General features: G+C 63.6%; 49 protein-coding genes, 5 tRNA genes and 2 pseudogenes (1 of these 56 only partly in view). 16 read left to right on the forward strand and 40 right to left on the reverse strand.

The window, feature by feature from the left end; all coding sequences use genetic code 11:
- From fusA to HOP03_02025, 17 genes and pseudogenes are all read right to left on the reverse strand, one after another.
- Window positions 1–1,775, reverse strand: partial view of an elongation factor G gene (gene fusA, locus HOP03_01945; GenBank protein ID NOT86930.1) — the 5' portion only. Its footprint begins 343 nt before the window's first position; the window shows 1,775 of its 2,118 coding nt (coding positions 1–1,775); its start codon is at window positions 1,773–1,775; its stop codon lies off the left edge, out of view.
- 228 nt (window positions 1,776–2,003) lie between these two features.
- Window positions 2,004–2,471, reverse strand: coding sequence for a 30S ribosomal protein S7 (rpsG, locus tag HOP03_01950; GenBank protein ID NOT86931.1), 468 nt, complete (start codon window positions 2,469–2,471; stop codon window positions 2,004–2,006).
- A gap of 95 nt (window positions 2,472–2,566) precedes the next feature.
- Window positions 2,567–2,941, reverse strand: a complete 375-nt coding sequence (rpsL, locus tag HOP03_01955; GenBank protein ID NOT86932.1) for a 30S ribosomal protein S12 — start codon at window positions 2,939–2,941, stop codon at window positions 2,567–2,569.
- Between the two features lie 437 nt (window positions 2,942–3,378).
- A pseudogene (rpoC, locus tag HOP03_01960) lies at window positions 3,379–7,536 on the reverse strand (DNA-directed RNA polymerase subunit beta').
- A 124-nt stretch (window positions 7,537–7,660) separates the two neighbouring features.
- Window positions 7,661–11,830 carry a DNA-directed RNA polymerase subunit beta gene (gene rpoB, locus HOP03_01965; GenBank protein NOT86933.1) on the reverse strand — a complete coding sequence of 1,390 codons (4,170 nt, stop codon included), beginning with the start codon at window positions 11,828–11,830 and terminating at the stop codon, window positions 7,661–7,663.
- Window positions 11,831–12,188: 358 nt separating this feature from the next.
- Window positions 12,189–12,560 (reverse strand): 50S ribosomal protein L7/L12, encoded by a 372-nt coding sequence (rplL, locus tag HOP03_01970; GenBank protein NOT86934.1) that lies wholly within the window; start codon window positions 12,558–12,560, stop codon window positions 12,189–12,191.
- Between the two features lie 78 nt (window positions 12,561–12,638).
- On the reverse strand, window positions 12,639–13,193 hold the full coding sequence (gene rplJ / locus HOP03_01975) for a 50S ribosomal protein L10 (protein ID NOT86935.1): 555 nt from the start codon (window positions 13,191–13,193) through the stop codon (window positions 12,639–12,641).
- Between the two features lie 411 nt (window positions 13,194–13,604).
- Window positions 13,605–14,303 (reverse strand): 50S ribosomal protein L1, encoded by a 699-nt coding sequence (rplA, locus tag HOP03_01980; protein ID NOT86936.1) that lies wholly within the window; start codon window positions 14,301–14,303, stop codon window positions 13,605–13,607.
- A gap of 4 nt (window positions 14,304–14,307) precedes the next feature.
- The gene (gene rplK / locus HOP03_01985; GenBank protein ID NOT86937.1) at window positions 14,308–14,736 is read right to left on the reverse strand and encodes a 50S ribosomal protein L11; all 429 of its coding nucleotides are present in this window, start codon (window positions 14,734–14,736) and stop codon (window positions 14,308–14,310) included.
- A 112-nt stretch (window positions 14,737–14,848) separates the two neighbouring features.
- On the reverse strand, window positions 14,849–15,436 hold the full coding sequence (gene nusG / locus HOP03_01990; protein ID NOT86938.1) for a transcription termination/antitermination protein NusG: 588 nt from the start codon (window positions 15,434–15,436) through the stop codon (window positions 14,849–14,851).
- Window positions 15,436–15,819 (reverse strand): preprotein translocase subunit SecE, encoded by a 384-nt coding sequence (secE, locus tag HOP03_01995; protein ID NOT86939.1) that lies wholly within the window; start codon window positions 15,817–15,819, stop codon window positions 15,436–15,438. The genes nusG and secE overlap by 1 nt, the downstream gene beginning before the upstream one ends.
- An 81-nt stretch (window positions 15,820–15,900) precedes the next feature.
- Window positions 15,901–15,976: transfer RNA gene (locus HOP03_02000), tRNA-Trp, on the reverse strand.
- A gap of 137 nt (window positions 15,977–16,113) precedes the next feature.
- The gene (gene tuf / locus HOP03_02005) at window positions 16,114–17,304 is read right to left on the reverse strand and encodes an elongation factor Tu (protein NOT86940.1); all 1,191 of its coding nucleotides are present in this window, start codon (window positions 17,302–17,304) and stop codon (window positions 16,114–16,116) included.
- A 58-nt stretch (window positions 17,305–17,362) separates the two neighbouring features.
- Window positions 17,363–17,438 (reverse strand) — tRNA-Thr (locus HOP03_02010).
- 45 nt (window positions 17,439–17,483) lie between these two features.
- Window positions 17,484–17,557 (reverse strand) — tRNA-Gly (locus HOP03_02015).
- 42 nt (window positions 17,558–17,599) lie between these two features.
- Window positions 17,600–17,685, reverse strand: a tRNA-Tyr gene (locus HOP03_02020).
- Window positions 17,686–17,808: 123 nt separating this feature from the next.
- Window positions 17,809–19,779, reverse strand: coding sequence for a type 1 glutamine amidotransferase-like domain-containing protein (locus HOP03_02025; GenBank protein NOT86941.1), 1,971 nt, complete (start codon window positions 19,777–19,779; stop codon window positions 17,809–17,811).
- Between the two features lie 143 nt (window positions 19,780–19,922).
- On the opposite strand from HOP03_02025, the gene HOP03_02030 reads away from it, so the two are divergent.
- The 3 genes from HOP03_02030 (at window position 19,923) to HOP03_02040 (ending at window position 24,789) form a co-directional block, all read left to right on the forward strand.
- Entirely contained in the window at window positions 19,923–20,528 is a 606-nt protein-coding gene (locus tag HOP03_02030) for a sigma-70 family RNA polymerase sigma factor (protein ID NOT86942.1), read from the forward strand.
- Window positions 20,500–21,594, forward strand: a complete 1,095-nt coding sequence (locus tag HOP03_02035; GenBank protein ID NOT86943.1) for a DUF4880 domain-containing protein — start codon at window positions 20,500–20,502, stop codon at window positions 21,592–21,594. The genes HOP03_02030 and HOP03_02035 overlap by 29 nt, the downstream gene beginning before the upstream one ends.
- Window positions 21,595–21,708: 114 nt before the next feature.
- Window positions 21,709–24,789: a TonB-dependent receptor gene (locus HOP03_02040; protein ID NOT86944.1), complete on the forward strand. Its 3,081-nt coding sequence runs from the start codon at window positions 21,709–21,711 to the stop codon at window positions 24,787–24,789.
- Between the two features lie 93 nt (window positions 24,790–24,882).
- Here HOP03_02040 and ychF read toward each other — a convergent pair whose 3' ends face one another.
- The 8 genes from ychF to HOP03_02080 all read right to left on the reverse strand — a co-directional run bounded on the left by ychF (window position 24,883) and on the right by HOP03_02080 (window position 32,027).
- Window positions 24,883–25,974 carry a redox-regulated ATPase YchF gene (ychF, locus tag HOP03_02045; protein NOT86945.1) on the reverse strand — a complete coding sequence of 364 codons (1,092 nt, stop codon included), beginning with the start codon at window positions 25,972–25,974 and terminating at the stop codon, window positions 24,883–24,885.
- Between the two features lie 75 nt (window positions 25,975–26,049).
- Window positions 26,050–26,628 (reverse strand): aminoacyl-tRNA hydrolase, encoded by a 579-nt coding sequence (gene pth / locus HOP03_02050; protein NOT86946.1) that lies wholly within the window; start codon window positions 26,626–26,628, stop codon window positions 26,050–26,052.
- Between the two features lie 57 nt (window positions 26,629–26,685).
- Complete coding sequence (locus HOP03_02055; GenBank protein ID NOT86947.1) at window positions 26,686–27,339, reverse strand: 50S ribosomal protein L25/general stress protein Ctc; 654 nt, start codon at window positions 27,337–27,339, stop codon at window positions 26,686–26,688.
- 234 nt (window positions 27,340–27,573) lie between these two features.
- Complete coding sequence (locus HOP03_02060) at window positions 27,574–28,533, reverse strand: ribose-phosphate diphosphokinase (protein ID NOT86948.1); 960 nt, start codon at window positions 28,531–28,533, stop codon at window positions 27,574–27,576.
- Between the two features lie 66 nt (window positions 28,534–28,599).
- A tRNA-Gln gene (locus HOP03_02065) sits at window positions 28,600–28,675 on the reverse strand.
- Window positions 28,676–28,762: 87 nt separating this feature from the next.
- Entirely contained in the window at window positions 28,763–29,659 is an 897-nt protein-coding gene (gene ispE / locus HOP03_02070; GenBank protein ID NOT86949.1) for a 4-(cytidine 5'-diphospho)-2-C-methyl-D-erythritol kinase, read from the reverse strand.
- Window positions 29,656–30,297, reverse strand: coding sequence for an outer membrane lipoprotein LolB (lolB, locus tag HOP03_02075; protein NOT86950.1), 642 nt, complete (start codon window positions 30,295–30,297; stop codon window positions 29,656–29,658). The genes ispE and lolB overlap by 4 nt, the downstream gene beginning before the upstream one ends.
- Window positions 30,294–32,027, reverse strand: a complete 1,734-nt coding sequence (locus HOP03_02080) for a tetratricopeptide repeat protein (protein ID NOT86951.1) — start codon at window positions 32,025–32,027, stop codon at window positions 30,294–30,296. Before HOP03_02080 ends, lolB begins: the two co-directional genes overlap by 4 nt.
- A 75-nt stretch (window positions 32,028–32,102) precedes the next feature.
- Here HOP03_02080 and HOP03_02085 point away from each other — a divergent pair, with 75 nt between their 5' ends.
- The 7 genes and pseudogenes from HOP03_02085 (at window position 32,103) to ppk2 (ending at window position 37,626) form a co-directional block, all read left to right on the forward strand.
- Complete coding sequence (locus HOP03_02085; GenBank protein ID NOT86952.1) at window positions 32,103–33,467, forward strand: glutamyl-tRNA reductase; 1,365 nt, start codon at window positions 32,103–32,105, stop codon at window positions 33,465–33,467.
- Entirely contained in the window at window positions 33,445–34,530 is a 1,086-nt protein-coding gene (prfA, locus tag HOP03_02090) for a peptide chain release factor 1 (GenBank protein ID NOT86953.1), read from the forward strand. The genes HOP03_02085 and prfA overlap by 23 nt, the downstream gene beginning before the upstream one ends.
- A gap of 102 nt (window positions 34,531–34,632) precedes the next feature.
- Window positions 34,633–35,172: a transposase gene (locus tag HOP03_02095; protein ID NOT86954.1), complete on the forward strand. Its 540-nt coding sequence runs from the start codon at window positions 34,633–34,635 to the stop codon at window positions 35,170–35,172.
- Window positions 35,173–35,421: 249 nt separating this feature from the next.
- Window positions 35,422–35,889: a GNAT family N-acetyltransferase gene (locus tag HOP03_02100; protein NOT86955.1), complete on the forward strand. Its 468-nt coding sequence runs from the start codon at window positions 35,422–35,424 to the stop codon at window positions 35,887–35,889.
- A 41-nt stretch (window positions 35,890–35,930) separates the two neighbouring features.
- Complete coding sequence (gene moaB / locus HOP03_02105; protein ID NOT86956.1) at window positions 35,931–36,449, forward strand: molybdenum cofactor biosynthesis protein B; 519 nt, start codon at window positions 35,931–35,933, stop codon at window positions 36,447–36,449.
- Window positions 36,450–36,454: 5 nt separating this feature from the next.
- A pseudogene (locus HOP03_02110) lies at window positions 36,455–36,766 on the forward strand (helix-turn-helix transcriptional regulator).
- 83 nt (window positions 36,767–36,849) lie between these two features.
- Window positions 36,850–37,626: a polyphosphate kinase 2 gene (ppk2, locus tag HOP03_02115; GenBank protein ID NOT86957.1), complete on the forward strand. Its 777-nt coding sequence runs from the start codon at window positions 36,850–36,852 to the stop codon at window positions 37,624–37,626.
- Between the two features lie 175 nt (window positions 37,627–37,801).
- On the opposite strand, the gene HOP03_02120 is transcribed toward ppk2, so the two are convergent.
- From HOP03_02120 to HOP03_02135, 4 genes are all read right to left on the reverse strand, one after another.
- Window positions 37,802–40,564: an AAA family ATPase gene (locus HOP03_02120; protein NOT86958.1), complete on the reverse strand. Its 2,763-nt coding sequence runs from the start codon at window positions 40,562–40,564 to the stop codon at window positions 37,802–37,804.
- Window positions 40,565–40,580: 16 nt separating this feature from the next.
- Complete coding sequence (locus tag HOP03_02125) at window positions 40,581–41,378, reverse strand: hypothetical protein (protein ID NOT86959.1); 798 nt, start codon at window positions 41,376–41,378, stop codon at window positions 40,581–40,583.
- A gap of 101 nt (window positions 41,379–41,479) precedes the next feature.
- Window positions 41,480–43,018 (reverse strand): FAD-dependent oxidoreductase, encoded by a 1,539-nt coding sequence (locus HOP03_02130; GenBank protein ID NOT86960.1) that lies wholly within the window; start codon window positions 43,016–43,018, stop codon window positions 41,480–41,482.
- A 333-nt stretch (window positions 43,019–43,351) separates the two neighbouring features.
- On the reverse strand, window positions 43,352–44,098 hold the full coding sequence (locus HOP03_02135) for a helix-turn-helix transcriptional regulator (GenBank protein NOT86961.1): 747 nt from the start codon (window positions 44,096–44,098) through the stop codon (window positions 43,352–43,354).
- A gap of 113 nt (window positions 44,099–44,211) precedes the next feature.
- Between HOP03_02135 and HOP03_02140 the strand changes: the two genes are divergently transcribed.
- The 3 genes from HOP03_02140 to HOP03_02150 all read left to right on the forward strand — a co-directional run bounded on the left by HOP03_02140 (window position 44,212) and on the right by HOP03_02150 (window position 46,269).
- The gene (locus HOP03_02140; GenBank protein NOT86962.1) at window positions 44,212–44,673 is read left to right on the forward strand and encodes a hypothetical protein; all 462 of its coding nucleotides are present in this window, start codon (window positions 44,212–44,214) and stop codon (window positions 44,671–44,673) included.
- Entirely contained in the window at window positions 44,670–45,584 is a 915-nt protein-coding gene (locus HOP03_02145; GenBank protein NOT86963.1) for a DUF2145 domain-containing protein, read from the forward strand. The genes HOP03_02140 and HOP03_02145 overlap by 4 nt, the downstream gene beginning before the upstream one ends.
- A gap of 166 nt (window positions 45,585–45,750) precedes the next feature.
- Entirely contained in the window at window positions 45,751–46,269 is a 519-nt protein-coding gene (locus HOP03_02150; GenBank protein NOT86964.1) for a hypothetical protein, read from the forward strand.
- 135 nt (window positions 46,270–46,404) lie between these two features.
- On the opposite strand, the gene cysA is transcribed toward HOP03_02150, so the two are convergent.
- The 10 genes from cysA to HOP03_02200 form a co-directional block, all read right to left on the reverse strand.
- Window positions 46,405–47,454, reverse strand: a complete 1,050-nt coding sequence (gene cysA, locus HOP03_02155) for a sulfate ABC transporter ATP-binding protein (GenBank protein NOT86965.1) — start codon at window positions 47,452–47,454, stop codon at window positions 46,405–46,407.
- Window position 47,455: 1 nt separating this feature from the next.
- Entirely contained in the window at window positions 47,456–48,349 is an 894-nt protein-coding gene (gene cysW / locus HOP03_02160) for a sulfate ABC transporter permease subunit CysW (protein ID NOT86966.1), read from the reverse strand.
- A complete protein-coding gene (cysT, locus tag HOP03_02165) occupies window positions 48,291–49,124 on the reverse strand; it encodes a sulfate ABC transporter permease subunit CysT (GenBank protein NOT86967.1) in 834 nt (277 codons plus the stop codon). Before cysT ends, cysW begins: the two co-directional genes overlap by 59 nt.
- A gap of 32 nt (window positions 49,125–49,156) precedes the next feature.
- Window positions 49,157–50,218 (reverse strand): sulfate ABC transporter substrate-binding protein, encoded by a 1,062-nt coding sequence (locus HOP03_02170; protein NOT86968.1) that lies wholly within the window; start codon window positions 50,216–50,218, stop codon window positions 49,157–49,159.
- Window positions 50,219–50,244: 26 nt separating this feature from the next.
- The gene (locus HOP03_02175) at window positions 50,245–51,690 is read right to left on the reverse strand and encodes a porin (GenBank protein ID NOT86969.1); all 1,446 of its coding nucleotides are present in this window, start codon (window positions 51,688–51,690) and stop codon (window positions 50,245–50,247) included.
- A 69-nt stretch (window positions 51,691–51,759) separates the two neighbouring features.
- A complete protein-coding gene (locus HOP03_02180; protein NOT86970.1) occupies window positions 51,760–51,963 on the reverse strand; it encodes a YezD family protein in 204 nt (67 codons plus the stop codon).
- Between the two features lie 12 nt (window positions 51,964–51,975).
- Complete coding sequence (locus HOP03_02185) at window positions 51,976–52,410, reverse strand: Rrf2 family transcriptional regulator (protein NOT86971.1); 435 nt, start codon at window positions 52,408–52,410, stop codon at window positions 51,976–51,978.
- A gap of 105 nt (window positions 52,411–52,515) precedes the next feature.
- Window positions 52,516–52,785 carry an acylphosphatase gene (yccX, locus tag HOP03_02190; protein ID NOT86972.1) on the reverse strand — a complete coding sequence of 90 codons (270 nt, stop codon included), beginning with the start codon at window positions 52,783–52,785 and terminating at the stop codon, window positions 52,516–52,518.
- A 5-nt stretch (window positions 52,786–52,790) separates the two neighbouring features.
- Complete coding sequence (locus HOP03_02195) at window positions 52,791–53,351, reverse strand: TlpA family protein disulfide reductase (protein ID NOT86973.1); 561 nt, start codon at window positions 53,349–53,351, stop codon at window positions 52,791–52,793.
- Window positions 53,348–54,628 carry a YihY family inner membrane protein gene (locus HOP03_02200; protein ID NOT86974.1) on the reverse strand — a complete coding sequence of 427 codons (1,281 nt, stop codon included), beginning with the start codon at window positions 54,626–54,628 and terminating at the stop codon, window positions 53,348–53,350. Before HOP03_02200 ends, HOP03_02195 begins: the two co-directional genes overlap by 4 nt.
- Before the next feature lie 109 nt (window positions 54,629–54,737).
- Between HOP03_02200 and wrbA the strand changes: the two genes are divergently transcribed.
- From wrbA to HOP03_02215, 3 genes are read left to right on the forward strand one after another with little or no spacing between them, the layout of a single operon-like run.
- Entirely contained in the window at window positions 54,738–55,328 is a 591-nt protein-coding gene (wrbA, locus tag HOP03_02205; protein ID NOT86975.1) for an NAD(P)H:quinone oxidoreductase, read from the forward strand.
- A gap of 10 nt (window positions 55,329–55,338) precedes the next feature.
- The gene (locus HOP03_02210; protein NOT86976.1) at window positions 55,339–55,692 is read left to right on the forward strand and encodes a DUF2069 domain-containing protein; all 354 of its coding nucleotides are present in this window, start codon (window positions 55,339–55,341) and stop codon (window positions 55,690–55,692) included.
- A 48-nt stretch (window positions 55,693–55,740) separates the two neighbouring features.
- Entirely contained in the window at window positions 55,741–56,229 is a 489-nt protein-coding gene (locus tag HOP03_02215) for an asparaginase (GenBank protein ID NOT86977.1), read from the forward strand.
- A gap of 95 nt (window positions 56,230–56,324) precedes the next feature.
- Here HOP03_02215 and HOP03_02220 read toward each other — a convergent pair whose 3' ends face one another.
- The gene (locus tag HOP03_02220; protein ID NOT86978.1) at window positions 56,325–57,533 is read right to left on the reverse strand and encodes a S8 family peptidase; all 1,209 of its coding nucleotides are present in this window, start codon (window positions 57,531–57,533) and stop codon (window positions 56,325–56,327) included.
- Window positions 57,534–57,671: the final 138 nt, after the last annotated feature.

Genomic DNA, 57,671 nt, shown 5'->3' on the forward strand with positions numbered 1-57,671 from the left:
GACGAGTCGACGTCGTGGTACGAACCGAACACCAGCTTGGCTTTCACGCCCACCACCGGGAAGCCCGCCAACGGGCCGCTGGTGATGGTTTCGCGCATGCCCTTCTCGACCGCCGGGATGAATTCCTTCGGAATCACGCCGCCGGTGATGTCGTTGATGAACAGGAAATCGTTCTTGACGTCTTCATTGGCGCGATCGGCTTCGTTCATCGGCGACAGTTCGATCACGACGTGACCGTACTGACCCTTGCCGCCCGACTGCTTGGCGTGCTTGTAGTCAGACTTCACATCCGACTTGCGGATGGTTTCGCGGTACGCCACCTGCGGCTTGCCCACATTGGCTTCGACGTTGAACTCACGCCGCATGCGGTCGACAAGGATGTCCAGGTGCAGTTCGCCCATGCCGGCGATGATGGTCTGACCGGATTCCTCGTCGGTACGCACGCGGAACGACGGATCTTCCTGGGCCAGACGGCCAAGGGCGATGCCCATCTTTTCCTGGTCGGACTTGGTCTTCGGTTCAACCGCCATCGAGATGACGGGCTCCGGGAAGATCATGCGCTCGAGGGTGATGATGTGGTCCTGCGAGCACAGGGTGTCGCCGGTGGTCACGTCTTTCAGACCGACCGCTGCGGCGATATCGCCGGCATTGACCTGCTTGATTTCTTCGCGGTTGTTGGCGTGCATCTGCAGAATACGGCCGATGCGCTCTTTCTTCGACTTGACCGGGTTGTAGACCTGGTCGCCGGAGTTGAGCGTGCCCGAGTAGACGCGGAAGAACGTCAGTGAACCGACGAATGGATCGGTCATGATCTTGAACGCCAGCGCCGAGAACGGCGCCTTGTCGTCGGCCGCGCGGGTGTCTTCCTTGTCGTTTTCGTCGATGCCGGGCACCGGCGGGCGATCAAGCGGCGACGGCAGCAGTTGCACGACGGCGTCGAGCATCGCCTGCACGCCCTTGTTCTTGAACGCGGTACCGCACAGCACGGGAACGATCTCCACGCGCAGCGTCCGGGCGCGGATGCCGAAGATGATTTCTTCTTCGGTCAACTCGCCCTCGTTGAGGTACTTGTCCATCAGCTCTTCGTTGGCCTCGGCAGCAGCCTCGACCATGAAATTGCGCGCCTCTTTGGCCTTGTCGACCAGATGCGCCGGAATATCGCCATAGGTGAAGGTGGCGCCTTTGTCTTCCATGTTCCAGATGATGGCTTTCATCTTGATGAGGTCGACCACGCCCTCGAAGCCTTCTTCCGCCCCGATCGGCACCTGCATCGGCACCGCGTACGCGCCAAGACGCGACTTCAGCTGCTCGACGACCTTGTCGAAGTTGGCACCGGTACGGTCCATCTTGTTGACGAAGGCCATGCGCGGCACGGCGTACTTGTTGGCCTGACGCCACACGGTCTCGGACTGCGGCTGGACGCCGCCGACCGCGCACAGCACGAACACCGCGCCATCCAGCACGCGCAACGAACGCTCGACTTCGATGGTGAAGTCGACGTGCCCGGGGGTGTCGATGATGTTGAAGCGGTGCTCTTCGAAGGATTTGTCCATCCCCTTCCAGAACGCCGTCGTGGCGGCGGAAGTGATGGTGATGCCGCGCTCCTGCTCCTGCTCCATCCAGTCCATCGTCGCAGCACCTTCGTGCACTTCGCCGATCTTGTGGTTGACGCCCGTGTAGAACAGGATGCGTTCGGTCGTGGTCGTCTTGCCGGCATCGATGTGCGCCATGATGCCGAAGTTGCGGTAACGCTCGATGGGAGTGGTACGGGCCACGGTGATTCTCTCGTCTGGATGCCCGGCATTCGGATTGGACGAATACACGGGCCTGAATGGCCGGACGCCGCCTTGCGGCGGCTCCGGAGTCTTGATCGCCGATGCACTGCGCTCGGTGAAGGAGCGGGCAGCATCGGAGTGGCGTCTGCGTGCTGCGGAGCAGGCGCCAGTCGAGGCGCCGTCGCCGACGCCTGCAGCGCGTGTTTGCGCGCTGCTACAGCAGTGTCATCACCAGCGGTAGTGGGCGAACGCCTTGTTCGCTTCCGCCATGCGGTGGGTTTCTTCGCGCTTCTTGATTGCGCCGCCGCGGTTTTCCGAAGCGTCGATCAGCTCGGCTGCGAGCTTGCGCGGCATCGAGTTCTCGCCACGCTTGCGCGCGGATTCGATCAGCCAGCGCATGGCCAACGCCATGCGGCGGGACGAACGCACCTCGACCGGCACCTGATAGGTGGCACCGCCGACGCGACGCGATTTCACTTCGACCGACGGGGCGACGTTGCCGAGCGCCTTTTCAACCAGTTCGAGCGAATTGGGATTCTTTTCGTTGATCACGTCCATCGCGCCGTAGACGATCTTCTCGGCGATGGACTTCTTGCCGCTCTGCATCACCATGTTGATGAAGCGGGCGATCGTTTCGCTGCCGTGCTTGGGGTCGGGCAGGACGGTACGCTGGGGAGTGGAGCCTTTACGGGACATAGTCGATTACCGGTGTGTAGGGTGGGCCCTCGGCCCACCGTTATTGCGGTGCGGTGGGCCAAGGGCCCACCCTACGGAATGCTTGCGAGCGCCGATTACGATTTCGGACGCTTGGCGCCGTACTTCGAACGGCTCTGACGACGCTTTGCGACACCGGCGGCATCGAGCGCGCCGCGCACGGTGTGGTAGCGCACGCCCGGCAGGTCCTTGACGCGACCGCCGCGGATCAGGACCACCGAGTGCTCCTGGAGGTTGTGGCCTTCGCCGCCGATGTACGAGATGACTTCGTAGCCATTGGTCAGGCGCACCTTGGCGACCTTGCGGAGCGCCGAGTTCGGCTTCTTCGGGGTCGTGGTGTAGACGCGGGTGCAGACGCCGCGACGCTGCGGGCAGTTGGCGAGCGCCGGCGAGGTGCTCTTGTAGACTTCTGGGTTGCGCGGCTTACGCACGAGCTGGTTGATCGTTGCCATCAGAGTATGGGTCGCTGGTTGGTCTATGAGCCGAGCCGCAGCACCCTGACGGATACCGCGACGACAAAAAACGCCGGCAGACCGGAATCCCGACCTGCCGACACGCTTATGCTTTGCCCGCTACGGCTTGGTGAGCCGTTGCGGTCCCGGAATCGCACGCTGCACAAGACGGCCGCGCTCCCGGACTTTCCCGCCCTCCTGGGCCGAATACGAGGCACATCCTGTAGCCTCATTTCGTGATCTGGGCGGCGAACCGCCTAAAGAGGCGCGCAGTCTACAGCAGACTGCGCGCCGATGCCAACTCAGGCGTCCGTATCGCCCTCGATCATGTCTGAAACTCCGTTGCCGGCCGTTTCTGCAGCAACACCCGCAGCGACCGCCGGCGACGGGATCACCGCCGGCGCGGGGGTCGGGGCAGGCGCAGCGGACAGCGCCGCCATTTCCGAATCGGTCAGACCCGTGGCGTTCTTGCGACGCAGGCTGTGATAAGTCAAACCGGTACCGGCCGGAATCAGACGGCCGACGATCACGTTCTCCTTCAGGCCGCGCAGCGTATCGCGGGTGCCGCGAACGGCCGCCTCGGTGAGCACGCGAGTGGTTTCCTGGAACGAGGCCGCCGAGATGAACGATTCGGTCGCCAACGAGGCCTTGGTGATGCCGAGCAGCACCGGGTCGTACTTGGCGAGGATTTCGTTCTTGCCGGCCAGGCGCGCGTTCTCTTCGATCAGGCGCTGACGCTCGACCTGTTCGCCGTGCAGGAACTTGCTGTCGCCCTGGTCGGTGATTTCGACCTTGCGCAGCATCTGACGGACGATCACTTCGATGTGCTTGTCGTTGATCTTCACGCCCTGCAGGCGGTAGACGTCCTGGATTTCCTTGGTCAGGTACGAGGCCAGCGGCTCGACGCCGAGCAGACGCAGGATGTCCTGCGGGCTGGATTCGCCGTCGACCACGGTTTCGCCCTTCTGCACGTGCTCGCCCTCGAACACGATGATCTGGCGATACTTCGGGATCAGCTCTTCGTGCTCGCTGCCATCGGTGTCCTTGATGATCAGGCGCTGCTTGCCCTTGGTGTCCTTGCCGAAGCTGACGATACCCGAGCGCTCGGCGAGCACCGCCGGATCCTTCGGCTTGCGCGCTTCGAACAGATCGGCAACGCGCGGCAGACCGCCGGTGATGTCGCGGGTCTTCGAGGCTTCCTGCGGGATCTTGGCGACCACGTCACCCACGCCGACCGGCGCGCCGTCCTGAAGGTTGACGATCGAGCGCGGCGGCAGCAGGTACTGCGCCGGCAGATCGGTACCCGGGATGGCCAGATCCTTGCCGGCCGCATCGACGATGCGGACCAGCGGACGCAGATCCTTGGCCTGGGTGCCACGACGCTTCGGGTCGGTGATTTCGCGCGAAGCCAGACCGGTGAGATCGTCGGTCTTCTCGATCACGGTCACGCCGTCGACGAAGTCGATGAAGCGGATGAAACCCTTCACTTCCGACATGATCGGATGGCTGTGGGGATCCCAGTTCGCCACGGTCTGGCCGGCCTTCACATTGCCACCGTCCTTGACGTGGATGGTCGCGCCGTAGGGCACCTTGTAACGTTCGCGCTCGCGGCCGTGGCCATCCAGCACCGACAACACACCCGAACGCGAGACCGCGACCAGATGGCCGGCGGCATGCTCGACGTGCTTGAGGTTGTTGAACTTGATCGCGCCGGTGGTCTTGACCGTGACGTTGTCGATCGAGGCCGCACCGGACACCGTACCGCCGATGTGGAAGGTACGCATCGTCAGCTGGGTGCCGGGCTCACCGATCGACTGCGCTGCGATGACGCCGACCGCTTCGCCGATATTGACGGTGTGGCCACGGGCCAGATCGCGGCCGTAGCAGAACGAGCACACGCCGAACGACGAGGAGCAGGTGATGGTCGAGCGGACCTTGATCAGCTGCACACCGGCATCTTCGAGCTTCTGTACCCAGGCTTCGTCGAGCAGCGTGTTGCGCAGGACGAACGGATCTTCGTCGTTGCCGGGCAGGAAGACGTCTTCGGCCACGATGCGGCCGAGCACGCGGTCGCGCAAGGGTTCGACCACATCGCCGCCTTCGACGATCGGGGTCATCATCAGACCTTCCGACGTGCCGCAGTCGACTTCGGTGATCACCACGTCCTGGGCCACGTCGACGAGACGACGGGTCAGATAACCGGAGTTTGCGGTCTTCAGCGCGGTATCCGCGAGGCCCTTACGGGCACCGTGGGTCGAGATGAAGTACTGCAGGACGTTCAAGCCTTCGCGGAAGTTCGCGGTGATCGGCGTTTCGATGATCGAGCCGTCCGGCTTGGCCATCAGGCCGCGCATACCGGCGAGCTGACGGATCTGCGCCTGCGAACCGCGGGCGCCGGAGTCGGCCATGATGTAGATCGAGTTCATCGACTTCTGGTCGATGGTCTCGCCCTTGGCATTCTGGACCTTCTCGGTGCCGATGGTGTCCATCATCGCCTTGGCGACGCGTTCGTTGGTGCGGGACCAGATGTCGACGACCTTGTTGTAGCGCTCACCGGCGGTGACCAGACCCGACTGGTACTGCTGCTGGATTTCCAGCACCTCGGTTTCAGCCTCTTCGAGGATGCCTTTCTTCTCGAGCGGGATGGTCATGTCGTCGATGCCGACCGACACGCCGGAGCGGGTCGCATAGGCGAAGCCGGTGTACATCAGCTTGTCGGCGAACACCACCGTATCCTTCAGGCCCAGCTGGCGGTAGCAGCTGTTGATCAGGCGGCTGATGTTCTTCTTGGTCAGCTCGGTGTTGACCAGCGCGAACGGCAAGCCGACCGGCAGGATTTCCTGCAGCAGGGCGCGACCGATCGTGGTGTCGACGATGGCGGTCTTCTGCTCGCGGACGCGCTTGCCGGTTTCGGGATCTTCACTGACCACGGTTTCGGCGATGCGGACCTTGACCTTGGCGTGCAGTTCGACCAGACGGTTGTCGTAGGCGCGCTTCACTTCGGAGATGTTCGCGAACGCCATGCCCTCGCCCGCCTTGTTCTCCAGAGCGCGGGTCATGTAATACAGACCGAGCACGACGTCCTGCGACGGCACGATGATCGGCTCGCCGTTGGCCGGCGACAGGATGTTGTTCGACGACATCATCAGCGCGCGCGCTTCGAGCTGCGCCTCAAGGCTCAGCGGAACGTGCACGGCCATCTGGTCGCCGTCGAAGTCGGCGTTGAACGCGGTACAGACAAGCGGATGCAGCTGGATGGCCTTGCCTTCGATCAACACCGGCTCGAACGCCTGGATGCCGAGACGATGCAGGGTCGGCGCACGGTTCAACAGCACCGGATGCTCGCGGATCACCTCTTCGAGGATGTCCCACACGATCGGCTCTTCGCGTTCGACCAGCTTCTTCGCCGCCTTGATGGTGGTGGCGAGGCCACGACGCTGCAGCTTGGCGAAGATGAAGGGCTTGAACAGTTCCAGCGCCATCTTCTTCGGCAGACCGCACTCGTGCAGACGCAGGGTCGGGCCGACCACGATGACAGAACGGCCGGAGTAGTCGACGCGCTTGCCGAGCAGGTTCTGGCGGAAGCGGCCCTGCTTGCCCTTGATCATGTCGGCCAAGGACTTCAGTGGGCGCTTGTTGGTACCGGTGATGGCGCGACCACGACGGCCGTTGTCCATCAGCGCATCGACCGATTCCTGCAGCATGCGCTTTTCGTTGCGCACGATGATGTCCGGCGCATTGAGTTCGAGCAGACGCTTCAGACGGTTGTTGCGGTTGATGACGCGGCGGTACAGGTCATTGAGATCGGATGTCGCGAAACGACCGCCGTCCAGCGGCACCAGCGGGCGCAGATCCGGCGGCAGCACCGGCAGCACGGTCATCACCATCCACTCCGGACGGTTGCCGGATTCGAGGAAGGCTTCGACCAGCTTGATGCGCTTGGTGAGGCGCTTGAGCTTGGTTTCCGAGCCGGTGCTGGCGATGTCTTCGCGCAGCTGGACCATTTCCGACTGCAGATCGATGGTGCGCAGCAGATCGTAGACCGCTTCGGCGCCCATCGCGGCTTCGAAATCGTCGCCGTGCTCCTGACGCGCCTGCATGAACTGTTCTTCGGTCAGCAGCATGCCGCGCTCGAGCGGGGTCAGGCCCGGCTCGGTGACCACGAAGGCCTCGAAATACAGGATGCGTTCGATATCGCGCAGCGTCATGTCCAGCATCAGACCGATGCGCGACGGCAGCGACTTGAGGAACCAGATGTGGGCGACCGGAGAAGCGAGGTCGATGTGGCCCATGCGCTCGCGACGGACGCGGGCGAGGGTCACTTCGGTGCCGCACTTCTCGCAGACCACGCCGCGGTGCTTCATGCGCTTGTACTTGCCGCACAGGCACTCGTAGTCCTTGATCGGGCCGAAGATCGCGGCGCAGAACAGACCGTCGCGTTCCGGCTTGAAGGTACGGTAGTTGATGGTTTCCGGCTTCTTGACTTCGCCGAAGGACCAGGAGCGGATCAGGTCCGGCGACGCCAACGCGATCTTGATCGCGTCGAAGTCGAGGGTCGGGCGCTGCTGGTTGAAGAGGTTGAGCAAATCTTTCATTTGATTTCTCCGGGAATCAGGAAGAGGTCATTGACGTTGGCGGCCAGCGTGTTCGTCGCCCCGGATTTCGCGGTGAATCTGATGTCGACAGATTCACCGCCTCGTCCGGAACGACCAGCCTTCGTCAGGTCTCTTCCAGCTCCATGTTGATGGCCAGCGAGCGGATTTCCTTCACGAGCACATTGAAGGATTCCGGCATGCCGGCGACCATTTCGTATTCGCCGTCGACGATGTTCTTGTACATCTGGTTGCGGCCCTGCACGTCGTCGGACTTCACCGTCAGCATTTCCTGCAGGGTGTAGGCCGCGCCGTAGGCTTCCAGCGCCCAGACTTCCATTTCGCCGAAGCGCTGACCGCCGAACTGCGCCTTGCCGCCCAGCGGCTGCTGGGTAACGAGCGAGTACGGGCCGGTCGAACGGGCGTGCATCTTGTCGTCCACGAGGTGGTTGAGCTTCAGCACGTGCATGTAGCCGACCGTGGTGTGACGATCGAACGCCTCACCGGTGCGGCCGTCGTACAGCTGGGTCTGACCGCTCATCGGCAGGTCGGCGAGTTCGAGCATGCGCTTGATCTCGGACTCGGCCGCACCGTCGAACACCGGTGTCGCCATCGGCACGCCGTCGGTGAGGTTCTGCGCCAGACGCAGCAGTTCGGCATCGCTGAACTGGGTCAGGTCGACGCGCTGCCCATGCATCTTCTGGTCGTGGTTGTAGATGTCGTCGAGGAACTTGCGCAGGTCGGCGAGCTTGGCCTGTGCATCCAGCATGCGCTGGATCTTCTGGCCGAGGCCCTTGGCGGCCCAGCCCAGATGTACTTCGAGAATCTGGCCGATGTTCATACGCGACGGCACGCCCAGCGGGTTGAGGACGATATCGACCGTCTCACCGTTGGCCATGTGCGGCATGTCTTCGACCGGCACGATGTTCGACACCACACCCTTGTTGCCGTGGCGGCCGGCCATCTTGTCGCCCGGCTGGATGCGGCGCTTCACCGCGAGGAACACCTTCACCATCTTGAGCACGCCCGGGGCGAGGTCGTCGCCCTGGGTGATCTTGCCGCGCTTGTCGGCGAAGCGGCGCTCGAATTCCTTCTGGTGCGCGTCGATCTGCTTCTGGGCGCGTTCGATCGCGTCGGCGTCCTCGTCTTCCTTCATCCGGATCGTGAACCAGTCCTTCTTGCTCAGACCATCGAGCACCAGACTGCTGACCGTGTCGCCCTTCTTCAGGCCGGGACCGCCATTGGCGATCTTGCCGAGGATCTGCGCACGCAGACGCGCGTAGATCGCCGATTCGAGGATACGGAACTGGTCGTCGAAGTCCTTCTTGACCCGGCGGATTTCCTCTTCCTCGATCTGGCGCGCGCGCTTGTCCTTCTCGATGCCGTCGCGGGTGAAGACCTGCACGTCGATGACGGTGCCGTCCATGCCCGGCGGCACGCGCAGCGAGCTGTCCTTCACGTCGGACGCCTTCTCGCCGAAGATCGCGCGCAGCAGCTTTTCTTCCGGAGTCAGCTGGCTTTCGCCCTTGGGTGTGACCTTGCCGACCAGGATGTCGCCGGCGCGGACTTCGGCACCGATGTACACCACGCCCGACTCGTCGAGACGCGACAGCGCCTGCTCGGACACGTTCGGGATGTCGGCGGTGATTTCTTCCGGACCCAGCTTCGTGTCACGCGCGACGCAGGCCATTTCTTCGATGTGGATGGTGGTGTAACGGTCTTCCTTCACCACGCGCTCGGACAGCAGGATCGAGTCTTCGAAGTTGTAGCCGTTCCACGGCATGAACGCGACCAGCATGTTCTGGCCCAGGGCCAGTTCGCCGATATCGGTCGAGGGGCCGTCGGCCAGCACGTCGCCCGGTGCGATCACGTCGCCCACGTTCACCAGCGGACGCTGGTTGATGCAGGTGTTCTGGTTCGAGCGGGTGTATTTGATCAGCGTGTAGATGTCGACGCCGGCGTCGGCCGAACCGACGATCTCGGCTTCGTTGACCTTGACCACGATGCGGCCGGCATCGATCTGTTCGATCACACCGCCACGACGCGCGTTCACGGTCACGCCCGAGTCGCGCGCCACGGCGCGCTCGATGCCGGTACCGACCAGCGGCTTCTGCGAGCGCAGGGTCGGAACCGCCTGACGCTGCATGTTCGCGCCCATCAGCGCGCGGTTCGCGTCATCGTGCTCGAGGAACGGCACCAGCGCGGCAGCGACCGACACGGTCTGCATCGGCGAGACGTCCATGAAGTGGATTTCGCTCGGCGGGCGCAGCATCGACTCGCCCTGGTAACGACAGGCGACGAACGGTGCGGTGATCTTGCCCTTGTCGTCGCGCTGGGCGTTGGCCTGGGCGATGACGTATTCGTTTTCCTCGATCGCCGAGAGGTATTCGATCTCGTCGGTCACCTGCCCGTCCACGACCTTGCGGTACGGCGTCTCGAGGAAGCCGTAACGGTTGGTGCGCGCGAACACGGCAAGCGAGTTGATCAGGCCGATGTTCGGACCTTCAGGCGTTTCGATGGTGCAGACACGGCCGTAATGGGTCGGGTGCACGTCGCGCACTTCGAAGCCGGCACGTTCGCGGGTCAGACCGCCCGGACCGAGGGCCGAGACGCGACGCTTGTGCGTGACTTCCGACAGCGGGTTGTTCTGGTCCATGAACTGCGACAACTGCGAGGAACCGAAGAATTCCTTGATCGCGGCGGCCACCGGCTTGGCGTTGATGAGTTCCTGCGGCGTGAGGCCTTCGGACTCGGCCATCGTCAGGCGCTCTTTCACCGCACGCTCGACTCGGACCAGACCGACGCGGAACACGTTCTCGGCCATTTCGCCGACCGAACGCACGCGACGGTTGCCGAGGTGATCGATATCGTCGACCACGCCGCGACCGTTGCGGATTTCGGTCAGCGTGCGGATCACATCGAGGATGTCCGACATCGCCGGGCCGCAGGCGTTGCGCAGGCGGGCGGATTCGTCGTCCTTGCGCTCGGCGAAGTACTTGTAGTCGTACAGCACGGGGCTGCCTTCCACTTCCTTGCGGCCGATGCGGCGGTTGAACTTCATCCGGCCCACGCCCGACAGGTCGTAGCGCTCGAAGGTGAAGAACAGGTTGTGGAACAGGTTCTGCGCAGCGTCCTTGGTCGGCGGCTCGCCGGGACGCATCATGCGGTAGATCTCGACCAGCGCTTCGAGCTGGGTCTTGGTCGGATCGATGCGCAGCGTATTGGAGATGTACGGGCCACGATCGAGGTCGTTCACCCACAGGGTGCCGACGGCGTCGATGCCGAACTTGCGGAACTTGTTCAGATGATCGTCGCCGATCTCGTCGTTCGCGGTCGCGATCAACTCGCCGGTGTTGGCGTCGATCACGTCGTGCGACAGGATCCGGCCCACGAGGTAGTTGTCCGGTACCGCCAGCGCAACTACGCCGGCCTGTTCGAGCTGCTTCACGTGGCGCGCGGTGATGCGCTTGCCGGCTTCGACGATGACCTTGTCGCCATCGGCGAGATCGAAGTCGAGGGTTTCGCCGCGCAGACGCTCGGGCACCAGCTCAAGCTGCACGCCTTCCGGGAGAATGTGGAAGGTGTTGATCTCGAAGAACTGCTGCAGGATTTCCTCGTTCGAGTAACCCAGCGCGCGCAGCAGAATGGTGACCGGCAGCTTGCGGCGACGGTCGATACGCGTGAACACCGCGTCCTTCGGGTCGAACTCGAAGTCCAGCCAGGAGCCGCGATACGGAATGATGCGGGCGCTGTAAAGCAGCTTGCCGGAGCTGTGGGTCTTGCCGCGGTCATGATCGAAGAACACGCCCGGCGAACGGTGCAACTGCGAGACGATGACGCGCTCGGTGCCGTTGACGATGAAGGTGCCGTTGTCGGTCATGAGCGGAATCTCGCCCATGTAGACCTCCTGCTCCTTCACGTACTTCACGGCCTTGCTCGACGATTCCTTGTCGTAGATCACCAGGCGCACGGTCACGCGCAGCGGGGCGCCGTAGCTGAGGCCGCGGTTGCGGCACTCGCGCTCGTCGAACACCGGATCGCCGAGCTTGTAGCCGACGTATTCCAGCGCTGCGTAGCCGTTGTAGCTGGTGATGGGGAACACCGACTTGAGCGCGGCATGCAGGCCGCGATCTTCGCGTCGGGTCGGCTCGGCATCGGCCTGGAGGAATTCACGATAGGAATCCACCTGGATGGCGAGCAGGAACGGCACCTCGAGAATCGAGCGGCGCTTGCCGAAGTTCTTGCGGATGCGCTTCTTCTCGGTGAACGAGTAGTTCGTCGAATGAGCTGTGGTCATGGGAGATAAGGCCTCTCAGCTTGAATGTCGTTGTCTCCGGCGCGGCATTGCAATGCACGGCTGCGGCCGGGTGGGACGGGGTTCGTGGGGAACCGTCGTCCCGGTTAAATCGCCAGTGGGAAGTCGCTGGTATTGCCGGCACCAGCACGCCTTCTCCCGCTACTTCCGACTGTCGACTCGCTTTTCTTGCGCTTGAATCTTTCGAACTGTTGGAACGGACGAAGGCCGGGAGCTTTCGCCCCCAGCCCTGGTCTGCGGTCATTCCCGCCGAAGCGGAAATCCAACAGCTTCCGTTCCGAAGCCGTTGGACCCCGGAACACCGCACGTCCGCGCGATGCCCAGGATGACTGCGTGACGCTTACTTGATTTCGACCTGCGCGCCAGCGGCTTCCAGATCTTTCTTGAACTTCGCGGCATCGTCCTTCGACACGGCATCCTTGACGGTCTGCGGAGCGCCTTCGACGAGGTCCTTCGCTTCCTTCAAGCCCAGGCCGGTGATGGCGCGGACGGCCTTGATGACCTCGACCTTCTTCTCGCCGACGGCCTTCAGGACGACGGTGAATTCGGTCTGTTCTTCGACCGGAGCCGCGTCGGCGGCCGGACCGGCCATCATCACGGGAGCCGCGGCGGTGACGCCGAACTTTTCTTCGATGGCCTTGACCAGCTCCATCACTTCCATCAGGGTCTTGCCGGCAACGGCGTCGACGATCTGTTCGTTGGTAAGAGACATTGTTGATTACCTCTGGATTTGATTTTCGGTATTGGGTTTCGCAGGCATCAGCGCCGCGGAACCGTCAGGACATCGAACTCAGACTTCGGCCGGGGCTTCGGCAGCCGGCGCTTCAGGGGCTGCCTCGGCCGGAGCGGCGTCGCCGCCACCCTGCTTGTCGGTAACCGCCTTGATGGCGCGGGCCAGCATGCTCGCCGGTTCGGCCAGAACACGCGCCAACATGGCGAGGGCCTGATCACGGGTCGGCAGCGATGCCAGCACTTCGACGTGACTGCCGGGGTAGAGCTGACCGCCGACGGCGACCACCTTGGCCTGCAGCTTGTCGTTGCCCTTGGCGAACTCCTTGATCAGACGACCGGCAGCGCCGGGCTCGTCGATCGAAAACGCATACAGCAGCGGACCGACGAGTTTGTCCTGGACAACCTCGTATTCGGTTCCCGCCACGGCGCGCGAGGCCAGCGTGTTCTTGACGACTTTCAAGTACACGCCGCTTTCGCGCGCTTTCTTGCGCATCGCGGTCATCTGGGAGACCGTGGTGCCTGCGTATTCGGCTGCGATCAAGGAGTGCGCCTTCGCGGCGATTTCCGCCACTTCGGCCACTACGTCTTGCTTCTGGGTGAGATTCAGAGCCATGTGCACTCCTCATGTGAACTCCGCTTACGGCTCCTGCCGCTTGCGGTCCCGGACGGCATCGATCCTTCGACGCCGGGGACGCGGAATGCGTCCCGGTGGCGGCCCTTCACAGAGTTTCAAATCGCGAAACATCCAGAGGGGGCGGCACCATCTGCGCAGGTCGGTCCCCGAAAGGACACGATTAAGCGACCCCGCTTGCGACCCCACGTATCCATGCCTTGTCGACGACCGCTGGAGTGATCCGGCGGAACGAGCTTCCTTGCCCGTGGGTGTCGCGCGCTGACCGCGCCTGCGGTCTTTGACGGCGATCGCTTCGGAGCGGACTCCTCGGCGATGCCCTCAAAATTTGATTTCTCGGGACTGAAGTCCCTCCTACACAACGATGTAGGAGCGGCTTCAGCCGCGAATCATTTATTTCAACGTAAGCGACGACTGATCGACGGTGACACCAGGGCCCATCGTCGAGCTGACCGACACCTTCTGCAGGTACGTGCCCTTGGAGGTCGCCGGCTTGGCCTTGATCAGGTCGAGCAACAGCGCCTGCAGGTTTTCCTTCAGCTTGTCGCTGTCGAAATCGGCCTTGCCGATGGTGCAGTGGATGATGCCGGCCTTGTCGGTGCGGTAACGCACCTGGCCACCCTTGGCGTTCTTCACGGCCTCACCCGGGTTCGGCGATACGGTGCCGACCTTCGGATTCGGCATCAGGCCACGCGGGCCAAGCACCTGACCGAGCTTGCCGACGACGCGCATGGCGTCCGGGGTCGCGATCACGACGTCATAGTTCAGATCGCCGGCCTGCATCTTCTCGGCGAGGTCGTCCATACCGACGATATCGGCGCCGGCGGCCAGAGCTTCCTCGGCCTTCGCGCCGGCCGGGCAGAATACGGCCACACGCACCGACTTGCCGGTGCCGGCGGGCAGCACGGTGGAACCGCGCACCTGCTGGTCGGACTTCTTGGCATCGACGCCGAGGCGCACGGCCACGTCGATCGATTCGACGAACTTGGCCTTGGTGGCCGTCTTCACGATCTTGATCGCGTCGTCGAAGGGATAGGTTTTGCCCGGCGCAACGGCACCGAGAATCGCTTTCTGTCGCTTGTTCATCGCCATGACCTCAGCCCTCTACCACGAGACCCATCGAACGGGCGGAGCCCGCGATGGTCTTCACTGCCGCATCGAGGTCGGCCGCCGTCAGATCCGCTTCCTTCGCCTTGGCGATGTCTTCGAGCTGCTTGCGGGTGACCTTGCCCACCTTTTCGGTGTTCGGACGCTTCGATCCGGACTGGATACCGGCGGCCTTCTTCAGCAGCACCGATGCCGGCGTGCTCTTGGTGACGAAGGTGAAGGTACGGTCGGAGTAAGCGGTGATGATGACCGGCGTCGGGAGACCCGGTTCCAACTTGGAGGTCGCCGCGTTGAACGCTTTGCAGAACTCCATGATGTTCAGGCCGCGCTGACCGAGCGCGGGACCGACCGGCGGCGAGGGGTTGGCCTGACCGGCCTTCACCTGCAGCTTGATGTAACCGACAACTTTCTTTGCCATGGGATATCTCCTGGAGTCTTAGCGCCTGCACGCCTTGCGGCTGCGGGGCTCCTCCATCGTTGTTGCGCGCTGCGGATGCGGCGCGCGGGTGAAGGTCATGATCGTGAAAGGCTTAGGCTTTCTCGACCTGACCGAATTCCAGTTCCACCGGCGTGGCGCGACCGAAGATCAGCACCGAGACGCGCAGGCGGCTCTTTTCGTAATTCACTTCTTCGACCACGCCGTTGAAGTCGTTGAACGGGCCATCGACCACACGGACCATCTGGCCCGGCTCGAACAGCACCTTCGGCTTCGGCTTCTCGACGCCGTCCTGCACGCGCTGCAGGATCGCATCGGCCTCGGTGTCCCGGATCGGCAACGGGCGGTCGGCGGTGCCGCCGATGAAGCCCATCACCTTCGGCGTCTCCTTCACCAGATGCCAGCTTTCGCTGTCCATCCGCGGAATGCCGGCTTCGTCGTGGGTCGCGATCTGCACCAGTACATAGCCCGGGAAGAACTTGCGCTCGGAACGGCGCTTCTGGCCGGAGCGCATTTCGATCACTTCTTCGGTCGGGACCAGTACTTCGCCGAACTTGTCCTCCATCCCGGTACGGGCAATGCGGTCGCGCAGTGCCTGGGCCACCGATTTCTCGAAGCCGGAATAGGCATGGACAACGTACCAGCGCTTGAGGACGTCTGAATTGCTCACTTGGATCTCCATCAGGTCCCGAGGAGCGCCTTCACGCCCAATTGAATCAGCCAGTCGAACAGCGCCAGGATCAGGCTCATGATGATCACGACCACGATCACCACCCACGTGGTGCGCGTCGTCTCCTGACGGGTCGGCCACACGACCTTGCGCAGTTCGAAGCGCGATTCGCCGAGGAAGTCCCGGGTCTCCGCGCCTTTCGCAGTGGTCATGAACAGGATGGCGCCGGCAACGAGACCGCCGATCACCGACATCACGCGGGCCACCGCCGGCCACTGACCGTTGAACCAATAGAACGCGAAGATGCCAGCCGCCACGAGCAGCAGCGCCAGCGCGTACTTCACGATATCGCCCGCCGATCCGCCGGACTTAGGTTGTTCGACTCTGCTATTCAAGTCTTTGTCGCCCTGTTGCGGCGCGCACCGCGCGAGCCACCGGTCGATAGACCGGAAATCTCGCGGGACGTTCCGCTGGTGTGGCACGCCAGGAGGGACTCGAACCCCCAACCTGCGGTTTTGGAGACCGCTGCTCTGCCAATTGAGCTACTGGCGTGTATTTGAAAATGTGCGTCTGGAATATCGGTTTTCTGATACGTCGACGGCGAGCCGTCACCGACTCGCCTGTTCGTCACCGCTTTGAACTTCGCGGCGGGAGCCGCGGAACCCGCGACTCCCGAACGAAGCGTTGGATCACTTGATGATCTTGGCGACGACGCCAGCGCCGACCGTACGGCCACCCTCGCGAATCGCGAAACGCAGACCTTCGTCCATCGCCACCGGGTTGATCAGGCTCACCACCATCTTCACGTTGTCGCCAGGCATCACCATCTCCACGCCTTCCGGAAGCTCGCAAGCACCCGTGATGTCGGTCGTGCGGAAGTAGAACTGCGGACGGTAACCCTTGAAGAACGGCGTATGACGGCCACCCTCGTCCTTCGACAGCACATACACCTCGGCCTCGAAGTCCGTGTGCGGCTTGATCGAACCGGGCTTGCACAGCACCTGGCCACGCTCCACGTCGTCGCGCTTCGTGCCGCGCAGCAACAGACCCGCGTTGTCGCCCGCCTGGCCCTGATCCAGCAGCTTGCGGAACATCTCCACGCCCGTCACCGTCGTCTTCTGCGTCGGACGAATACCCACGATCTCGATTTCGTCGCCCACCTTCACGATGCCGCGCTCGATACGACCCGTCACCACCGTGCCGCGACCCGAAATCGAGAACACGTCTTCCACCGGCATCAGGAACGCCTTGTCGATGTCGCGCTCCGGCTGCGGAATCCACGTGTCCAGCGCTTCCACCAGCTTCAGGATCGACGGAACGCCAATCTCGCTCTGGTCGCCTTCCAGCGCCGAACGCGCCGAACCGGTCACGATCGGGGTGTCGTCGCCCGGAAACTCGTACTTGCTCAGCAGCTCGCGCACTTCCATCTCGACCAGCTCAAGCAGCTCCGCGTCGTCCACCAGGTCCGCCTTGTTCAGGTAGACGATGATGTACGGCACACCGACCTGACGGGCCAGCAGAATGTGCTCGCGCGTCTGCGGCATCGGACCGTCCGCCGCCGAACACACCAGGATCGCGCCGTCCATCTGCGCCGCACCCGTGATCATGTTCTTCACGTAGTCCGCATGGCCCGGGCAATCCACGTGCGCGTAGTGACGGTTCGGGCTCTCGTATTCCACGTGCGCCGTCGAAATCGTGATCCCGCGCGCCTTCTCTTCCGGCGCCGCGTCGATCTGGTCGTATGCCTTGAACTCGCCACCGAAACGTTCCGCGCCGATCTTCGTCAGCGCCGCCGTCAGCGTCGTCTTGCCGTGGTCAACGTGACCGATCGTGCCCACGTTCACGTGCGGCTTGGTGCGCTCGAACTTACCCTTTGCCATGGCTGCTTCTCTGTATGAACTGAAGTGGAGAACTGGATTGGAACGACGACTTGCAGGGTGGTGCTCACGAAAGGAATCGAACCTTCGACCTCCTCCTTACCAAGGAGGTGCTCTACCGACTGAGCTACGTGAGCAACGATGTGATCCGCCGAACGGGATGTCCTCAGGTACTGCCGCAATGGAGCGGGAGACGGGAATCGAACCCGCACCATCAGCTTGGAAGGCTGAGGTTCTACCGTTGAACTACTCCCGCGTCTTGCGGAACGGAACGCGACCTGAAGATATCGATCCAAGATGGTGGAGGGAGGTGGATTCGAACCACCGAAGGCGTAAGCCAGCAGATTTACAGTCTGCCCCCGTTGGCCGCTTGGGTATCCCTCCAGTCGAAATCAACTGGTCAACGATCCGGTAAAACTATACAAGGTGAAAACAGCCCGCAATTCTGACGGCACTCGGTTTTACTGTCAACGTTTGCGACCGCCTTCCGACGGAACCCCTGCTGATTCAGGGGGCCGGGGCGACGGGTAGCGGCAACGGATCTTCGGCGTAGATGGCGATATGCGGCACGCCATCGGCATCGATCCAGCCGCGGAACATGCCCTCGGTGTTGAATGGAAAGCCGATCCGGCCGTCGGCACCGATCACGATAGCGCCACCATCGCCGCCCAGCGCAGGCACATCGACGTTGATCACGGCATGACCCGCTTCGGCCGGGCCCTCGTTCAGGTAGCGCATACGGGCGCAGACCTCGTGGGCAGCTGCGGAGCGGATGTAGAACTCGCCCCACCCGGTGCCGGAAAAGGCGCAGCGGTCGTCGGCCCATGTGCCTGCGCCGATGATCGGCGAATCCCCGACCCGTCCGTACCGCTTGTCGGTCATGCCACCGGTGGAGGTGCCAGCGGCAAGTCCGCCATGGCCGTCCAGGGCTACCGCACCGACCGTACCGGTGTAGCGGCGGCCGGGGCGGCCGTCATCGATGGCGCCCTGCTGCTTTTCGCGAAGCCGGCGCTGGAGTTGCTGCCAGCGCTTTTCGGTCCGGAACCACGATGGATCGACCAGTTCGATGCCCTGCTCCGCCGCGAACACTTCGGCACCGTCGCCGACCATCATCACGTGCTCGGAGCGCTCCATGATCGCCCGGGCGAGCAGGATCGGGTTCTTGACCCGATGCAGGCCGGCCGCCGCACCGGCTTTCCGGGTCCTGCCGTCCATGATCGAGGTATCCAGCTCGTTGCGGCCGTCGTGGGTGAATACCGCGCCGCGGCCCGCGTTGAAATGCGGGTCGTCCTCCAGCACGGTGATCGCTGCGGTGACCGCATCGACGGCGGACTTGCCCGCCTTCAGCTCGGCGTGGCCGCGGCGCAGCGCCATTTCCAGCGCGGCGCGGGCATCGCGCTCATCATCCGGCGTCATGTCGCGGCGCTCGACACCCGCACCGCCGTGGATCGCGAGCATCATCGGCGCAACCTCCTGCAGGCGGCCATTGTCCACCCGATACGTGCGCTGGAACACCGGCGCCTCCACACGCCCTTCCGGCAGATGGACCACCGAGCCCGCGCCGATGCCGGTGACGTCGACCCGGCGCAATCCGAGCGGCTTGCCTGTGGCCTGCTTGTCCGGGAAACCGCCGCGCACCAGCCAGGCACCGCCGGCAGGGTCGGTGGCGTAGATCCGGCTGCTACCGTCGGCTTCGACCGCCAGTGCCGCGCTTTCGTCGACGCCCAACCCGATCAGCGGACGCATGGGCGTGCCGGTCAGGGTTTCAGCCTTGGCGACAAAGGCGAACAGGCGGCCGAGGCGGTCGCGCTCCTTGAAATGGGTGTCGGTGACGATGCCCTTCAGCCGGTCGACATGCAGAAAATCCTGCTCGATGGTGACTGCGGCCCCCAGCGGATCGGCCAACGCCTCCGGGCTGCGGATGCTGCCGTCGTCCATTGCGCCGTAGAGATATTCACCCAGGATGGCCAGCCCGGCACTGGTGCCGCCGATCGGCTTGCCGGCGCGGAGATGGGCATCGAGCGCCACAGCGACGGGCGTTCCCTTCCAGAAGCGGACGTAACGTGCCTGATCGCCGCCGGCGATGAAGATGCCATCGGCCTTGGCAAGGCTGGCAAGGATTTTCGGATCGTTGGAGGACCCTGGCCCGCTGAACACGAAGGTTTCGACCGACGCGATTCCGCCGACATCGCGGTAGAACTCTTCGGCGACCTCATTGCCTTGCGAGGCCCGCAGCACGACCAGGTGGCCATTGCCCGCTTTCTTCAGGAACCAGCGCAGGGCATCGAAATTGCGATCGCCGCCGCCCATCAGCAGCAGACCGGGGCTGACCTGGCCCGGCGTGGGTGCATCCGGATTGCCGATGATGTAGCGCTTGTGGTCGCGGGCCGTCGCCGGAAAGACGACGGCGGCCAGCAGCGACATCAGCAATACGAGCGTGAACGGACGGAGCCCGCGCCGGGCAACGGGGTGTTTCATGCGGTTTTTCTCCTCGAAAACAGGGCGGGCGGCAAACCGGTCGCGCCGGGCGCAGCATTGGAAGGGTAGACGAATGGGCGGCCGACTTCCCTACACGACCACATCCGCCGGACGATCGCGCTGCGATCCGCTATGGTTCAGGGATGCGCAACCCGCTCGACGATTGGTTCGTCCGTGAAATCCTCATCCACGAGGAGGCTTTGACGCGCTATCTGCAGCGCTGCTGGCCGCATCGGGACGATCTCCACGACCTGCGCCAGGAGGTCTATATCCGGGTGTATGAAGCCGCATCGGGCACCCTGCCGAACTCTCCGAAAGCCTTCCTGTTCACCAGCGCCCGCAATCTGATCACCGACCGCCTGCGCCGCAGCCGGGTGGTATCGATCGAGACGATGGGTGATCTGGAGCCCTTGAACGTCTTGGTGGATGAGGTGTCACCGGAACGCAGGTTCGGCGGGCGCCAGGCACTGCGGCGGCTCAGCGAGGCCTTCGATCGCCTGCCCGACCGCTGCCGGCAGGTGATGTGGCTGCGGCGGGTCGAGGAGTTGCCGCAGAAAGTCGTGGCTTTACAACTGGGCATCAGCGAGAAAACCGTGGAAAAGCATGTCGCCAATGGCATCCGCCTGATCGCCGATCACTACTACGGCGGCGCGCACGCGTCGACGGGCACCGACAGCGCAGCCGCTCCGGCCAGACGAGGGCGTCACCACGGACACGGACATGAACAAGACCGGCAACAAACGGATTGAGCTGGCGGCGTCGGAATGGCTGGCGCGTCGCGAAAGCGACGATTGGTCGGACAACGACCGCGCCGGACTCGATGCCTGGCTGGCCGAATCCACCGCACATCGCGTGGCGTTCCTGCGATTGGAGTCGGCGTGGATCGAGAGCGCGCGTCTCAAAGCCTTGGCGGCCGGCCGGACGGGTGCCGGACCACCGCCACGCGGGCCCTGGGTGCAGCCGCCGCACATCACCGCGGAAGCGCCAGTGGCGGATGAGGCCGCCGGAGCATCGCGAGTCGAAGCGCTTGGCGCCCTGAGGTTCGCCGCCCGTGAGACCGTACCGCCACGGCGGCGTGCGCTGGTTGGCGGACTGACAGCAGCAGCGGTCGCACTGTGCGGCGTACTGGCGTACTGGGGCTGGCGCACGCACACCGCTGTCGATACCGCGTCCTACGCCAGTGGTGTCGGCACCCTGCGTACGGTGGCGCTGACCGATGGCTCCCACGCCACGCTCAGCAGCGGCAGCCGGATCGAAGTGGCGATGTCGCGCGGCGAACGTTGGGTCGATCTGCGCAGCGGCGAGGCCTTCTTCGAGGCGGCCAAGGACCGCGCGCGTCCGTTCATCGTCAGTGCCGATGCGCGCCGGGTGGTCGCGGTGGGTACGAAATTCTCGGTGCGTCGCGATGGTGCAGACCTGCGCGTGGTGGTGACCGAAGGCCTGGTCCGGCTGGAGTCAGCCCACATGCCGGGGCAACCGCCCGCGCCGGTCACGCTGCTGCCCGCCGGCAGTACCGCGTTGGCCACCCGCAGCGGCGTACTGGTGCGCACGGGCACCGTGGTCGACGCCGAGCGCGCGCTGGAGTGGCGCGGCGGCTATCTGCACTTCGACGACACGCCATTGGCCGAGGCCGCGATCGAATTCAACCGCTACGGCGGGCCGAAACTGGTGATGGGCGACAGCGATGCCGCCGCCTTGCGCATCGGCGGCAATGTGCGCTGGTCGAACGTGGATGGTTTCGTGCGCCTGCTCGAACAGGGATTCGGCGTCCGTGCCGAGCAGCGCGGCGGGATCATCGTGTTGCACAGCCACTGACGTGCCGTTGACGTCGCCAAGCGGCGATGCGAGTGGGGATTGCCCCGGCTCGCTCGTCTTGTTGATGTTGGGTGGCGCGCGTTTCGCGTGCCGGAAATTCAAAGGGGATACCTGATGCTGAGACCGTTACGTCTGCTGTTGTTGAGCGCGGCCTGTACTGCGGCGCTGCATGCGCACGCCCAGGGGGCCTCGGACCCGGCCACCGGTCCGATCACCGTACCGGCGGGGGAATTGCGTTCCGCGCTCGATGCCCTGGCACGACAGTCCGGCACGCAACTGGTCTACCGCTCCGATCAGATCAAGGGGCTGCGCACCCCCGGCGTGCAGGGCGCGCCTTCCGCCGATGCCGCACTGGAAGGTCTGCTGCAGGGCAGCGGGTTCGCGCCGCGTCGCGACCCGTCGTCAGGCGCGGTGGTCATCGTCAAGCGCGACCTGCCCAAGCGCGCGACTGCCGCCGCAGCACAGGATGAGCCTTCCGGCGGTGCCGTGGCGCCCCCGCCCGCGCCGCAGGAAACGCTGGAAACCATCGAAGTCACCGGTTCGCGGATTCCCCGCACGCAGGTCGAGGGCCCGGCGCCGGTCACGGTGATCAGTGCCCGCGACATCAAGGAAGGCGGCTTCACCACGACCCCGGACGTGCTGCGCGCGATCACCCAGAACAGCGGCGAAACCCAGAGCCAGCAGTCCGCCAGCGGCGCCGATTTCTCGCCCGGCGCCCAGCAGGTCGACCTGCGCGGCCTCGGCCCGAACCACACCCTCGTGCTGGTCAACGGCCGCCGCATCGCCGACTTCCCGATGCCGTTCAAGGGCCGCAGCAACTTCACCGATATTTCCAACATCCCGCTGGGCATGGTCGACCGGATCGAAGTGCTGACCGGCAGCGCCTCCGCCGTCTACGGCTCCGACGCCATCTCCGGCGTCGTCAATTTCATCCTGAAGAAACAGGCAGACGGGACCACCGTCGACCTGCGCTACGGCGACACCAGCCGCGGCGGCGGCGAGTCCTACAATCTCAGCGTGTCCTCCGGCATCGAACGCGGCAACTTCAACGCGGTGTTCGGCGCCGAAGTGCAGATCCAGCGCCCGCTGTGGGCCTACGACCGCAACATCCAGGATTCCACCCTCGACGGCCCCACCGAGCGTTCGCGTATTGCGCGCCGCGCATTCCTGCGCACCGACTATTACGACACCTATCTCGATCCGGGCGCCGACACCTGCGCCGGCCTCGCCGACCTCAACCGCGGCTCGACGATCTACGCGTCGCGCCCCGGTTTCGGCGACTACGACCCGGATCTCGACGACTACGGCCCGGGCTACTACTGCGGCAGCACCGAGTCGATCGGCTACGGCACCGTGATCAGCGAGCGCAAGGGCATCAACGCCTACGGCACGTTCAACTACCAGATGGACAACGGCATGTCGTGGTTCGCCGACGTGCAGTTGGGCTATCACAAGCTCGGCCTGTTCCGCGACGTGACGGCGTGGAGCTACCAGGCGCCCGACGGCAACGAGGACGGCTATTTCTTCAACCAGGCCACCGACCAGATCGAATACTGGCAGCGCCAGTTCAGCCCGGAGGAAATGGGCGGCCTGGGCAGCGGCATGATCCGCAACACCCAGAAGACCTTCAGCGTGACCAGTGGATTCGCCGGCAACTTCGGACAGGACTGGGATTACGAAGCGGCACTCAGCCATTCGCAGTACAAGGCCACCATCGGCTGGCCGCAGATCGTGGCGGCGCGCGCCAACGCGCTGTTTCTCGGGCCGCAGTTGGGCGTGGACGCCGACGGCTTCCCGATCTTCAACGCCGACCCGGACCGACTCTACACGCCGCTGACCCGCGCCGAATACGACTCGATCGCCGCGCGCACCACGTATCACCCGCAGTCGCGCACCGATACCCTGTCGTTCACCTTGAACAACACGGATCTGTTCTCACTGCCGGCCGGCCCGGTGGGCTTCGCGGGCGTGGTCGAATTCGGCAACCAGTCCTACGACCTCAACCCCGATCCGCTGGCGACCCAGTACTACTACTACAGCTGGAAGGATTCCGACGGCCACGGCAGCCGCAACCGCTGGGCTTTGGCCGGCGAGTTGCGTGCGCCGCTGCACGAGACCGTGAATCTCAGCGTCGCCGGCCGTTACGACCAGTACCGTTATTCCGGCAGCAACCCCGGCAAACTCACCTACAGCGCCGGCCTTGAATGGCGTCCGCTGGAATCGCTGCTGGTGCGCGGTTCGTACGGCACCGCGTTCCGCGCTGCGGATCTGCACTATGTCTACGCGGGCCTGGGCAACGATGAGACTTCGGGTATCGACTACTACACCTGTCTCAGCGACGACCCGGGCGCCAGCGACTGCTCCGACTACGAGGAAGGCCTGATCCGCACCCGCGAAGGCAACCGCGATCTCGATCCCGAGACCAGCAAGTCGTGGACGGCAGGCTTCGTGTGGTCGCCGACGACCAACTTCGATGTGTCGCTGGACTACTTCGACATCCGCATGCGCGACCAGGTGCAGGACATGAGCGTGGCCGAGATCCTGCGCGACGAGGCCAGCTGCCGGTTGGGCGATCTCGACCCCGCCTCGCCGACCTGCGTTGATGCGCTTGCGCGGATCACCCGGATCGACGACCGGCTGTACGGCATCTTCGTCAACCCGATCAACGTCGCCCGCGAGAACACCAGCGGCGTCGACATGAGCGCGCACTACAAACTGGACACGCGGTTCGGCGATTTCCGCTTCGGCGCCAACCACAGCTGGGTGCGCGAGCACGACTTCCAGCAGTACGACGGCGACCCGGTGGAAGATCAGTTCGCGGTGAACGGCGGCTTCGATATCCCGCGCACCAAGACCAGCGCGAACCTGGGCTGGAGCCTCGACCGCTGGTCGGCCAGCCTGCAGGGCACGCGCCTGGGCAAGCTGCCGAACTCCGACTCCTACGACCAGGTCTACGACCCTGCGGACGGCGGCAGCCCGTGGATCGGCGCGACCTGGCGCTACAACCTCGCGGCCGGCTACCGTTTCAACGATGCGATGCAAGTGTCGCTGGCGGTCAACAATCTGTTCGACAAGATGCCACCGAAGGATCCGACCTACACCGCCTATCCGTACTACGACACCTCGTGGTTCGATTCGGTCGGTCGCAGCGTGTACGTGAACTTCACCTACAAGTTCGGCGGCGACACCCCGTAACCCACGACGCGCATCCGGATGCGCGAAGGCCCTCCCGTCGCCGGGAGGGCCTTTGTGTTTTCAGACGTGCGACGGCTGCGATGTGGTTGAAGATCAGACGTTGAAGCGGAAGTGCAGCACGTCGCCTTCCTGCACGCGGTATTCCTTGCCTTCCAGACGCAGACGGCCGGCGTCGCGCGCACCGGATTCGCCGCGATACTTGAGGAAGTCGTCGTAGGCGATGGTTTCGGCGCGGATGAAGCCCTTCTCGAAATCGGTATGGATCACCGCTGCCGCCTGCGGCGCGGTCGAGCCGGCCTTGACCGTCCAAGCCCGCACTTCCTTGACCCCGGCGGTGAAGTACGTCTGCAGGCCCAACAGCTTGTAAGCGGCGCGGATCACCCGGTTCAGACCCGGCTCGTCCAGACCGAGGTCGGCCAGGAACGTGTCGCGGTCGTCATCCTCGAGCTGGCTGAGCTCTTCCTCGATGGCCGCCGACACCGGCACCACTTCGGCGCCCTCGGTCACTGCGCGGGCGCGCACGGCGTCCAGATGCGCGTTGTTCTCGAAGCCATCCTCCAGCACGTTGGCCACGTACATGACCGGCTTGAGCGTGAGCAGGAACAGATCGCGAACCGCCAGCTTGTCGTCGTCGGACAAGCCCAGCGCGCGCGCCGGCGTGCCCGCATCCAGCCCGGCGCGAACCCGGCCCAACACCTCGGCACGGGCCTTGGCGTCCTTGTCGCCGGTCTTCGCGGCGCGTTCGGCGCGCTGAAAGGCTTTTTCGACCGATTCCAGGTCGGCCAGCGCCAGTTCGGTATCGATGGTTTCGATATCGGCGATCGGATCGACCTTGTTGTTGACGTGGATGACGTCCGGGTTTTCGAAGCAGCGGACCACGTGGGTGATCGCGTCCACTTCACGGATATGGGCGAGGAATTTGTTGCCCAGGCCCTCGCCGCTGGCCGCACCGGCCACCAGGCCGGCGATGTCGACGAACTCGACCGCCGTCGGAATGCACTTCTGCGGTTTGACGATCTCGGCCAGCGCATTCAGGCGCGGATCCGGCACCGGCACCACGCCGACGTTCGGCTCGATCGTGCAGAACGGAAAGTTGGCCGCAGCGATACCCGCCTTGGTCAATGCGTTGAAGAGAGTCGATTTGCCGACGTTCGGCAGACCGACGATGCCGCATTTGATGCCCATTGTGTTTCCTGTCAAAGGTCAAAGGTCAAAGGTCAAAAGATCTGGATTGATCTTTGACGTTTGACGTTTGACGCCTCACTTCGGCGTATGCAGCTTCGTCATCGCATCCATGTGGTTGCCTGCGACCGCCAGCGGCAGCGCTGCGAGTGCGTCGTCGATGGCGCGATGGATCAGGATTTCGTCGTCCTTGCCCGGGCGACCCAGCACCCACGGCGTGACCTTGTCCTTGTGCCCGGGATGGCCGATGGCGACCCGCAGGCGGTGGAATTGGCCATGGCCCAGCAGCCGGACGATATCGCGCAGACCGTTCTGGCCGCCGTGGCCGCCATCGAACTTGAAGCGCGCGACGCCGGGCGGGAGATCCAGCTCGTCGTGGGCGACCAGCATTTCCTCCGGCTCGATCTTCCAGTAGCGCAGCGCGGCAGCAACCGACTTGCCGCTGAGATTCATGAACGTGGCCGGCTTCAGCAGCCAGACCGTCTGCCCGGCGATGTCGGCCTTCGCGGTTTCGCCGAACAGTTTGCTTTCCAGACCGAAACGCGCGCCGGTGTGTTCCGCCAAAGCGTCCACAAACCAGAACCCGGCGTTGTGCCGGGTTCTGGCGTGTTCGGGCCCCGGATTTCCGAGCCCGACGATGAGACGCAAACCAGCCATCGCAGGAGAACCGTATCGCCGATCCGGAACGCCCGAAAGCGCTCCGGACCGGAACGATTACTTCTGGTCCTTCTTCGTGACCTTGGCGGCCGGCACTTCGGCGGCGGGAGCTGCCGCTTCGGCCTCTTCCTTGCCGTGCTTGGCGATGACCACCGCCAGATCGTGCTCCTTGCCCAGCTTCAGTTCCGGGATGGAGACGCCGGTCGGCAGCTTGATGTCGGACATGTGCAGGATCGTACCGACGGCCAGTTCGGACAGATCGACTTCGATGAACTCCGGCAGATCCTTCGGCAGGCAGCTGATTTCGATTTCGTTGAGCTCGTGGGTGACCACGACCTCGACCGACTTGCCCGCCGGGGACGTGTCTTCGTTGATGAAGTGCAGCGGCACCGACGTGCGCAGCGCTTCGTTCTCGTTCACGCGCTGGAAGTCCAGGTGCATGATCTGCTGCTTGAACGGGTGACGCTGCATATCGCGCAGCAGCACCTTCTGTACGTCGCCGCCCAGACTCAGGTCGAGGATCGACGAATAGAACCACTCGTGCTGGCTGGCCAGCCAGATGGCCTCGTGCTCGATCTGGATGCTGACCGGCTTGAGTTCGCTGCCACCGTAGACGATGGCGGGGATCTTGGCGGCATGGCGAAGGCGGCGGCTCGCACCCTTCCCTTCGTCCGTGCGGCGTTCGACCTTGATTTCGTGGGTTTTTGCCATTTCGATATCTCACTTTCTTGCGAATGAACCGCCTCGCGGCGGCGATGCGACTTCTCCGCGACCAGAGAAGCCGTTTTTGCTATCCGGCCAACACCGGAAAGCGTAGTCACGGCCCGGCACAAGGATGTGCCGGCGCAGACGACGCCGGAGGCGGCGACTGCGGTGCGATCGTGCGGCTTGGCCGTGCGATCGCACCTGCGGGCGGCGGCAGGATGCCCCCGTTCCGCAGTACAACTAATCCACGTAAAGCGAACTGACCGATTCGCCGAACGCGACCCGACGGATCGTTTCGGCGAGCAGCTCGGCGACGCTGAGCTGACGGATGCGGCTGCAGTTGCGCGCCGCCTCCGACAACGGAATGGTGTCGGTGACCACCAGCTCGTCGAGCTGCGATTTGTTGACGTTGTCGATCGCCGGTCCCGACAGCACCGGGTGGGTGCAGTAGGCGATCACCCGCTGCGCGCCCTGCGCCTTCAGTGCCGCCGCGGCGGCGCAGAGGGTGCCGGCGGTGTCGACGATGTCGTCCACCAGCACGCAGGTCTTGCCGGACACGTCGCCGATGATGTTCATCACCGTGGCGACGTTGGCACGCGGACGACGCTTGTCGATGATCGCCAGTTCGGCATCGTCGAGTCGCTTGGCGATGGCGCGGGCGCGAACCACGCCGCCCACGTCCGGCGACACCACGATGATGTTGTCGGTGCCGTAGGCACGCCAGATGTCGGCAAGCAGCAGCGGCGACGAGTACACGTTGTCGACCGGGATATCGAAAAAGCCCTGGATCTGGTCGGCGTGCAGATCGACCGTCAACACGCCGTCTGCGCCAGCGGCGGTGAACATCTTGGCCGCGACCTTCGCCGTGATCGCCACCCGCGACGAGCGCGGCCGACGGTCCTGGCGGGCATAGCCGAAGTACGGCACCACTGCGGTGACGCTGGCGGCCGACGCGCGCTTCAGCGCATCGATGATCACCAGCAGTTCCATCAGGTTCTCGCCGCTCGGCGCGCAGGTCGGCTGGACCACGAACACTTCCTGACGACGCACGTTCTCTTCGATCTCGACCTGGGCTTCGCCGTCCGAGAACTTGGACACCAGCGCTTTGCCCGGGCGGATCCCCAACTCCTTGCAGACCGCGTCGGCCAGAGGCCGGTTGGCGTTGCCGGAGAAGATCAACAACTGACGATCGTCCTGCATATCGACTCCGCTTCGCTCTGACCGTGGCGGGTGGCGGAACCCCGCGAAGCGGAATTCCGTTGTGTGTGGCAGGGGCGGAAGGATTCGAACCTACGAATGCCGGGATCAAAACCCGGTGCCTTAACCACTTGGCGACGCCCCTTCGGTGAGGTCGGTTCGTTCGACGGCGCGTTGTTTTTCAACGTGCCGTCGTTCTTGCCAGCCCCGGACAGCCCGCTCGCGCGGCCCATCACTTCGTTTCGAGCGCATCCAGCAACGGCGAGCGCGGCGCACCGGCGGCGATCCAGGCAATGACACCTGAAGGCAGCGGCTTGGCCAGCCCGTCGAGCGCGCGTTCGGCGGATTCGCGGTCTGCGAATTCGACGAAACACACGCTGCCCGAGCCGGTCAGTCGCGCAGTGCCAGCGCTGCGTAACGCGGCGAAGACCGCTTCGATGGCGGGTTCGCGGCGACGCAGGACCGGCTCGAACGCGTTGCCGAGCGCCTGCCCTTGCAGGAATGGGTCCGAAACGAAGTCGGGCATTGTCGCGGCTGCAGCATTTCGCGTCAATTCAGCGGCTTGGAATAATTCGGCGGTGGCGGCATGGATGCCCGGCGCGACCAAGAGATACCAGGCCGGCGGCAGGTCGATCGGGGTCAACTGCTCGCCCAGTCCCTCGGCCCAGGCATTCTCGCCACGCACGAAGACCGGGACATCCGCCCCCAGACGCAGACCGAGCTCGGCCAGGGTGCCCGCCCCCAGATTGCAACCCCAGAGCCGATCCAGCGCACGCAACACGGTGGCGGCATCGCTGGAGCCACCGCCAAGGCCGCCACCGGATGGGATTCGTTTTTCGATGGCGATATCCGCACCTTGAGCGATCTTCGCCGTCGATTGCAGTAATTTTGCGGCGCGCACGGTCAAGTCATCGGCTTCGGCGACGCCCGGTGCCGACTCGCCATGCCGGACGATTCGGCCGTCGTCGCGCAGACGGATCGCAATCGTGTCGCCCCAGTCGAGGATCCGGAACGCCGTCTGCAGCAGGTGATAGCCGTCGGCCCGGCGGCCGACGATGCGCAGGAACAGGTTCAGCTTGGCCGGGGCCGGCCAGACCGACCACCCGGCATCCGCGTTCGCCGCGCTCATGGCGAGGCGAAGGTCCAGTCTTCGATCGCCAGCCGGACCCGGGCGTCGCCGGCTTCGGCTTCGATCTTCGCCGGCAGATCCGGCGCGCCGGTGGGGCCCGGGCGCCAAGCGGTGTAGCGGACCGTCCAGCCGGCCTGCTGGAAGCTGGCCGGCCGGCCTTCCGCGTCGTACACGATCGCCTGCACCGGGTACTCCGCCGCCGGTGCGCCGCGCACCCAACTGCCGAGCTGCTGCAGCGGCACCGCCCAACCCGTGGTTTCGAGCAGCAGGTCTTCGGCGAACTCGCCGTCGCGCGGGCCGCCTTCCAGACCTTCGATCCGCCCGGCTTCGGAATGCAGATCGCCGATCAGGCGCCAGCTCTGGCGGGTGACCGGCGCGCTCAAGGCGATCTCGTACCGCCTCCGATCCTGCTGCTGCCATTCGATGCGGCCACTGCCGCCCTTGTCGCCCTTGCTGACCGCAGCACGGCCGGAGAACGACCATGCGTCGTACTGCGCCAGGAATTCCTGGCGTGCCTGCAGACGGGACGCGAGTGCTTCGGTCGACAGCGCCGGTACGCGGCGGGCGGGCACGGTCGTCGCGCAGCCTGTGAGGACGGCAGCGATCGCAAGCGTCGCCGCTAACGCACGCAGATTCATGCGCCCGCCTTCTCCGGCAACGGCGGCAGCACCACGCCGGTGTTCTCGATGGCGCGCTTCAGCGAACGATTGTCCGCATCGATCTTGCGCGACTCCTCGAAATACTTCCGCGATTCATCCTTCTGGCCAAGCACCCACAGTACTTCGGCCAGATGCGCAGCGATTTCGGCATCCTTCTGCTTGGTGAAGGCGCGACGCAGTTCGGTCAGCGCTTCGTCCTTGCGACCGAGGCGATACAGCACCCAGCCGTAACTGTCGATGATCGCGGCGCTGTCGGGCTGCGCGGCGATCGCGCGCGCGATCAGCTCCAGCGCTTCCTGATGGCGATCGGTGCGGTCGGCCAAGGTATAGCCGAGGGCGTTGAGCGCGTTCACGTCTTCGGCGTCGATGGCCAGGATCTTGCGGAAATCGGCCTCTGCGCGCGTGATGTCGTCGCGTCGCTCCCACATCAGGGCGCGGGCGTACAGCAGCTGCTTTTCGTCGGGGAATGCGCCGAGTGCGCGCGCATAGGTGTCGAGTTCGCCATCGAAATCGGTATCGTCCTTGCGCAGTTCGGCTTCCAGCAGGTACGCGTCGCGTCGCGTCTCCTCATCGGCATCGCCATCGGCCTGCAGCTCGCGCAATCGCGCATAGGCTTCATCCGCACGCTTGAGTTTGTGCAATACCGTGGACGAACGCAGTCGCGCCTGCCAACGCTGGGGGCCGCCGGGCACGCCCGCGTACCACTCCAGCGCTTCCTCATGACGCTCGATGAACTCGGCGATCTGACCCAGCAACAGGCGGCGGCCGGGATCCGGCGCGGCGGAGTCGCGCTTCAGTTCGTCATAGACCTTGGCCACGCCGACTTTGTCTTCGGCCTGGGCCAGGTACGCGGCACGGAAGATGTAGCTGCGGTCGCTCTGCGGGCCGCGCGCCAGCACGGCCGCCGCCTGGGCGTTGTCGCCCATCTCGCTGTATTCGTTGGCCACGGCGAAACCCAGCTCCGGCGACAGCAGCGACGGCTCGCCCAGCTCACTCAGGACCTTGCGCGCCTCGTCGGTCTTGCCGGCTTCACGCAATTGGCTGGCATGCAGCAGCGCAACCGCCGGCTCGTCGGGAAATTTGGCGACGACTCTCGTGACGATCTTTTCGGCCAGATCGTTGCGCTGCAGCTGCTGGGAGAATTCGCCGAACGCCAGCCAGGCCTCGAGCTGGTCGGGAATCGAATCGATCAGTTGACCCAGCAACCGCCCGGTCAGCTTCGGATCGCCGGAGCCGGCATCGAGCGCCACCAGGGCGTAGCGCCAGCCGTCCTTTTCGCCGCCACGCATCAATGCCTGCAGTTCGCGGCGTGCGGTGCGTTCATCCTTGCGGCGCAGGGCCAGCGTCGCCTCGGCGTTGCGCATCGACGGCGAGCGCTTGGCCCGGGTGCGCCACAGTTCCAGCGCCTCGGCGGCGTTGGCGTCGTTCTTGGCCAGCAGCGCGATCCGGGTGGCGCGCTCGGCCAGGACGGCATCGCCGTCGGCGGCCTTTGCGGCATCGAGATACCAGCGCGCGGCCTCGTCCAGTTTGCCGGCCTGCAGCGCGTACTCGGCAGCCATGGTCGGCGTCAGCGGATCGGGGACCGGCGCAGTGGTCGGTCCCGCCAGCGCAGCGCCTGCGGACAGCGCCAGAAGCCATGCCAGCAGCCACGTCATGAACGTGCCGGACAGTGGCGATGGCCGGCGAATAATGATCGAAATTGCGGGCATCGGCGTGATGGGCCGTAAACTATGGAATTGTCGTCAGCTTACCCCAACCATCTGAACGCACCTCCGCCGGTCGTCATGCCCCACCTCATCGCCCTCGGCATCAACCACCAGACCGCGCCGGTATCCCTGCGCGAGCGGGTCGCGTTCTCCGAAGAAGCGCTGCCGGCGACCCTGTCCGCGCTGCGTGCGCTGCCGGGCGTGGAGGAAGTGGCGCTGCTTTCCACCTGCAACCGCACCGAGGTCTACGCCCTCACCGGCGGCGACGGCGACGCCCTGGTCGAATGGCTGGCCGCGCATCCGCAGGAGGGCGGTTCGTCGGGTGGACGGTCACCGCTGGCACTGCACGATTATCTGTATCGGCATCGCGGCGACGATGCGGTGCGTCATCTCTTCCGGGTCGCCACCGGGCTGGACTCGCTGGTCCTGGGCGAACCGCAGATCCTCGGCCAGGTGAAACAGGCCTGGTCGGCCGCGCGCGGCGCCGGCACCCTCGGCAACCGCCTCGACCGTCTGTTCCAGCACGCCTTCGTGACCGCCAAGCGCGCGCGCACCGACACCCGCATCGGCGCGAACCCGGTCTCGGTGGCATCGGCGGCGGTGCGGATGGCCGAAGAAGCCTTCGCCCGGCCGGCCGATTGCACCATCCTGTTGATCGGCGCCGGCGAAACCATCGAACTCACCGCGCTGCATCTGGTGCAAGCGAAGGCCAAGCGCCTGCTGTTCGCCAACCGCACCCTCGCCCACGCCCAGGAACTCGCGACCCGCCACGGCGGCGTCGCCCTGCCGCTGACCGAACTCGACCGCCATCTGGCCGAAGCCGACATCGTGTTCTCGGCCACCGCCAGCCGCGAACCGATCCTGCATCGCGACACGGTCCAGGCCGCGCTGCGCAAGCGCCGGCATCGGCCGATGCTGCTGCTCGACCTGGCGGTGCCGCGCGACATCGCGCCGGATGTGGCCGAACTCGCCGACGTCTTTCTGTACACCGTCGACGATCTGGAGCGCGTGATCGAAGACAACCGCAACAGCCGCCGCGAGGCCGCCGCCGCCGCCGAAGCCATCATCGAGATGCAGGTGTCGCGCTACGTCGAAACCGTGAACGCCAGCGCCCATCACGGCTCGCTGAAACAACTCCGTGCGCATGGCGAAGCCGCCCGCGACGAATCGCTGGCGAAAGCGCATCTGTTGCTCGCCGCCGGCCACGACCCGGCCGACGTCCTGCAACAGCTTGCGCACGCACTGACCAATCGCCTGCTGCACGCGCCCACCGCCGCGCTGCGCGAAGCGGCGCTCAACGGCGATGTCGATGTCGTGCGCGCCGCGGAGCGGCTGTTCCCGCGCCACGCGCCCGCACACAACCGCCTGGCCGACGCGGTCGATCATCAGCTCCATCCCGAACACACGCCCGACGGCCGCAATGACGCCGACCCTGCGCCGTAAGCTGGAGGCGCTGGCCGAGCGCCGCGAGGAAATCGAACGCCTGCTCGCCGATCCTGCGACGGTGAACGATGCCGCGCGCTATCGCGGGCTGATGCGCGAGTTCTCGCAGCTCGAACCGATCGCCGAAGGCCTCGCGGCGGAGCGCCAGGCGCGCACGGACCTCTCCGCCGCCGAAGCGATGCGCAGCGACCCGGAACTGGCGGAACTGGCCGAAGAGGAAATCGCCGCCGTGCACGCGCGACTGCTCGAGCTGGACACCGCGCTGATGGCGCAACTGGTGCCGAAGGACCCGCGCGACGATGGCGGCCTGTATCTGGAAGTGCGCGCCGGCACCGGCGGCGACGAAGCCGCGATCTTCGCAGGCGATCTGTTCCGCATGTACTCGCGTTACGCCGAGCGCCAGGGCTGGAAAGTCGAAGTGGAATCCGCAAGCCCGGGCGAACACGGCGGCTTCAAGGAAATCATCGCCCGCGTCGACGGTCGCGGCGCGTATTCGAAACTGAAATTCGAATCCGGCACCCATCGCGTTCAGCGCGTGCCGGAAACCGAATCGCAGGGCCGCATCCACACCTCCGCCGCGACGGTCGCGATCATCGGCGAAGACAGCGGCGAGATCGACATCGAGATCAATCCCGCCGATCTGCGCGTCGATACCTTCCGCTCCAGCGGCGCCGGCGGCCAGCACGTCAACAAGACCGAATCCGCGATCCGCATCACCCACGTACCCAGCGGCGTGGTCGTGGAATCGCAGACCGAGCGCAGCCAGCACGCCAACCGCGACAAAGCGATGAAGCGGCTGAAGGCGATGCTGCTCGAAGCCGAAACCGCCAAACGCGAAGCCGCGCAGGCGCAGGAACGCAAACTGCAGGTCGGCAGCGGCGACCGCAGCCAGCGCATCCGCACCTACAACTTCCCGCAGGGCCGGATCACCGATCACCGCGTCGAAGGCCTGACCCTCTACGATCTGCCGAACATCATCCAGGGCAACATCGACGATCTCATCGAACGCCTGGCCCGCGAGCACCAGGCCGATGAACTCGCGCGGTTGACCCAAGGCGGTTGAGAGCAACGTTGTTGGCAAGCCACTTGTGGGAGGGGCTTCAGCCCCGACAGGGTTGCATCGGACTTCTCCGACAGCACAACCGCATGAATCCCGATAGACCGCATGCAAAGCATCGTCAACACTGTTTCGATGAAAAGCGGCTACCAACGACTTCGCGCAGGGCGTTGGTCCGCCAATGGCCATATCTATTTCGTCACCTTCAATACATACGACCGCAGAAAGTTATTCTCTGATCCGGCGATCGCCACGGACGCTGCTCGACTGATCCATGAGACCGGGCAACGACTGGATGGCGCAGTGATCGCATGGGTACTGATGCCGGATCATTTTCATGGATTGATCGAGGTCGGCACTGGGATATCTTTGTCCGCGTACGTCGGCAGACTGAAAGGCGCTGTCTCGCGTCGGCTGAGGCTTCTGCATCCGCATCTACCCGTGGTCTGGCAGGATGGCTTCCATGATCGCGCAATTCGCGGCGCCGAATCGATCGACAGCGTCGCGTGCTATCTGCTGATGAATCCTATCCGCGCGGGCCTGGTTGCGGATTTTTCACATTACCCATATTGGCATTGCGCATGGCCCGTGCCGAACATTTCGATGGCAGCGATCGATCCATTCGCCGATTCGAGCAGTCGGGGCTGAAGCCCCTCCCACACAGGACATGCATCATGCTCCTCTGCGAAAGGGGATTCGTTTGTGGGAGGGGCTTCAGCCCCGACGCTGTGGTATCGGATGATCCTCATGACTACAACGATGCGAAAGCCTGTCCCGAATCATTGATCGGTATAGCCAAGCCATACCGCAAATTGTACTGTCGGGGCTGAAGCCCCTCCCACAGAAGGCAAGCAGCGACCGCTTGCACTAATCTTTCTCGACTGCTCACGGCCCCCCATGCCCGTCACCACCCGCCGCGCCACCCTCGACGACCTTGGCGAACTCGTGCCGCTGTTTTCCGATTACCGCAGCTTCTACGCGCAGCGGCAGGATCCGGAAACCGCGCGCCGGTTCCTCTACGAACGCCTGAGCCGCAACGAATCCACGATCCTGCTCGCGCATTTCGACGGCCTTCACGAGGCGGCACCGGTCGGCTTCACCCAGCTGTATCCGATGTTCTCCTCGGTGAGCGCAGCGCGGGTGTTCGTGCTCAACGATCTGTTCGTGGCCGAACACGCACGTCGTCGTGGCGTCGCGCTGGCGCTGCTGTCGGCGGCGGCGGACTACGGTCAGGCCGAAGGCGCGATCCGGCTCGACCTGGAAACCATGCCCGACAACCACGCCGCGCAGGCGCTGTACCGCTCGCAGGGCTGGCGCCGGAACGACGAGACGCTGCGTTTCCAGCTGCCGTTGGCGGCGCGCTGACCGGCTCGCCGGGCGCGGGCGAAAGCGTTACCCTGCGGCCCATGACCGCAGCCCACGATTTCATTCCCCTCTCGCTGTGCGTGCTGACCGTGTCCGACACGCGCAGCCTCGCCGACGACAGCTCCGGCGACCATCTCGCCACCGCATTGGCCGACGCCGGCCACCGTCTGCACGATCGCGCCCTGCTGCCCGACGACCGCTACAAGCTTCGGGCGCTGGTATCGCAGTGGATCGCCGACCCGGCGGTCGACGGCATCCTCGTCACCGGCGGAACCGGCTTCACCGGCCGCGATTCCACCCCGGAAGCGCTGCTGCCGCTGCTCGACAAGCAGATGCCGGGCTTCGGCGAACTGTTCCGCGCGCTGAGCTTCGAGGAGATCGGCACCTCGACGCTGCAGTCGCGCGCGTTCGCCGGCCTCGCCAACGGCACCTTCCTGTTCGCCCTCCCCGGCTCCACCTCGGCCTGCCGCACCGCCTGGGAGAAGATCGTGCGCGCCCAGCTCGACGCGCGTACCAAGCCCTGCAATCTCGCCACGCTGCGCCCGCGGCTCAAGGAGTGATGAACATGTCCATCGGCACCACTTTGCGATTGCTCACCAAGGCCACCGGCCTGACCGTGACCGACCTCGCCACCGCCATCCCGCGCGCGGGCGTCAACACCGTCAGCGCATGGCTGAAGGACGAGAAGCTGCCCGGCCGCGACCAGATCGACGCGCTCGCCCGCACCTTCGGCGTGCCGGCAGGCGCGCTGCTGTCGGAACTCGCCAGCACCTTCGATCCCGCGCGCACCAAGGGCGAACACGAACTGCTGGCCTCGTATCGCGCGCTCAACAGCAAGCAGCAAGGCGCGCTGCTGGAAGTCGCCCGCAGCATGGCCGCTGGCGTGCCCGATGATGAAGAAGCACCCGCTCGTCCTTCGCGCAAACGCGCATCCGCGAAACGCAGCCGCAAGGTGAGCGCATGAGCAAGCTCAAGCGCAAGGAATACGAGGAACTGCTGGAGCCGATGCAGCGTGAGCTCGCACAGATGGCGCGCTGGGCAGCGCACAGCGGGCAACGCATCCTCGTCATCATCGAAGGCCGCGACACCGCCGGCAAAGGCGGCGTGATCGATGCGATCAGCGCGCACATCAACCCGCGCCAGAGTCGCATCGTCGCCCTGCCCAAGCCGAACGACCGCGAACGCACCCAGTGGTATTTCCAGCGCTACATGCCGCATCTGCCCGCCGCTGGCGAACTCGTGCTGTTCGACCGCAGCTGGTACAACCGCGCCGGCGTCGAGAAGGTCATGGGCTTCGCCGACGACAAACAGGTGAAGGCCTTCCTCAAGCAGGCGCCGATCTTCGAACAGATGCTGGTCGACGACGGCATCCTGCTGTTCAAGTACTGGTTGTGCTGCGACCAGGAAGAACAGGAAAAGCGTTTCGCCGAACGCCGCGAAGACCCGCTCAAGGGCTGGAAGCTGTCGCCGATCGATCTGGAAGCCCGCACGAAATACGGCGAGTACACCAAAGCGCGCGAGGCGATGCTCAAGGCCACGCATACCAAACATGCGCCGTGGACGCTGGTGGATTTCAACGACCAGAAAATCGGCAGACTGACCTTGATCCGCGACCTACTGGATCGTTTGCCGGATACCGAAACCAAGACCGAACCGCTTGAGTTTCTGCCGCTGGAAGGGAAGCTGCAGAAGGAAAAGTATTCGGTGGTGGAGCCGTTGGATGCCTTCGAGACGTAGCCCCCAAGGTCTTTGTAGGGCGGGCCTTGCACCCGCCGATCGGCGAACAACGACTTCCTCACCGAGAGTGTCGTAAATGTCGATAGTGTGGCTGATGCGAAGCCGATTGTCTTATTCGATAGGCGGATACAAGATCCACCTTACGGGTTGATCTTTGAGGCTCTGTTATTTTCATCTATGGCTTGAATGAAAGTTCGTGCTGGGGATGCTCCCAAGACTCCTCGTTCTTGAACAAGACCAAGTGTTCTCTGCTCCACAGCAATTCTTGCTTCGGAATTGGCTGATTGATGGCGGAGAGCACCCTTACACCGAAAATATTGGAAGCGCTCGTGCCCTTGGCTTTCTCAAAGACTGATCCCTCCCTTTCTTGGTAAGCATCGCCCTCGCTCACACTTCTGGTTCTTTTTTGCGAGCTGGTTTTCCTTCTTTCCAGATAGGGGTCGATCTCGAAAGTGAAATCCGTCTTTTGGATCAACGCATGCCGCAAGGGCTCGGATCGCTTGTCGTCAAGCCGGTAACTTTCTTCACCTCCCCCTTGCATCAAGAAGGTCGTATGTGTGCTGATCACCGTAACTGCGCGCGCGCGCAAAGCAGCGAAAAATTGCGCCCAGAACAATGTGTATGCCTCGATCTCAGGGAATTGTAGATATATATTGTGCAGTCCATCGATCACCACACAACTGTAGGGCACTCCTTGAAGCTCTGCAGCATCGAGCTCCCATTCGACCCTGTTGAACAATTGATCGGCACGATAATTCCCGGGATACAAGTGAACGACTTTGATTTCCGGGCGTAGTTGGTGTTTCTTTATTCCATATTCTCGCCACCTGACTTCAAGCAACTTACTCAGTACGTTCCGATAATATCCACTCGGATAAAGAAACGAAATCACAAGGATTCTTTCTGGCCGATCAATACGGCGCCCAACATGGGTAAACAAGTCGCCACTTCGCAAACGCGACGGTTTGCCTGTTAGTTCAAACGAAGGCGATATTGCGATTTTGAGGGCAAGCGCAGCTTTTCCACCCGAACCCTCTCCGTTTAGGAAAATATTCGCGCCACTGAACAGGATCGGGGCATCCTCCTGCTGCTCGAACCCGCGATTCTGTTCGAAAGTGCTATACCTAGAGACGTAGATCTGCTCGTAGGAATACCGCGAAAGAGCAATCCCCATGGACGTTTTGCCAGCCCTCATGTCTGGAAGCGGCGTTTTCCACAACGCCTTGTGATCGAGCTGATAATTGATTTGCGGGGAGAAGCGGACCCCTTTGACGCCGGAAATCTGCAAACCATGAGCGCCGGCCGCGCATAGTTGGTGCCTAGCCTTCGAAATCGTGATCATCCTGTCGGGCTTACGCCCATATACGTCAACATTTTCAAGGCTCAACCTAATGGCCACATCTACCAGATAATCGAGCGCGGGCTGACCTTCCCAGTCCTCACCCGTCGTAATGATGACCAACGCCTTGGATTTTCGATACAGCGCGATTGCGCTACGCATCGCTTGGGCGAGCGGATGTTTTTCGTTATAGTCACTCGCCGACATAATCAAGTCGTGCACGCCATCAAGGACGATGATGGCGCGGCAGGTTTTGGGAATTCCATCGAGATCGATACCAGCGCTTTCATGCTGAGAAGCGAGCGCTTTGGTGATCGTTTCGAACGTCTCACTGACAGCATCCATATATCGATGACGGCCCTTTTTCTGGTCCTCGTCATCATCCAAGCGCTGTAGGTATAACCAATCCTCGCTTGGCGAGAAAGACAATTGCCGGATCTCGCTGGTGAGCAGCATCTTGGCTTTTTCCCTGAGATCGCGCTCGCCTTCTTCCGCTGTGATGAAGAGGGTCTTGACCCCGAAAGGCGCCAGCAAAGCGCCGAGCGAAAGCGCGACCGTGGTCTTACCCGTACCCGGGCCACCATGCAGAGCGACCACCAGACCACCCTCAGCAGAAAACTTTAGACCACCGCGGAACAGTGTATCGGCGCCGCGTATTGGGATTGGGAGGCCCCATAAAGCATTGACGATTTCGCCGAGTTCGGGCAATCGCTCCAATGCGGGAGGTAACGAGAAGCGATAAGGATCACCATTTCCTAAAGTCAGACCGTCACCGGCCTGCGACGGTACGCATGCGTTTGAAAGGAAGGACTCGGCGTCCGTGCGATTGTCGAAAGCCTGCCATAGCAGCCCTTGTGCCGACAGGAAGTGATTCAGCACGTCTTCGGCAGCGGAACGCGCCGCGAACGAACGCAACTGGACCGCATCGGATACACCGCGCACACGCAACGCCGCCTGGATATTGAAATGCGCACGTTCAATATCGGAAACCTCGAAAGATTGCCAATCGCCTTCGTGCGATGACGAATTGTTCGGAACGACACCGAAGGTCTCGAAAAGAAAATTCCTCAATGTTAGTAAGGCGTACGCCCGCGACCCCGGCATCTCCGGTATGGTCAGAAAATTGAAGGCCACACTCAAAGGCGAACGAATGCAGAACTCCGGCGCAGGCTTCTTCTCAACCGATGCGTCCCACATGCGGCCAAGGGCAGCTATATCGTCGAAAAGCGCCAATGAATGCTTGACGAGCTGAGAAATGCGTGTCGGCTTGTCTTGAACCCATTCAATAGGCTCCAGCGGCAATGCGCCTCGGTCATTCATCGCTTGGCGGATATCTTCAGGCAGCGCTTGTAGATCGTAAAGCGCATCCGTACGCAGAGAGTGCGCGTCGTCCAATGTCTTGAACAAGTGGCTATTGATACCATCGGGATAGACGGCGCACAACCAACTAAAATGACGATTGATTAGCGCATCCAATAGCAAAGCATCCGACACACCACCCGACACCGTACGTATGACTTCAGCCTGTGCTCGCATCACAGACTGCACGAGTGGACTGAAGACTTCGCCGTAGGGAGTGGGTGAACCATCCATGGTCATCAACCTTAATCTGAAATTATGCGGTCAGCTTCGTTCTACGAGTATCGGAGACAGATATAGGCCGAATCACTGGATCGTAGTTTCTTGAAGACTGAGCAATTTGCAGGCCGTAACTCACTTGACCCCGCCGGGCAGAAACATTCACCATCATTGGCCCAAGTGTATGGGAATTGTGCTCAGCGACGTTACTTGTGGTCGCAAGCATGAATCCACGCTCGGCAAGGAAAGTTTCTGCGGGAACTACCATGTAAATCGTTTCATTTGCTGCCGCTACGAAACCAGCCAACCGACCCGAATCAGTCATGACGGGAGCACCGATGCATTTTTTGATCCATTCAGGCTTGACCTCAAAGTCAAGTGTGACTTCGATGCCGCCATGAAAATAGCGGCGATCACGACCCGCCACCTGCACCGAGAATGATGCATGCACTGCACTCACCCGCCCCGGAAATAAATCCCGATCGCCGAACGGGAACAAAGGCACGCCGTACAATTTTACGACTCTTTCGTGCGCATCCAAAAGAGGCATAGCGAGGGCGCCAGAATCTAAATAATGCTTCTTATCGACAGGAAAAATATCAAGAACATTTGAAGCGGAGACATACCCTTCGATATCTTCGATATCACCGCTGAAGGAGATTCTTTCGTTCAGCATCCGGCCATCACCAATATCGCTGCGTTCTTGTGCAAATTGCGCGGCGATGACTGCACATAGGCCACGGCTTTGAGAGTAGACAAGAGTACTTATCCAGTTTTTCGTCCAATTCTCCATGTACAGAATCTGTCCGGCCGCAGCATCACTGATACTAGTCATGAATCCATTACCTCTGATTTGCTTTACTCAGGTTGAAATACTGTCTTCTCACGTTCTGATGATGCCGCAAGAAAATCTGTAAGTACTCGGAACGCTAAAATTTAGAAACGTCGTTCGTGAGCTGAGTGGATTTCCAAACGAATACCAAAAAGATCCGAGGGTATTGGCATAGCCTGCTTTTTAGCCGCACCAACGCTGCTCGATCTAGGTCTGGCGCGGTAATGCATATCCGCATTGTTTTCTGTATTCACTTCCAAAACCAGCTTGAAATTATCATGCATAAAATCATAGGCCGCCGGGAATCTGTTGCCGATGAAATCGGGCGATGCTAGGTCGCGCCTTGGGCAATCATCCGAATCGTCAAACCAATAGTCCGCACCAATACCCGCATCATCAAGTGGCAAAGTGTTCAGGGAGTTCTGATTGTCCTCCAGCGCTTTAACAGCCTCTTTAGGCACAATTAGCTTGCTCAAATCTCGGGCAGGGCCATGGCGAACAATCACATTTTCGCAGTGATCTAGCTTTTTTGCTCCACGAACAAGCGCAGGTCCGTCTTCAAATGTTCCGCACTCATAGCGAATAACGCCACGATCCATTGCATGAGCGAGCATGAATTTATGAATCGGGGCGCTATTTTTTGAAAAAGGGGACGCCCCCTTTCCTACAAGTGAAATCGTGGGGCTACCCTTCTTTTTCAATGAAGCCTCAAGCAGATCGAACACTAAAGGTATACGGGATTCATTTATGAGCCTCGGATAACCCGCCGAAAGCGAATCAGGACTGGATTCTCCTTGAAGTTCAAGCTCCAAGAGCTTGGCCTTTATGCCAGTACTTTCCAATAACCTAATGACCTGCAAACAGAGACGTCCGTTATCGAAATGACCATGCACTGCTCTAAGCGCGTCAATGATGCCGCCATCACCGGTACCACTAACAAACCCTTCCCAGGGCATTTCATGCGGCCTGTCCAATTCATCGTTGGCGCTCCAATAACTTTTGCTGTCGGCTCCCGAGATAGTGCCTTCTTCTCCAAATCCGACAGACAGAATTATCAAGTCGTGTACTTCATCAGTTTCTTTGCCGTTGATCTCAAGCCGCCATTTTTGTTTCTGCTGGTCACATGGAATCAATCCCGTGACCTTTGAATAAAACTTGGGCTCGTAGATGCGTTTTACCAAGACAGTGCGCCATTCATCACGGAGCCGCTTAATGATCTCGTCGCAATCGTCCGCATACCAGTCCAAAAACGGGAACTGAGTCGTCGGGCTTATCTTCGATTCCGGCCAGAAATTCGCCGTCGGATGCACGTAACGGTGACTGGCCAAGCTCTGGATACACAAAACATCCTGATAACGTTCATACAGATGAACCAAGCTTTTGCGAGCAGCCAGTGCGGCGGCAGCAGTGATTCCCGCAAGACCGCCTCCGACGACGGCCACTGTCTTAGCTTCGAGCTGTACCTTTTTTGAGTACTCAAGCGCCCAAATAGTGTTCAAAGCTCGGCGTTGCTGAGAGGCAAAATTCAACCGTCGCCCGAATGGACCGATCGCATACACGTTGGGATAGCCCTCAATTTTCGCAGCATTTATGTATGCTTGGGCGTCCCTCTCCCTGTCCCTGTCCTGATCTTGGCCTGCCATACCCCCTCCTTGAGTAGTTGCTAGTGTGGCACGCATTCGGAGGCACGAAAAGCGTGCCTGAAAACCAGAACACCGCCCACTGGGAGCAGTTCCAACAGCGCTGCATCGATCTGTGATGTATGGCAAAAAGCAGGGAGATGTTAAATTTTCGCTATGTATCGACTCAAGCGGTTCCTTCGCCAAGAGCTATAGCCGCCCCCCCCCCGGGACGGGCCTAAACCCATTCGGGAAAAGCTAATTAGGGCCGGTTATGGATGATTACTGATGCTTGGTTTTTGCCGCAGTAAGCAAGAACTGTAGGCTTTTGCTGGGTTGCCCTATGCAAAGCACCAATCAGACCTTGTCCAGCGCCCGCCGATACTGCTGAAACAACTGCAGCAACCAAGGCTTCTGCGCCAACACCAGACTCACACCAATGCGTTCCTTCGCAGTCAGCGTAGCGTCGCGGACCAGCAGCGCATCGAATTCGCGCACCACTTCTTCCAGCCGTTGACGCATCTGGCGGACGCCGTCGACGCTGAGGCTGCCGCTGAGCAGGAACAGGCCGTCCTGTTCGCCGTCGAAGGCGTCGGCGAAATAATCGGCGAGCAGGTGTTCGCGGAAATAGCGCTCCATCGGGCCGCCGCGACGCCAGCGGAAGTTGCGCGCGGTGAGCGCGCGGGCGCGGTTGCCGGGCATCAGTTCGATGATGCCCAGGCGGTCGAGCTTGATCAGCAGCGAGGTCCACTGCGGTTCGGTGAACGAGAACTGCGCCAGCACGTCCTGCTGGCGCCAGCGGTTGAGGCTGAGGAACAGCGCCAGCAGCAGCGCCGGTTCGGTGACCAGCGCTTTCTCCTGCGCTTCGCTCAGCTCGGCCATGGTTTCGCGACCGCGCGCGGATTCGGCGGCGAGCTCCGACAGCCCGACATCCAGCACGTCGCAGATCTGTTCCAGGCGCTGCAGGCTCATCGCGCGCAGCGAGAACATGCGCTTCACCGCCGCCTCGCTCATCTTCATGCGCGTGGCCAGTTCGCGATAGGTCAGGCCGTGGCCACGGAGCAGACGCTTGAGGGCATCGATCAATTCGACGGAAACGGCCATGGGTCTAGTTATTCGATACTGGTCAGCCCCGTTATCTACACTCGGTCGACGACGATTGCAACGCCTGCGGCTGGAGGTGTCTCTTCGACGCATCGCCGAACCGAGTCCGCGCCATGCCCGCTTCCATGCCTGCTTTCACGCCCGCCTCCACGCCGACCCGTCCGATGTTCCGCCTGGCTGCATGCGTTGTCGCGCTGGGTTGCCTGCTGGTACCGCCGGCCGATGCGCAATCCAACGCCTCGGCGCGGCAGTCGGAAGCGAGCCTGATGGCCTCGGTGGAAGTGCCCGTCGCCATCGTCGGCGCACTGGCGCAGGGCGGCAAATTCGTGGTCACCGGGGTCGCGGCCAGCGGCACAGCGGTGGCGGTGACAGTCTCCGTGGTGGGGCTCGGCGCCTCGTTCGTGGTCCATCTCAGCGCAGAAGCGGTGAAGTCGTTGGCGATCGCCACCGGCAGAACGCTCGAAGCCGTCGTCGTGAGCGGCGGCTGGCTGTTGATGGCTTCGGGCGAGGCGCTGTGTTTTGTCGCCGATGAAGCCGCCCGCCCGCACATCCACTCGCGGCAGCTGTCGTGGTGAAACACCGGATATCGAGGACGGAGCCCGCGCACTGCGCATCGCCGGAGCGCTGCGAGCGCAGGCGCAGCGCGCGGATCGCGGGCATCCTGCTGGTGCTGATGATCGCGGCGCTGACCGCGCTGCTGCTGGGCGTTGCGCGCCCTGCGCACGCGGGCACCGACTGCACGCCGAAAACCATGCCTCCCGAGCGCATCGCCGATTCCGCAGCGACCGCGCTGACCGTCGCCGCTGCGCTGGACGAGGCGGACGCGCCGGTGGCGCTGGTCTCGCGCGCCGGCACCGACCTGTCGAAACACGGCCTGCACTACAGCCATTCGGGGTTCGCGGTGCGCGACCATCCCGACGGTCGCTGGACGGTGGTGCATCTGCTCAACGACTGCAGCAGCGACGGCTCCGGCCTGTACACGCAGGGGCTGGTGAATTTCTTCGCCGACGACCTGGTGAGCCAGGACGCACGCATCACCTGGCTGCAGCCAGATGTCGCCGAACGTCTGTCGAAGCAACTGCTCGCACTGCCCGGCGATCCGCTGTACACCCCGCACTACAATCTGATCGCGCGGCCGGACAGCACGCGTTACCAGAACTCGACTTCATGGGTGCTCGAACACATCGCCGCAGCGATTCCGCCGCCGAAAGCGAACGTACGTACGCGGACACAGGCCTATCAGCTCGCATTGGGCCACGGGTTCCAGCCGGGCCGCATCCATATTCCCTACACCAAGCGGATCGTGGGCGGACTGTTCGCCGCGAATCTGGTCTTCACCGATCACTCGGTCGCGACGCGTCTGGGCAGCGACTATCCGGTGGTCACCGTGCGCTCGATCCTCGACTGGCTGCAGCGCAGCGACATCGCGATCCATGAACGCGAATGGCGACACGGCCGATCGATGGCGGTGCCGGGACCGGGCTAGCGCTATGCGTTCGCGCTCGCCGCCGGATCGTCAGGCCGTGGCCTTGGCACGACGGTAGCGCCGTTGGATGGGAGAGGCCCGGAGAGAAACGGGCCCTCCCTCGCCCGCATGCGCACCATCGTGGACGCGTGCTTGAGCGTGTCGCGTCACGATGGAGACTGCGCAGATGGCCGACTGGACCACACACTTCGAAACCCCGTCTTTCCGAGTGCAGACACTGTGCGCTCATCCACATCTGCAGATCCGGGTGCTGGTCCTCGGCGATCCGCAGCACTTCGTCGACGGCATCCGCACAGAGCATCGCACTGAAGTGCGATGCGACAATGCCCGCGGATTTCTGGCATTCCTGAGCGGACTGGTTGCCGACCGCACCGGCGCTGACTATCGCCCGCGCGCTAGCTGGGAAGAATCGTTGACCTACGGCGACACCATCGGAACGCAGATCCTCGAGTATCGCGAACTGGTCGAGGCGGATCCGGAAGGCGATTATGAAATCGCCTACAAGGGACGGATCACGGAAGCCACGGCTCCTCACGCGGTGCTGTCCGAGCACACGACGACATTCAAGATCAACCGGAGCGATCTGGTGGCGATCGCGAATGCGCTGATGCAAGCATTCAGGACGTGCTGCGCCCTGGAACTCGCGTTCCGCGACGATCCGCATCGACCGGAGCACAGGGCCTGAACACTCCGATGCGCCTCAGCCGGGTACAGAGCCCGCGCCGGCAGCGGGCCTTGCTGCAGCCGTGTCGCCATCGCGCCGCATTGATGAAGGAGCGTGCATGACGCTTCGCTTATGCACGCTGCGGCCCCACCCGCATCACCGTTCGCGCGGATAGAACATCGCGCGCGTCGGACGCAGCACCACATCATCGCCGACCGTTGGCGGCGTCGCATCCGTCGAATCGATCATGTCCCACTCGAAGGCCTTGGCACGGTCGCCGACCGCAAGTTCGATGGTGATCCTGTCGGCACGACGATGCGCGGCGAGTACGCGCGCGCGGATGCCGGCATGATCCTCGCCCCGCACGAGATCGTGAGGACGCAGTTGCGCAACGACCGGACCGTCGGCGACACCGGGCGCGGCGAACCGAACGGCGCCATCGTCGCTGACGAATGTCGATGCCTGCACGGTGCCATCGAGCGCATTGCTGCGGCCGATGAAATCGAACACGTATGCCGAAGCCGGCGCCTGATAGATCTGTTCGGGCGTACCGACCTGTTCGATCCTGCCGTCGCGCAGCAGCACCACGCGGTCGGCGAGTTCCAGCGCTTCTTCCTGGTCGTGGGTCACGAACAGCGTGGTCTGGCCGGTCTGTTCGTGCAATCTGCGCAGCCAGCGCCGCAGTTCGACGCGCACCTTGGCGTCGAGCGCGCCGAAAGGCTCGTCCAGCAGCAGCACGCTCGGATCGATCGCCAGCGCGCGAGCGAGCGCCACGCGCTGTTTCTGGCCACCCGACAGCTGTTCGGGATAACGACCACCGAGCTCGGGCAACTGGATCAACCCGAGCAGTTCGTCGACGCGGCGCGCGATCGTGGCCTTGTCGGGTCGGCGCGCGCGCGGGCGGCTGCGCAGACCGAAGGCGATGTTCTCCGCCACGGTCATGTGCTTGAACAGCGCGTAGTGCTGGAACACGAAGCCGACGTTGCGTTCGCGCAGGCTCAGGCGCGTGGCGTCGCGCTCGCCGAACAGCACGCGACCGCGATCCGGCGCCAGCAGGCCGGCGATGACCCGCAGCAGCGTGGTCTTGCCCGAGCCCGACGGCCCGAGCAGCGCGATCAGCTCGCCGGATGCGATATCCAGATCGACCGAGTCCAGCGCGCAAACGCCGTTGTAGCGTTTTTCGAGTCCACGGATCGTGAGCTCCATATCAGTGCTTCCTGTGCGATGACGCGAGCGCGTCGCCGTGACGCGCTTCCAGCCAGAACTTCACCACCAGCGTGATCAACGCCAACCCGGACAACAGCGACGCCGCAGCGAACGCTGCGGTGGTATCGAATTCGTTGTAGAGGATCTCGATATGCAGCGGCAGCGTATTGGTCAGCCCCCGGATATGACCGGACACCACCGACACCGCGCCGAATTCGCCCATCGCCCGCGCGCTGCACAGCAGCACGCCGTAGACCAGACCCCATTTGATGTTCGGCAAGGTCACCCGCGAAAACAGCGTCCAGGCGCCCGCGCCCAGCGACCGTGCGGCCAGTTCCTCGTCCGGCCCCTGTTGCTCCATCAGCGGGATGAGTTCGCGCACGACGAATGGAAAGGTGATGAACAGCGTCGCCAGCACGATACCCGGCCGCGCGAACAGGATCTTGATGTCGAGCGCTTCGAGCACCGATGCGAACCAGCCGTGCGACCCGAACAGCAGCACCAGGCACAGGCCCGCGACCACCGGCGATACCGCAAACGGCAGATCGATCAGCGACAGCAGCGCGCGTTTGCCGCGGAACTCGAAGCGCGCGAGCGCCCATGCAGTCAGAGTGCCGAAGATCGCATTGATCGGCAGCACGATGGCGACCGTAAACAGCGTCAACGACAGCGCCGCAACCGCGTCGGGTTCGCTCAACGCCGCCCACCACGCGCGAAACCCGTCGCCGAACGCCGCTGAGAGCACCATCAACAGCGGCAGCAGCACCAGCAGCGCCATCGCACCCACCGCCAGCAGGATCAGGATCCAGCGCACCAACAGCGGCTCGCGGATCGGATCATCGTTCATGACGCCTCCCCTTCCTGCGCTCGTGCGCGAACAGCAGCGGAATCGCATTGATCGCCAGCAGGCACAGGAACGACGCGACCAGCAGCAGCGCGGCCAGCACGACCGCGGCGTTGTAGTCGTTTTCCTCCAGGCGGATCGTGATCAGCAGCGGCGCGATCTCGGTCCTGTACGGCAGATTGCCGGCGATGAAGATCACCGAGCCGTACTCGCCCAGCCCGCGCGCGAATGCCAGCGAGAAGCCGGTCAGCAGGCCCGGCAACAGCTCCGGAAAGATCACCCGGCGCAGCGCGGTGAGCCGCGACGCGCCGAGCGAAGCGGCGGCTTCTTCCTGTTCGCGCCCCAGGCTTTCCAGCAGCGGCTGCACGGTGCGCACGGCGAAAGGCAGACCGATGAAGATCAATGCCAGCACGATCCCGATCGGGGTATAGGCGATCTTCAATCCGAGCGGCTCGATCCAACGCCCGATCCAACCGTGGCTGGAATAGATCGCGGTCAGCGCGATGCCCGCGACGGCGGTCGGCAGCGCGAACGGCAGATCGACCAGCGCATCGAGCAGACGACGCCCCGGGAAGCGATAGCGCACGAGCACCCACGCCACCAGAACGCCGACCATCGATGCAACGATCGCTGCCGCCAGCGCCGCTGCGAAGCTCAACTCCAGCGCGGCCTGCACGCGCGGGTCGCGCAGCGCGCGCAGCCAACCCTCGGCGCCCAATCCGACCGCACGGAGGCTCAGCGCCAGCAGCGGCAGCATGACCACCAGACTCAACCAGGACAGCCCGAGCCCGAGGCTCAGACCGAACCCCGGCAACGGATGGCGCATGCGCGGAACGCGTGCGATGTCGACGACTGCGCTCACTTGCCGGGCTGATAGATGCGATCGAAGAAACCGCCGTCGGCGAAGTGTTCCGCCTGCGCTTTCTTCCAACCGCCGAACGCGCTGTCGATGGTCACCTGCGGCAGGCCGGGAAAACGCGCGAGATCGGCAGGTGGCACCTTGCCGGGCTCGGAAGGCCGGTAGAAATGCTTCGCGGCCAGATGCTGTCCTTCCTCGCTGTAGAGAAAGCGCAGATAGGCTTCCGCCTGCTTGCGGGTGCCGTGCTTGGCGACGTTCTTGTCGACCCAGGCGACCGGCGGCTCGGCCTTGATGCTGATGCTGGGCACCACGATCTCGAACTTGCTGCGCGTATCACCCTGGTTGAGCGTCAGCAGGGCTTCGTTTTCCCACGCGATCAGCGCATCGCCGATGCCGCGTTCGACGAAGGTGGTGGTGGCGCCGCGCGCGCCGGTATCGAGCACCGGCACGTTCTTGAACAGGCGGGACATGAAGCCCACGACCTTGTCGCCGTCGCGATATTCCTTCGACGCCCAGGCCCATGCGGCCAGATAATTCCAGCGCGCCCCGCCGGAGGTTTTCGGATTGGGTGTGATCACCGCGACGCCCGGCTTGGCGAGATCGCCCCAGTCGCGGATCTTCTTCGGATTGCCCTTGCGCACCAGGAACACGATGGTCGAGGTGTAGGGCGAGCTGTTGTGCGGCAGGCGCGTCTGCCAGTTCGCGGGCAGCAGCTTCGCGTTCTGCGCGATGGCGTCGATATCGACGGCGACGGCGAGCGTCACCACATCGGCTTCCAGGCCATCGACCACCGATCGCGCCTGCTTGCCGGAGCCGCCGTGCGACGCGCGGATCTTCAGGGTTTCGCCGGTCTGTTGTTTCCACTGCGCGGCGAAGCGTTCGTTGACGTCCGCATAGAATTCGCGGGTCGGGTCGTAGGACACGTTGAGGAACTCGGTGTCGGCGCTCTTCGCGGTCGTCGGCGACAGCGCGGCGGCGGACAGCGCCACGCCGAGCAGCAGGGCCTTGATGGAGAATGTTTTGATGGAAGGCGTCCTGATGGAGCGCGTCTTGATGGACATGGTCATGAATGCATCCTCACGAAACGTCAGAAAGAGAATTGGGCGCGGGTGAAGATCGACTTCTCGTCTTCGCGATCGGCACCGGCGGCAGCGCCGCCTTCGAACGTGGTCTGCGTGTAGTTCGTCACCAGTTTGAAGTTGCTGTTCAAATACCAGTTCAGGCCGACGGTCCAGGCCTTGGCGGAACGTGCCGACGTGGCGATGTTGGCGAAGCGCGGGAACGCATCGTCGTCGATGTCCAGTTCGCCGATCCGGCCGACCAGCTCGAACGCGCCCCAGCCTGCACCACCCGACGTAAAGGGATGGTTAGGCTTGGCGACCCCGCGATAGCTGGCGTCCTCGCCGGTCAGCACGACGCTGGCGGTGACCTGGTAGGCGTCGCTTTCGAGATGATCGCGGCGGCCGTTGTTGACGCCACTGGTCACCCGGACTTCATGTTCCGAAGTGATGTACTCGGCAAGCACGCCGTAGCGTCCGCGATAGAAATAGCCCTGCGGCGAGAACCGGCGATGCAGGCCGTCGGCGGTCACGTTGGTGTTGTAGGCGAAGAACTGGGTCTGCGCCGGCGTGCGGTAGCGCGGCAGGAAATTGTTGCCGGCGCCGAAACTCTCGCCGACGCTGGCGGCGACACCGACGCCCAATCCGGACAGCGCGTTCGCCGAATTCTTGAACGGTTCCCAGAACAGACGGCCGGCGTAATCGAATTCATTGTCGGGATTGGTGGTCGCGGCATCGCGTCCGTCGGGTGCGCCGTTGTAGACGCCGACGACGTAGCTGAGGCGGCTGCTGAACAATTCGCCCTGCAGCTGCACGCCGAGGTCGCGGTTCGGCGCCAGTTCGGTCGGGAACCCGCGCTCCACCAGCGCGATCGCGCCGCCGGATTGCAGCCGCTCCAGACCCACCAGGCCTTTGACCTTGCCGATGCGCAGCGTCGCGCGCGGATCGAATTTCAGATCGACGTAGGCATCGACGATGGTGGCGCTGTCGCCTGCGAATTCCGGGGTGAGGCGGAATCCGATCAATGGTCCCCAAGTGCCTTCGAGCGTCGGGCGGATGCGGCGGAACAGGAAGGTGTCGTTCTGCGGCACGAGGTCGTCGCCGATGAACACCCGGCTGTCGGCCTGGACCAGTCCGCGCACCTTGAGTTCGAGTCCATCCGGCGATTTCACCGACAGTCCCTTCGCAGGCGCGAGCGACACGATCGGATCCTTCGCGGCCTTCGCTGCGGCGTCTTCGGCCTGCAGTTCGAGCTTGCGTTCGATCACGCGCAGGCGCTGATCGAGATCGTTCAGACCGCTCGCATCTTCCGTGTCGTCGCCGGTCACGCCGAGACGCGCTTCCAGCGCCTTCAGTCGCGTTGTCAGGTCTTCGACGGTGAGGGGTTGTTCGGCATGCGCGAACGGTGCGGCCATCGTCAGTGCAAAGGCCAGCGGCAGGATGCGTGCAGCGGCACGCGATGGATATCGGGGCATCGTCGACTCCGTGAGGGTTGACGCGCGTCCGGCGGTCCGGTCTGCGCTGGAAAAAATGGAAGAACGCGATCAGCGTTCGTTGAACCTGAATTTCTGGCTGCGGGTGATCTGCACGATACGGGTGTTGTGGACCACCACTTCGATTTCACCGTAGGCGATATCGCGAAGCGCGGCGATCACCGCGCGTTCGTGCTCGCTCAACGGCGCGTTCACCGGCGGAATGCCGGCGATATTCTGCGTCTGCGGTGGCGTGTCTTCTTCCCTCTCCTTCATTGGAAACCTCCATCAGTGCGGGACGGTGGGTGGGGTGTCGGCGATGGCGAAGTCGCGGAGGCTGCGGGCATCCAGCACCTGCGACAGCGCGTCGCGCGATTCGCGCATCAGCGCGCGCAGCGCGCAGGCATCGGGGTTCGGGCAATCGCGACACGGCTTGTAGTCGGTGACGCTCGCGCAGCGCACCGGCGCCAGCGGCCCGTCGATCGCGCGGATCAGGTCGCCGATCATGATTTCCTCGGGCGGTAGCGCCAGCATGTGACCGCCGCGTTGCCCACGCCGGCTTTCGACGAAACCTGCGGTGCGCAGGTCGACCAGGATCGTCTCCAGGAACTTGCCCGGCGCACGGCAGCGGACGGCCAGTTCATGCGCCTGCAGGCGCTGCTCGCCCGAACGGGCGAGCTCGCTCATCGCGCGCAATGCGTACTTGGCTTTCATGGTCAGCATGTGCGGCCGGCAATTCCTACTCAACGTGTAGGGATTGTTGCCACGCCCGTGTCGCCCGGTCTAATGCCCGGCCGTCATGAGGTCATAGCCAAGCCGACCAGCGCTTCAGCCGACCGCGAACCCCTGCAGTTCGGGAATCGGGTCGACGCCCTCACGCACCACCGCATCCACCCGCGCCAGCGGCGGACCGTGCTGCAGCCATTCGGCGAGTCGTTCGATGGCTGCGGCATCGCCGACCGCGAGCACTTCGACGCGGCCATCGGCCAGGTTGCGGGCATGGCCGCACAGCTCCAGCGCATTCGCCTGCGCACGCGTGTACGCACGGAACGCGACGCCCTGCACGCGCCCGCTGACGAGGAAACGGGCGGCTGCCATCGCGATCAGCCCGCGGTCTTGCCGTCGACGACGGCGGCGAGATCTGCTTTCGTCACCGGACCCATGAATTCCTTCGCGATCCTGCCGTCGGGCGCGATGATGTAAGTCATCGGCAGGCCTCGCGGGGTCGGGAAATCGGCGGGCGGGTCGTAGGTGTCGATGAGTGCGATCGGATACTTCACCGGGCGCTGCTTGAGGAATGCGCGCATCTCGTCGATGGCGATTTCTTCGTAGGCCAGACCGATCACGTCGACATCCTTGCGCTCGGCGTCGAAGGCATCGAGTTCCGGCATTTCCTTGATGCACGGCGCGCACCACGTCGCCCAGAAATTCACCACCACCCAGCCGCCGCGCTTCGAGGCGAGGTCGTACTGCGCGCCGTCGAGGGTGGCGATCTTCAGCGTAGGCGTATCGGTTGCGCGCGCTTCGGATTCGGCTGCGGTCGGCGCGGTCGTTTCGGCTGTTGTTTCCGCCTCCGGCGCTGCCGGCGCTGCGACCGGCGCTTCGGGTTTGCATGCCATCAATGCGAGCAACGCGCACGACAGCAGGCTGATCTTGACATTCATTCGTGATCCTTTCGGTAGATCGATGCGACCGGCTTGCGCAGCAGATCGCGCAGCGGAAGACGCAGTTCATCGAGCGCGGCGATGGCGGCATCGCCTAGCGCGTCGTCGCGTGCGGGCAGCCAGGCCTCGGCGGTGGGAATGCGCAGATGGCAGGCTTCGTACAGTTCGCCGAGACTCAGATCCTCCAGGTCGCGCGCCAGCAGCCACTCGCCGGATTCGGCGCGGCTGAGCAATCCGATCGCGCTCAGCTGCTGCAGCATCTGCTGCACCATCGCGTCGGTGAGCATCGGCTCGAGCAGGCGGATGTCGTCGAGATGCAGGCCCTTGCCGCGCCTGCGGTATTCGTCGAAGCGCCCGAGCAGGCGCAGCAGGCCGTAGAACTCGTAGCCCCACGGCAGGCGCTGCGACGCGGGCTGATAGCGGAACGCGGACAGCGACGATGCCAGCGATGCGCCGAGCAACACCGATACCCAGCTGAAATAGACCCAGCCGAGGAAGATCGGAATCAATGCGAGCGTGCCGTAGATTTTCTCGTAGGTGCCGAAACTGCCCAGGTACGAGCCGGCCGCGATCTTCACGATTTCGATCATGATCACCGCGAACAACGCGCCCAGCGCGGCGTACCGCCAGTGGATCGTGCGATGCGGTACCACCCGGTAGATCACCACCAGCGCGACGTATTCGATCACCGTGGGCGTGAACCGCAGCAGCCAGTGTTCGAGCCACTGCCCGGGCTGCGTCTGGAAGATCGCCAGCGCGAAGAAGCGTGCCGAAATGGCGAGGCTGGCGGCGGCGAGCAGCGCGCCGAAGGTCATCACCGTCCAATACACCATCAACCGGCCGAACTTGGGTCGCGAGGTGGGCACGCGCCAGATCTGGTTGAACGTGGCCTCGATGCTGGTCAGGGTGATCAGCAGCGACACCACCAGCACGATCACGCCGACCGCGGTGAGTTTGCCGGCATTCTTCGAGAATTCGAGCAGGTGCGTCTCGACCGCACGCGCCGAGGACGGCACGAAATTGGAGAAGACGTAGGTGCTGAGCTGCGCGCTCCATTCCTCGTAGACCGGGAACGCCGAAAGCACGCCGAACACGACCATGCTCAGCGGCACGATCGCGAACGCGGTGGTGAACGACAGCGCGCCGGCCGCCTGGAACAGGCGGTCGTCGAGGAAGCGCTTCCACAGGAAGCGGAAGAAGGTACCGGCGCGCGCGCGGTCCCATGCCAGGGAGCGCGCGCGTTCGAACCAGCGCTCGAAAGTGTTCTGCGGAGCCATCCGCCAAGGTTAACAGGCGCGGCCCGTCGTCGACGCCATCCGCATGCCCGGTCGAGACAGCCCGATGCGCTTGCCGTACCCTTCGGGCATCGTTCGTCCGGGAATTCCCATGACCGAAATACTGGTCCTCTATTACAGCCGAGGCGGCTCGGTGGCCCGCCTCGCCCGACAGATCGCGCGCGGCATCGGCGAGATCGACGGTGTTTCCGCCCGCCTGCGCACGGTCCCGCCGGTCGCGCCGGTCACCGTGGAAGCCGCGCCGCCCGAACCCGAGGACGGCGCGCCCTACGTCGAGAAGAGCGATCTGTCGGAATGCGCCGGATTGATCCTCGGCAGCCCGACCCGGTTCGGCAACATGGCCGCGCCGATGAAGCACTTCATCGACACCCTCGGCGCGGAATGGGCCAGCGGCACGCTGGTCGGCAAACCCGCAGCGGTGTTCACCTCGACCGCGAGCATGCACGGCGGCCAGGAGTCGACGCTGCTGTCGATGCTGGTGCCGCTGCTGCACCACGGCTGCGTGATCGCCGGCATTCCGTTCACCGAGCCGCTGCTCAGCAGCACGCGCAGCGGCGGCACGCCCTACGGCGCCAGCCATGTCGCCGGCGCGAAGGACGACCCCCAGCTCACCGACGATGAAGCGGTACTGGCGCGCGCGCTGGGCCGCCGGATCGCCGCGCTTGCAGTGAAACTGGCGTGAGGAGGCCATCATGAACATCACCGATCGCGGTACGCGGACCGATCGCATCGTCCTGGTCTCCGCGCTGCTGGGCCTGACCGCGCTGTACGCGCTGTGGTACCACGCCGACAAGGACCGCATCGCCGCACTGCTGGTGTTCGCGCTGCCGCCGCTGCTGCTCGGCATCGGCGTGCTGGTCCGCCGCGCCACCGCACGGTTCTGGGCCGGCGTCTTCGCGCTGTGCTGGTTTTCGCACGGGGTGATGGTCGCGTGGGCGCATGCCGACGAGCGTGTCTTCGCGCTGGTCGAGATCGCACTGTCGCTGACGATCGTATTCAGCTCGAACGCGCCCGGCCTGCGCGCGAAGTTCGGCAGGAAAACATGACCCCGCCACCCGGCCTATAATTTCGCAACTCCAGCCACCGGCCTGCCCATGGACCAGCTTCTCATCGTCACCACTGGCGGCACGATCGACAAGATCTACTTCGACGACAAGTCCGACTATCAGATCGGCGATCCGCAGATCGGACGCATCCTCGAAGAGCTCGGCGTCGCTTTCCGCTTCAGCGTGATCCCGATCCTCCGCAAGGACTCGCTGCACATCACCGCCGAAGATCGCGACCTGCTGCGCGCGACCATCGCCGCGCAAGCCGCGCGCCACGTGCTGGTGACCCACGGCACCGACACCATGGTCGACACCGCGAAAGTCCTCAGCACGATCGCCGACAAGACCATCGTGTTGACCGGCGCGCTGAATCCCGCGCGCTTCCGTGGTTCGGACGCCGAATTCAACATCGGCACCGCGGTCGGCGCGGTGCAGTCGCTGCCTGCGGGCGTGTACATCGCGATGAACGGCCGGATCTGGGATCCGCTGAAGGTGCGCAAGAACGTCTCGGCGAACCGGTTCGAAGCGGCGGGCTGACACGATCGCAACGCGTCTCCACGGATTCGTCGACTGAAAGAAACCCCGGCCGACGCCGGGGTTTCCACAACACACGCCTGTCGATCCGCAGCGCGTTACCTGATCGCCGGAACCTTGATCGGAGCGGTGTACGTACCGTATTCCCCGCCCGTGGGCAGCACGTAGAGCAGCTTGTTGGGCGAACCCGTGCCGGGGCCGATGACCTTGTTCGGTGTCGAATTGGTGAGCAGGCGTGCCGTCACCTCCGCTGGCGTCGCGGCCGGATACCTGCCCAGGATCAACGCGGCCATGCCCGCCACGTGCGGCGACGCCATGGACGTGCCGCTGAGCGCGACGAGTGCCGTATCGCTGCTGTTCCACGCGGACACGATGTTGCCGCCCGGCGCGAAGATGTCGACGCAAGTGCCGTAGTTCGAGAAGCTCGAACGCGCATCGTTGATATCGGTGGAAGCGACCGTGATCGCCGATGGCGCTCGCGCCGGCGAGAAATTGCAGGCATCGCTGGCGTTGTTGCCCGCCGCAACGACCACCGTGACACCGGCGGCGGTAAGGTTGGCGACAGCGGTATCCACCGAAACGATGGCGCCACCTCCCAGACTCATGTTGGCCACGGCAGGCTTGATATGGTTGGCGCGCACCCAGTCCAGGCCAGCGATGACGCCGGACCACGTGCCGGAGCCGTTGCAACCGAGCACGCGCACCGGATGCACGGTCGCCGCGCGGGCGATGCCGGTGAAACCACCCGCCATGGTGCCTGCCACATGCGTGCCGTGACCGTGGCAGTCGTTGGTACCGTTGCCATCGGCGATCGCGCTGAAACCGTTGCTCACCCGCGACGGCGGCGCGCCGGTCCACCCGTTGAACTGCGCATGCGTGGGCCGGATGCCGGTGTCGACGACATAAGCGTGGACGCCATTGGCGATGAAGAAGAAGGTGTACCAGGTATCGAGCGGCAACGAACGCTGGTCGACGCGATCCAGTCCCCAGCTCGGCGGCTGCTGGTACGCGGGATTCATCGTGACGATACCGTCTTCCTCGACATACTCGACGCGGGGATCGGCCAACAATCCGGCGAGCGCCGCGTCGTCGGCATTGACCACGAATCCACGCAGCGCGTTCTCGTAGGTATGCGTCACCTTGGCGCCATGGGTCCTGCCCATGTCTTGCGCCACGGAGGACACGCGCAGGGTCGGGCCGATTTCGCTGGCGAGACGTGCGGACTGCTTTTTCAGTACGACGATGTATTGCCCGTCGATCGGTTTGCTGTTGGTGCGGAAGTCGGCAGCGGAGGCGGTCGAAGGCATCGCAGCGATGAGCAACGATGCGGCGATCGCGCCGGACAACAGAGAGATATGCGTTTTCATTTTTTCAATCGTTCCTTATATTGAAGTGTCGATGAAACATCTCTGGGGAAGCGCACCGGCAACCGCCGGCGCGCGATA

It is taken from the genome of Lysobacter sp. (assembly GCA_013141175.1).
Classification (GTDB): domain Bacteria; phylum Pseudomonadota; class Gammaproteobacteria; order Xanthomonadales; family Xanthomonadaceae; genus Lysobacter_I.

Bases quoted from the DNA above. Each gene is read 5' to 3' on its own strand.
- rpsG (NOT86931.1), bottom strand. From the start codon at position 2,471: ATGTCCCGTAAAGGCTCCACTCCCCAGCGTACCGTCCTGCCCGACCCC.
- rpsL (NOT86932.1), bottom strand. From the start codon at position 2,941: ATGGCAACGATCAACCAGCTCGTGCGTAAGCCGCGCAACCCAGAAGTC.
- rpoB (NOT86933.1), bottom strand. From the start codon at position 11,830: ATGACCACAGCTCATTCGACGAACTACTCGTTCACCGAGAAGAAGCGC.
- rplL (NOT86934.1), bottom strand. From the start codon at position 12,560: ATGTCTCTTACCAACGAACAGATCGTCGACGCCGTTGCCGGCAAGACC.
- rplJ (NOT86935.1), bottom strand. From the start codon at position 13,193: ATGGCTCTGAATCTCACCCAGAAGCAAGACGTAGTGGCCGAAGTGGCG.
- rplA (NOT86936.1), bottom strand. From the start codon at position 14,303: ATGGCGATGAACAAGCGACAGAAAGCGATTCTCGGTGCCGTTGCGCCG.
- rplK (NOT86937.1), bottom strand. From the start codon at position 14,736: ATGGCAAAGAAAGTTGTCGGTTACATCAAGCTGCAGGTGAAGGCCGGT.
- nusG (NOT86938.1), bottom strand. From the start codon at position 15,436: ATGGAGATCCAAGTGAGCAATTCAGACGTCCTCAAGCGCTGGTACGTT.
- tuf (NOT86940.1), bottom strand. From the start codon at position 17,304: ATGGCAAAGGGTAAGTTCGAGCGCACCAAGCCGCACGTGAACGTGGGC.
- HOP03_02025 (NOT86941.1), bottom strand. From the start codon at position 19,779: ATGAAACACCCCGTTGCCCGGCGCGGGCTCCGTCCGTTCACGCTCGTA.
- HOP03_02030 (NOT86942.1), top strand. From the start codon at position 19,923: ATGCGCAACCCGCTCGACGATTGGTTCGTCCGTGAAATCCTCATCCAC.
- HOP03_02035 (NOT86943.1), top strand. From the start codon at position 20,500: ATGAACAAGACCGGCAACAAACGGATTGAGCTGGCGGCGTCGGAATGG.
- HOP03_02040 (NOT86944.1), top strand. From the start codon at position 21,709: ATGCTGAGACCGTTACGTCTGCTGTTGTTGAGCGCGGCCTGTACTGCG.
- ychF (NOT86945.1), bottom strand. From the start codon at position 25,974: ATGGGCATCAAATGCGGCATCGTCGGTCTGCCGAACGTCGGCAAATCG.
- pth (NOT86946.1), bottom strand. From the start codon at position 26,628: ATGGCTGGTTTGCGTCTCATCGTCGGGCTCGGAAATCCGGGGCCCGAA.
- HOP03_02055 (NOT86947.1), bottom strand. From the start codon at position 27,339: ATGGCAAAAACCCACGAAATCAAGGTCGAACGCCGCACGGACGAAGGG.
- HOP03_02060 (NOT86948.1), bottom strand. From the start codon at position 28,533: ATGCAGGACGATCGTCAGTTGTTGATCTTCTCCGGCAACGCCAACCGG.
- ispE (NOT86949.1), bottom strand. From the start codon at position 29,659: ATGAGCGCGGCGAACGCGGATGCCGGGTGGTCGGTCTGGCCGGCCCCG.
- lolB (NOT86950.1), bottom strand. From the start codon at position 30,297: ATGAATCTGCGTGCGTTAGCGGCGACGCTTGCGATCGCTGCCGTCCTC.
- HOP03_02080 (NOT86951.1), bottom strand. From the start codon at position 32,027: ATGCCCGCAATTTCGATCATTATTCGCCGGCCATCGCCACTGTCCGGC.
- HOP03_02085 (NOT86952.1), top strand. From the start codon at position 32,103: ATGCCCCACCTCATCGCCCTCGGCATCAACCACCAGACCGCGCCGGTA.
- prfA (NOT86953.1), top strand. From the start codon at position 33,445: ATGACGCCGACCCTGCGCCGTAAGCTGGAGGCGCTGGCCGAGCGCCGC.
- HOP03_02095 (NOT86954.1), top strand. From the start codon at position 34,633: ATGCAAAGCATCGTCAACACTGTTTCGATGAAAAGCGGCTACCAACGA.
- HOP03_02100 (NOT86955.1), top strand. From the start codon at position 35,422: ATGCCCGTCACCACCCGCCGCGCCACCCTCGACGACCTTGGCGAACTC.
- moaB (NOT86956.1), top strand. From the start codon at position 35,931: ATGACCGCAGCCCACGATTTCATTCCCCTCTCGCTGTGCGTGCTGACC.
- ppk2 (NOT86957.1), top strand. From the start codon at position 36,850: ATGAGCAAGCTCAAGCGCAAGGAATACGAGGAACTGCTGGAGCCGATG.
- HOP03_02120 (NOT86958.1), bottom strand. From the start codon at position 40,564: ATGACCATGGATGGTTCACCCACTCCCTACGGCGAAGTCTTCAGTCCA.
- HOP03_02125 (NOT86959.1), bottom strand. From the start codon at position 41,378: ATGACTAGTATCAGTGATGCTGCGGCCGGACAGATTCTGTACATGGAG.
- HOP03_02130 (NOT86960.1), bottom strand. From the start codon at position 43,018: ATGGCAGGCCAAGATCAGGACAGGGACAGGGAGAGGGACGCCCAAGCA.
- HOP03_02135 (NOT86961.1), bottom strand. From the start codon at position 44,098: ATGGCCGTTTCCGTCGAATTGATCGATGCCCTCAAGCGTCTGCTCCGT.
- HOP03_02140 (NOT86962.1), top strand. From the start codon at position 44,212: ATGCCCGCTTCCATGCCTGCTTTCACGCCCGCCTCCACGCCGACCCGT.
- HOP03_02150 (NOT86964.1), top strand. From the start codon at position 45,751: ATGGCCGACTGGACCACACACTTCGAAACCCCGTCTTTCCGAGTGCAG.
- cysA (NOT86965.1), bottom strand. From the start codon at position 47,454: ATGGAGCTCACGATCCGTGGACTCGAAAAACGCTACAACGGCGTTTGC.
- cysW (NOT86966.1), bottom strand. From the start codon at position 48,349: ATGCGATTCCGCTGCTGTTCGCGCACGAGCGCAGGAAGGGGAGGCGTC.
- cysT (NOT86967.1), bottom strand. From the start codon at position 49,124: ATGCGCCATCCGTTGCCGGGGTTCGGTCTGAGCCTCGGGCTCGGGCTG.
- HOP03_02170 (NOT86968.1), bottom strand. From the start codon at position 50,218: ATGTCCATCAAGACGCGCTCCATCAGGACGCCTTCCATCAAAACATTC.
- HOP03_02175 (NOT86969.1), bottom strand. From the start codon at position 51,690: ATGCCCCGATATCCATCGCGTGCCGCTGCACGCATCCTGCCGCTGGCC.
- HOP03_02180 (NOT86970.1), bottom strand. From the start codon at position 51,963: ATGAAGGAGAGGGAAGAAGACACGCCACCGCAGACGCAGAATATCGCC.
- HOP03_02185 (NOT86971.1), bottom strand. From the start codon at position 52,410: ATGCTGACCATGAAAGCCAAGTACGCATTGCGCGCGATGAGCGAGCTC.
- yccX (NOT86972.1), bottom strand. From the start codon at position 52,785: ATGGCAGCCGCCCGTTTCCTCGTCAGCGGGCGCGTGCAGGGCGTCGCG.
- HOP03_02195 (NOT86973.1), bottom strand. From the start codon at position 53,351: ATGAATGTCAAGATCAGCCTGCTGTCGTGCGCGTTGCTCGCATTGATG.
- HOP03_02200 (NOT86974.1), bottom strand. From the start codon at position 54,628: ATGGCTCCGCAGAACACTTTCGAGCGCTGGTTCGAACGCGCGCGCTCC.
- wrbA (NOT86975.1), top strand. From the start codon at position 54,738: ATGACCGAAATACTGGTCCTCTATTACAGCCGAGGCGGCTCGGTGGCC.
- HOP03_02210 (NOT86976.1), top strand. From the start codon at position 55,339: ATGAACATCACCGATCGCGGTACGCGGACCGATCGCATCGTCCTGGTC.
- HOP03_02215 (NOT86977.1), top strand. From the start codon at position 55,741: ATGGACCAGCTTCTCATCGTCACCACTGGCGGCACGATCGACAAGATC.
- HOP03_02220 (NOT86978.1), bottom strand. From the start codon at position 57,533: ATGCCTTCGACCGCCTCCGCTGCCGACTTCCGCACCAACAGCAAACCG.